The sequence below is a fragment of the Flavobacterium sp. HBTb2-11-1 genome (assembly GCF_009826975.1).
GTDB lineage: Bacteria > Bacteroidota > Bacteroidia > Flavobacteriales > Flavobacteriaceae > Flavobacterium.
In genome coordinates this window covers 115,344-156,811 of sequence record NZ_WUMO01000010.1, presented here as the reverse complement: position 1 = coordinate 156,811, position 41,468 = coordinate 115,344, and the positions used below count along the sequence as shown (strand labels likewise).

The 41,468-nt window shown below is 35.8% G+C and carries 29 protein-coding genes and 1 pseudogene (1 of these 30 only partly in view); 14 read left to right on the top strand and 16 right to left on the bottom strand.

The features are described from left to right. Positions 1-269 precede the first annotated feature (269 nt). Positions 270-716, top strand: coding sequence for a GNAT family N-acetyltransferase (locus tag GR162_RS19810; protein ID WP_160783533.1), 447 nt, complete (start codon positions 270-272; stop codon positions 714-716). A 3-nt stretch (positions 717-719) separates the two neighbouring features. Here GR162_RS19810 and GR162_RS19805 read toward each other — a convergent pair whose 3' ends face one another. Then, positions 720-1,583, bottom strand: a complete 864-nt coding sequence (locus GR162_RS19805) for a LysR family transcriptional regulator (RefSeq protein WP_160783532.1) — start codon at positions 1,581-1,583, stop codon at positions 720-722. A gap of 64 nt (positions 1,584-1,647) precedes the next feature. Between GR162_RS19805 and GR162_RS19800 the strand changes: the two genes are divergently transcribed. Together GR162_RS19800 and GR162_RS19795 are read left to right on the top strand one after the other, a co-directional pair. Further along, positions 1,648-2,169 (top strand): GNAT family N-acetyltransferase, encoded by a 522-nt coding sequence (locus GR162_RS19800; RefSeq protein WP_160783531.1) that lies wholly within the window; start codon positions 1,648-1,650, stop codon positions 2,167-2,169. A gap of 1 nt (position 2,170) precedes the next feature. Further along, positions 2,171-3,058 (top strand): DMT family transporter, encoded by an 888-nt coding sequence (locus GR162_RS19795; RefSeq protein WP_160783530.1) that lies wholly within the window; start codon positions 2,171-2,173, stop codon positions 3,056-3,058. A gap of 97 nt (positions 3,059-3,155) precedes the next feature. On the opposite strand, the gene GR162_RS19790 is transcribed toward GR162_RS19795, so the two are convergent. The 4 genes from GR162_RS19790 to GR162_RS19775 all read right to left on the bottom strand — a co-directional run bounded on the left by GR162_RS19790 (position 3,156) and on the right by GR162_RS19775 (position 8,838). Beyond that, complete coding sequence (locus tag GR162_RS19790) at positions 3,156-5,444, bottom strand: ATP-binding protein (RefSeq protein WP_160783529.1); 2,289 nt, start codon at positions 5,442-5,444, stop codon at positions 3,156-3,158. Between the two features lie 3 nt (positions 5,445-5,447). Further along, positions 5,448-6,044, bottom strand: coding sequence for a biliverdin-producing heme oxygenase (locus GR162_RS19785; protein WP_160783528.1), 597 nt, complete (start codon positions 6,042-6,044; stop codon positions 5,448-5,450). 107 nt (positions 6,045-6,151) lie between these two features. Then, positions 6,152-7,486 carry a PAS domain-containing sensor histidine kinase gene (locus tag GR162_RS19780; protein WP_160783527.1) on the bottom strand — a complete coding sequence of 445 codons (1,335 nt, stop codon included), beginning with the start codon at positions 7,484-7,486 and terminating at the stop codon, positions 6,152-6,154. Positions 7,487-7,488: 2 nt separating this feature from the next. Further along, positions 7,489-8,838, bottom strand: coding sequence for a sigma-54 dependent transcriptional regulator (locus GR162_RS19775; protein WP_160783526.1), 1,350 nt, complete (start codon positions 8,836-8,838; stop codon positions 7,489-7,491). Between the two features lie 285 nt (positions 8,839-9,123). Between GR162_RS19775 and GR162_RS19770 the strand changes: the two genes are divergently transcribed. The 3 genes from GR162_RS19770 to GR162_RS19760 are packed head-to-tail and all read left to right on the top strand — an operon-like array spanning position 9,124 to position 14,686. Further along, positions 9,124-9,834, top strand: coding sequence for an ABC transporter ATP-binding protein (locus GR162_RS19770; protein WP_160783525.1), 711 nt, complete (start codon positions 9,124-9,126; stop codon positions 9,832-9,834). A gap of 3 nt (positions 9,835-9,837) precedes the next feature. Further along, positions 9,838-12,273, top strand: a complete 2,436-nt coding sequence (locus GR162_RS19765) for an ABC transporter permease (protein WP_160783524.1) — start codon at positions 9,838-9,840, stop codon at positions 12,271-12,273. Between the two features lies 1 nt (position 12,274). Beyond that, complete coding sequence (locus GR162_RS19760) at positions 12,275-14,686, top strand: ABC transporter permease (protein ID WP_160783523.1); 2,412 nt, start codon at positions 12,275-12,277, stop codon at positions 14,684-14,686. Positions 14,687-14,750: 64 nt separating this feature from the next. On the opposite strand, the gene GR162_RS19755 is transcribed toward GR162_RS19760, so the two are convergent. The 9 genes from GR162_RS19755 to GR162_RS19715 form a co-directional block, all read right to left on the bottom strand. After that, positions 14,751-15,362 (bottom strand): DUF417 family protein, encoded by a 612-nt coding sequence (locus GR162_RS19755; protein WP_160783522.1) that lies wholly within the window; start codon positions 15,360-15,362, stop codon positions 14,751-14,753. A gap of 79 nt (positions 15,363-15,441) precedes the next feature. Continuing rightward, positions 15,442-16,254 (bottom strand): AraC family transcriptional regulator, encoded by an 813-nt coding sequence (locus GR162_RS19750; RefSeq protein WP_160783521.1) that lies wholly within the window; start codon positions 16,252-16,254, stop codon positions 15,442-15,444. A gap of 67 nt (positions 16,255-16,321) precedes the next feature. Continuing rightward, the gene (locus GR162_RS19745; RefSeq protein ID WP_160783520.1) at positions 16,322-17,755 is read right to left on the bottom strand and encodes a glycosyltransferase; all 1,434 of its coding nucleotides are present in this window, start codon (positions 17,753-17,755) and stop codon (positions 16,322-16,324) included. A gap of 12 nt (positions 17,756-17,767) precedes the next feature. Further along, a complete protein-coding gene (locus GR162_RS19740; RefSeq protein ID WP_160783519.1) occupies positions 17,768-18,589 on the bottom strand; it encodes a hypothetical protein in 822 nt (273 codons plus the stop codon). A 1-nt stretch (position 18,590) separates the two neighbouring features. Beyond that, complete coding sequence (locus GR162_RS19735; RefSeq protein WP_237421405.1) at positions 18,591-19,808, bottom strand: YaiO family outer membrane beta-barrel protein; 1,218 nt, start codon at positions 19,806-19,808, stop codon at positions 18,591-18,593. Then, positions 19,805-20,170, bottom strand: a complete 366-nt coding sequence (locus tag GR162_RS19730) for a response regulator transcription factor (protein WP_008463369.1) — start codon at positions 20,168-20,170, stop codon at positions 19,805-19,807. Before GR162_RS19730 ends, GR162_RS19735 begins: the two co-directional genes overlap by 4 nt. A gap of 76 nt (positions 20,171-20,246) precedes the next feature. Next, positions 20,247-22,232, bottom strand: coding sequence for a GAF domain-containing hybrid sensor histidine kinase/response regulator (locus GR162_RS19725; protein ID WP_160783518.1), 1,986 nt, complete (start codon positions 22,230-22,232; stop codon positions 20,247-20,249). A 158-nt stretch (positions 22,233-22,390) separates the two neighbouring features. Further along, complete coding sequence (locus GR162_RS19720) at positions 22,391-23,029, bottom strand: NAD(P)H-binding protein (protein ID WP_160783517.1); 639 nt, start codon at positions 23,027-23,029, stop codon at positions 22,391-22,393. 166 nt (positions 23,030-23,195) lie between these two features. Further along, positions 23,196-24,107, bottom strand: a complete 912-nt coding sequence (locus GR162_RS19715; protein WP_160783516.1) for a DUF4440 domain-containing protein — start codon at positions 24,105-24,107, stop codon at positions 23,196-23,198. A gap of 254 nt (positions 24,108-24,361) precedes the next feature. Here GR162_RS19715 and GR162_RS19710 point away from each other — a divergent pair, with 254 nt between their 5' ends. The 3 genes from GR162_RS19710 to GR162_RS19700 all read left to right on the top strand — a co-directional run bounded on the left by GR162_RS19710 (position 24,362) and on the right by GR162_RS19700 (position 26,049). Next, entirely contained in the window at positions 24,362-24,955 is a 594-nt protein-coding gene (locus GR162_RS19710; protein WP_008463364.1) for a hypothetical protein, read from the top strand. A gap of 126 nt (positions 24,956-25,081) precedes the next feature. Beyond that, on the top strand, positions 25,082-25,567 hold the full coding sequence (locus GR162_RS19705; RefSeq protein ID WP_160783515.1) for a GNAT family N-acetyltransferase: 486 nt from the start codon (positions 25,082-25,084) through the stop codon (positions 25,565-25,567). 2 nt (positions 25,568-25,569) lie between these two features. After that, positions 25,570-26,049, top strand: a complete 480-nt coding sequence (locus GR162_RS19700; RefSeq protein ID WP_008463362.1) for a MarR family winged helix-turn-helix transcriptional regulator — start codon at positions 25,570-25,572, stop codon at positions 26,047-26,049. Here GR162_RS19700 and GR162_RS19695 read toward each other — a convergent pair. Next, the gene (locus GR162_RS19695; protein WP_237421404.1) at positions 26,046-26,402 is read right to left on the bottom strand and encodes a helix-turn-helix domain-containing protein; all 357 of its coding nucleotides are present in this window, start codon (positions 26,400-26,402) and stop codon (positions 26,046-26,048) included. The two genes, GR162_RS19700 and GR162_RS19695, sit on opposite strands and share 4 nt — an antisense overlap. 107 nt (positions 26,403-26,509) lie before the next feature. Between GR162_RS19695 and GR162_RS19690 the strand changes: the two genes are divergently transcribed. From GR162_RS19690 to GR162_RS19680, 3 genes and pseudogenes are all read left to right on the top strand, one after another. After that, positions 26,510-27,142 (top strand): nitroreductase family protein, encoded by a 633-nt coding sequence (locus GR162_RS19690; RefSeq protein ID WP_160783514.1) that lies wholly within the window; start codon positions 26,510-26,512, stop codon positions 27,140-27,142. Positions 27,143-27,409: 267 nt separating this feature from the next. After that, entirely contained in the window at positions 27,410-27,787 is a 378-nt protein-coding gene (locus GR162_RS19685) for a hypothetical protein (RefSeq protein WP_160783513.1), read from the top strand. Positions 27,788-27,913: 126 nt separating this feature from the next. After that, positions 27,914-28,366: pseudogene (locus GR162_RS19680) on the top strand (transposase); the annotation flags it as partial. Positions 28,367-28,570: 204 nt separating this feature from the next. Here the strand turns inward: GR162_RS19680 and GR162_RS19675 are convergent. Continuing rightward, the gene (locus GR162_RS19675) at positions 28,571-29,071 is read right to left on the bottom strand and encodes a hypothetical protein (protein WP_160783512.1); all 501 of its coding nucleotides are present in this window, start codon (positions 29,069-29,071) and stop codon (positions 28,571-28,573) included. 607 nt (positions 29,072-29,678) lie between these two features. Between GR162_RS19675 and GR162_RS19670 the strand changes: the two genes are divergently transcribed. Together GR162_RS19670 and GR162_RS19665 are read left to right on the top strand one after the other, a co-directional pair. Beyond that, positions 29,679-40,886, top strand: a complete 11,208-nt coding sequence (locus GR162_RS19670) for a gliding motility-associated C-terminal domain-containing protein (protein ID WP_160783511.1) — start codon at positions 29,679-29,681, stop codon at positions 40,884-40,886. A 13-nt stretch (positions 40,887-40,899) separates the two neighbouring features. Beyond that, positions 40,900-41,468, top strand: the 5' portion of a protein-coding gene (locus GR162_RS19665) for a type IX secretion system membrane protein PorP/SprF (protein WP_160783510.1). Its footprint extends 397 nt past the window's final position; 569 of the gene's 966 nt are visible here — the first part of the coding sequence; its start codon is at positions 40,900-40,902; the stop codon falls past the right edge of the window.

Below are 41,468 nucleotides of genomic sequence, written 5' to 3'. Positions count from 1 at the left end.
GGGAGGAACGAAGGATCACACTCGCATATCGACAAAGATTGAGAAAATTCACTTTGCGGAATTTCTAGTGTGATTCTTCGTTCTCAGAATGACAACTGTTAGTAGAACTTTAGTTTTGCGTTTTCAGCTTGGAATTTGGAATTTCAATTTTGGAATTTGGAATTTCAAAAAGCATTAATGCACTTTCAGCATCACATGATAAAAAAATAGCATTTTTACACATTATTCTCTGTTTTATCTTTGTCAAAAATTAAAGTCTAAAATTAAAAATGACATTCAGCCATTCCATTAAATCTTTTGACGAATTAACCAATCACGAAATGTACAATATGCTTCGTTTAAGAAGCGATGTATTTGTGGTCGAACAAAACTGCCCTTATCTCGATTTAGACAATAAAGACCAAAAAGGTTTTCATCTATTGTATTATGCCGATAACGAATTGGCAGGTGTCACACGTTTGCTTCCAAAGGGAGTATCGTATGATGAAGTTTCGATAGGAAGAGTAGTAATTGCAAGATCGCATCGCGGATTAGGTTTAGGGGTAAAACTAATGGAAGCTTCGATTGAAGGTTGTGAGGAAAAATTTGGAAAAAGTCCAATTAGAATCAGTGCGCAATATCATTTGTCCAAGTTCTACCAATCGTTAGGATTTGTTGAACAGGGAGAAGTGTATGACGAAGACGGAATTCCGCATATTGGAATGCTGAGGCCTTAACAGTTACGGAATAATCAATTTCAAAACATTGGCAAGCACAGGGTTATGGTCTTCGGTTCTCCAATTGACATATAAATCGGTTTCTAAAGGCAATTTGATAAATCGGATTCCTGGAATTTCGTGATAGACATAAGAATCGGGTAAAATGGCAATTCCGAGTCCTTTTCGAACCAAAGCGATAATCGCAGAACCGAATTCAGAATAAAGATAAACTTCGGGAGCATTCTCGAAAGAATTGAACAGCCTTCGAATAAGATCACTATAACTGCTTCCTTCGTCGTTGGTTGGTAAAATAAACTTTTGAGAAGCAAGCGTTTCCTTGGTCAAATCGGCAGGCGTCTGATAAGGGTGATCTTCTGGAACGACAATCGCCAGATAATCGGTTTGGATTTTTTGAGACTGAATATCTTTATCGGTATTGATATCTCTGGTAAAGGCCAGATCAATTTTATAATTGCGTAAAAAATCCTGCTGATTCTCGTATAAAACTTGAACTAGTTTGATTTTAAGCTTAGGAAAAGCATTTGAAATGCGAGATAAGATTTCGGGCATAGCAGAAGCCGAAATAGAATCGGGATGAGAAATGGTAATCGTACCGCTCTCTCCCAACTGAATCTGGCGGGCAGATTGATGAATAAATTCCAATTTACTCAATTCTACCTCCCATTTTTCTTTTAAGAATTGGCCAGCGGCAGTCAGTTTGACATTGCGTTTGTTTCGCTCAAACAACTGAACCCCAAGCTGATTCTCAAGAGACTGAATCTGACGGCTAAGTGCTGATTGTGTAATATTCATTTTTCCGGCAGTATTCCAGAAATGAAGTTCGCGGGCCAAAGCCAAAAAATATTTAATCTGCTGTAAATCCATTGATGCAATTTACGCATTTATAAAGAATAAAAAACAGCTTTTAACGCATTAAAAAGAAATAAAAATGAATACTCTAAAAATAACTAAAGCAACGATTGATGACGTTTTAAAGCTTCAATCTATTGGCAGACAAACTTTTTTTGAAACTTTTGCTGATGTCAACAGCGAAGAAAACATGAAAAAATATCTGGACGAAAGCTTCGCCACAGAAAAACTAAGTGCTGAATTGAAAAATCCGTCGTCTTATTTCTTTTTAGCTGTTTTAGACGAAAAAGTAGTGGGTTATCTGAAATTAAACACGGCTGACGCTCAAACCGAAAAGGAAGATTTAAACGCTTTAGAAATAGAACGCATCTATGTGGCAAAAGAATTTCATGGTAAAAAAGTCGCGCAAGCCTTGTACGCGCAAGCAGAAGAAATTGCCAAAGAAATAAAAGCCTCGTATATGTGGTTGGGCGTATGGGAAAAGAATTTTAGGGCCGTGAGCTTCTATACAAAAAATGGTTTTGTACAATTTGACACACATATCTTCAGATTAGGCGACGACGAACAAACCGATTTAATGATGAAAAAAGTATTGATTTAAAATGGAAAGAAGACAGCTTTTATTGTTTTTATTAATTCTTGGCACTGCCTTTTGGGGAGTCTCATATTCTGTTACCAAAATGGCAATTGGCGCATATTCTCTAAATGTATTTCTATTCTATCGCTTCCTGCTGGCTGTCGCTGTATTGAGTTTTATTTTTTGGAAATATGTTAAAGACATCAATCGAGAAGCTGTCAAAACAGGTTTTATCTTAGCAGTTCCAATGTTTTTAGGCATTCAGCTGCAAACTGTTGGACTGAAATATACAGATGCTTCTCAGTGTTCTTTTATTGCGGGATTAACCGTAATTATTATTCCGTTATTAAAACTGGCGGTTTACAAAACCAATGCTTCTCTAAAAATTTGGATTGCTGCTTTAACGGCTTTAACCGGTTTATTTATTATTGCCATTCAGGATAAATTTACGATAAACTTCGGGGATTTATTTACCATCGCTGGAGCTTTTGCCTTTGCGATTTATTTAATTGCTGTTGAAAAACATTCGGCTACCAAAAATCTTTTGTATTCTAATGTTCCCATGTTTGCGTTTTGTGCGCTTTTTACTTTTTTAATAGCGCTGACAGACAGTTCATCAGAATGGTTTCCGCAAAATAATACGTTTTGGATGGGCGTAATGTATTGCGCTTTGTTTTCTACAGCTTTTATGTACACGGTTTCCAATATTTCGCAGCGATACTTATCGGCAGAACGTGTGGCAGTAATTTATTTGTTTGAACCTGTTTTTGGAGCAATTGGCGCATTCTTCATTTTGGGTGAAAACCTAACTTGGCGTTTGCTTTTGGGCGGAACTTTAATTTTTGCCGGGACTATTATTTCTGAAGTGAATTTTAAAACCGAAAGATTAAAACTTTTTGTTCGAAAAAGCTAATATAAAATGTTTCACGCAGATTTAAAATGATTAAAGGCAGATAAAATTAAATCTGATTAATCTGTAGAAATCTTTTTAAATCTGCGCTAAATAAATTCTACTCATTTATAGGCAAAAGCGTATCTTTCGGATCACATGGAAAATAGATTATAATATCTGTGCCTTTTCCTGGTTTTCCTTGCGCATAAATATCTCCGCCAATCGCATGCATGATTTTTTTACATAAAGCAAGACCTATACCTGAACCCGTATACTCTTCCATAGTATGCAGTTTGGTAAATATCTTAAAGATCGATTTCTCATATTGGGGTTCAAAACCAATTCCATTATCAGAAAAACGAACCCAATGGCAATACACTTTAAATAAATTGCTGATAATTACTGGTTCCTGAGAAGCTGTTATTTTTATTATCGGATTTCTTTCTGGAGATTTATATTTTAAAGAATTTTGAATGACATTCGTCAATAATTGCTTCATCAAAAAAGAAACAGCATGAACCTCTGGAAGATTTTCGTATTCTATTACAGCATTATTTTCTGCAATAGTTTCATTCATTTCCTTAAGAACAGTTTGCAGAACTTCATTTAAATCTACATTGCCAAGAGCATCTCTATTATTTTTTATACGAGTATATTTTAAAATATCTTCCAATAAACCGCTCATTCTATTGGCAGATTTTGAAACTCGTTCTAAAGAATTTGAAATCGACTCTGTAGAAATAACATCCAACTCGGAGAGCATTTTCGAAGTAATCAGCTGAATTTTACGCAAAGGTTCCTGCAAATCATGCGTACTGATCCAGTTTATATTTTCAAGCTCCGAATTGGTTTCTTTTAATATTTCACTTTGGTTTCTATATTTTTCTTCCTCTTCACTCAACATAATCAAAATAAGCTGATTCTGTAAAGTATGAGCGTATTGTCCCGCAGCGTTAATCTCATACGATTTCCAAACATTGCTTTGATTGTTTACGATCTGCTTCCAGATATTAAACGAATTTCTAGGATGCAGTCCGTTACTGTCTTTTACGATACTTTTCTCAGGATCTCCGCCCCAATGTATTTCAGAAATAGTTTCTGGCCTATACCAAATGATATGGTCATTATTATTATTGCCAAGCGAATGGTAAATAATTCCCGCAAAATTTTCATCTTCGGCAAATTCTGGAAAATGGTCGCTTATTTTATTAGTCGAAAATACATCAGTTATATTCTTTTCGGCAATCTTTTCAATTAATTTGAAAATTTGTTCATCCGTTGGAGTTGAACCATTTTTATAAATTTTACTTCTAGAAACAATGGACACTCCTGCAGCATTACAAAGATCTAAAAGCTGTGGCGCAGCGATTATCGTCTCTAATGATTTCTGCAAAATAGGAAGATTAAGCGCATTTAACTGTTCTAATGCTAAAACGGTTTTTTGAGCACTTATGTATTCATCGTTAGATTGTCTGATATCAATTTGAGACGTGATAAATTGTCCTTGAAGTTTCGCCGCCAATCTAATTTCAGGCGATATATTTTTTTCTGAATAATGATGGCAGGCAATTAAACCCCACAATTTTCCGTGATGAATGAGCGAAATGGTTAGCGTTGCACCTACTCCAATATTTTTAAGATATTCAACATGAATTGGCGAAGTGCTTCGAAGAATAGAAAGGCTTAAATCCAGATTTTTACCTTCCTTATCATCGACTGTATAAATCGGAACTGGCTCGTAATTAATATCAACAATCAACCTAAGCTGATTTTTAATATACAATTCGCGAGCTTGAGCAGGAATATCGGTATGCGGATAGTGCAATCCTAGAAAAGGCTCTAAATCTTCACGACAGTCTTCGGCAAATACTTCTCCGTTATACTGCTCATCAAAACGGTAAATCATAACGCGATCGTAACCTGTTATTTCACGCGTTCCTTGCGCTACAAGAGCACATAAATCTTTAAGCGATTTGGTTTTATTCATCTGACTAACAAACTGAATGGTTTGTTTGTAAGCGTCAGCCAGTTTTTCTCTATCCGGAAACAGCAATTCGGCTTCTAGAACAAAAATGCCATCACTAACATGAATATTGATTTGAAATAATTTTCCGAGCAGTTCGATCTCAAGTGGAAAAGCGTCTTGAACTTCATCTCCTTTTATATAGGCCAATATTTCTTCTTGTGCAACAGAGCCAAAAACGCTTGCAAAATCTTTTCCCAACATCTGAATGTGGGAAATATCAAAATATACAGCAACATTTTCTGTACAGAAATCTATTTTCCAGTCTTGCGTAATACCAAGTAAAAAGCCATGAGGCTGAATTTTTCCTGGAATATGTATAGGTTCCTGTTCGCAATTACTTAAATTAACAAGATCACGATTTACTATATCCTTAATCTTCATTTTTTACTTTCGGTCAAAATGCTTGTATATACTATCAAAAGCAAAAATTGCTCCTTCTATAATTTTCTCTCCGCAATTATGCTCTTGTTCGTACTCTGAAAGAAAATTAAGGAAAGATTTCCAAAAGCTTCCTGTTTTTTCTCCATAACCGTTAAAATAAGAAACACCTTGTTCTCCTGAAAGTTCAGGAAATTTAGATACATTTTTCAAAATAAATCTTCCTCCAAGCGTTGAACCTTCTACTACATATAAAATCCCTAAAGCAAATGGAACTGAAATTAATTCTGTTTCAAAGACTTTTTCTGAATTCATTTTTGGAGCATTCAGAAAGAAAAGATCATTTTCTATAAGATGTTTCTTTCTTCTTTGTTCCAGATCTTCCATTGCATTTGCTAAAAAAGGGAAAATATGTTCCTCAGTATCGTTATGCACATCATGCATTAAACTTAAATAATAAGTGTAATCTTCGATTTTCATATCTGGCGACATAATCGACATAGACACTGGAAGTTCTTCCAATTTCTTATGAGAATCAGACGTTTGTGTTTTTAAATCAATAAGGAAACTAGAAGCTATAGCAGAAGTTGTATTTGTACTCATGTTTGTAATATTCTTTATTATCGAGAGTCAATTGGGCAACTCCTCTTCACAAATTTAAACAAAAAATATTAGCCGTATGTTAAAACATTTCTTTTGCAAAATTCAAATCAATCTTCAATCAAACACATTTCAAAAATCGTTTTTCCATTTTCGTTTTTATGTGAAATATAACCGCCGTGAGCCTCTATAATATTTTTAGATAAAGTCAAACCAATTCCCGCACCTTCGGTTCTTGTGGTGTAAAACGGAAGAAATATTTTGTCTTCAATTTCTTTTTCAATTCCTTTTCCATTGTCTGTAACTCGTATGAAAATGCGATTATTTTTGGCTTCCGCCGAAATGGAGATTTGTTTGGAATCTTTGTTTTCTAATGCATTAATCGAGTTCGTCAGTAAATTGATTAGCACTTGTTCTGTCTGCTGAGAATCGACATTTATAAAATAGTCTTGAATAACGCTATTGGTTACCTCAATATTATTTTTCTTGAAAATCGGACTCATTATTTGAATGCAGTTTTCAATCAAATGCTGTAATTCTATTTTTTCTTTTTTTGGCGAAGGCAGCATAGCCAGTTTTCGATATCCTTCTACAAATTTCTGTAAATGGTCGCTACGTCTCAACATCGTTTGCACGCTGTGTTTGACATCTTCTAAATCCTCTGGCGAAAGCGAATCTTGCTCTACCAAATCCTCCAAATTCTGGCAGATCGAACGAATTGGCGTAATGGAGTTCAGCAATTCATGCGAAATCACTTTCATCAAATTGATCCATGCATCTTTTTCTTTTTTCTCCACCACATTCTGAATCGAGTCGAGCAAAACAATAAAATAATCCTGTCCAAAGATTTCTGTTCGTGAGGCCTGCAAAACAAACGTCTGTTTGCTTTTTTCGTTTATACTTAGCTCGATTGAAGTTTTGATTTCGTGAAAATCATCTTTTTCGATAATTTCACACAAAGACGGCAGCTGATTCTTAAGATATTTCCATTTCGAAACTTTAGGCGCATTAAAATGGCTCGAAAAGTAATCGTTCATTAAAAAAACACTCCAATCGCTTTCCTGTTTCTGCAAAATAATAACGCCCGATTCTATATTGTTTAAAATCGAACGGTAAATAATATCTCTCGTAACTTGCTCATTTTGCTTGTTTTTTAAAGTTTCATACAAAGTAAAAAGCTCGTTATACGTACTATTGAATTTATGTTTAGAAAAATCAGAACTAAAATCATCCTGCAATATTGAAGAAATGGTTTTATTGTAAATCAAAACCATATTTTTAACATAAAAATACATTTCTCTACTCAGCAGAAAAACCATGCAGAGGCTAAAAATTCCCGTAAAAAGCAAACCAATCTTAAAGAAATAAAGCGACAATTCGATGCCGATAACGATAAAAATTAATCGCAGAAAAAGGAGTTTATAAGTTTGTAAAGTCCTTAACATAATTAGTCGATATTGATATTAAATTTCTCCAAACGTCTATACAGCGCGCCTCTTGAAAGTCCTAATTCTTCGGCTGTTTTACTGATATTATTGTTGTTTTTAAGAAGTGCTTTTTCAACTGCTGCTTTTTCAACAGAAGAGAGCTGAATATCGTCTGAGTTTTCCTCGTAAGGCGTTATCGTTTCCAAATCCAAATCTGAAGCGGTGATGGTATTATTTTCGCAGAGAATAACCGCGCGTTCAATCTTATTTTCCATTTCGCGGATATTTCCGTTCCAAGCATGTTTTTCAATCTGTTCCAAGACTTTTTTGTCAAAAACAATTTCGTCCCTGCCATATTTTTCAATCATTTTATCCAAAAGATATTCGGCAAGCGGAATTTTATCTTCGTGACGTTCTCTCAACGGAGGCAAAACGATTTCCATGGTATTGATGCGATAATACAAATCTTCACGAAAATTTTTATCAGCTACTTCTTGTTTTAAATTCAAATTGGTTGCCGTTATGATGCGCACATTTAAAGGTCTTGGTTTCGTTTCACCTAATCTGGTTACGGTTTTGGTTTGAATCACTTGAAGCAGTTTGGATTGCAAATGAAGTGGCACATTCCCAATTTCATCTAAAAAGATAGTTCCGTTTTGCGCCATTTCAAAACGTCCTGCTGTATCCGTTTTAGCATCAGTAAAAGCACCTTTGGCATAACCAAACAATTCGCTTTCAAAAATATTCGAATTTAAAGAACCTAAATCGACTGCAATAAAGGGCTGATTTTTTCTTTCCGATTGCGAATGAATGTGATGCGCCAGAACAAATTTCCCTGTACCATTTTCGCCTAAAATCAAAACATTTGCATCGGTTTTTGCGACTTTATCTGCCAGTGAATAGGCTTTTTTTATAATTTCAGAATTGCCAACAAAAAAGTCTTCTTTTATCTCAACCTCTTTACTTTTCTTCTGTTCTTTTCGAGATTTATCTACCGCTTGTTTAACCGATTCTAAGAGCTTTTTATTTTCCCAAGGTTTCAGAATATAATCAAAAGCACCCGATTTTAAGCCTTCAACAGCGGTTTCTACTTTTCCGAAAGCGGTCATTAGAATGACAACTGTTTTCGGCGAAAGCGTTTTTATTTCTTTAAGCAAATACAAACCTTCTCTCCCATCTTCAAAACCCAATCGGTAATTCATGTCCAATAAAACTACGTCAATGGCATTTTTAGCCAATAATTCGACAATATTTTTCGGATTATTGAGCGTATAAATGTTCTCGAAATACTTTTTAAGATAGACTTTTGATGCAAAAAGTATGTCTTCTTGATCGTCGATGATTAAAATAGAGGCGTTGGTCTTTTTCATTATTGTTCAGTTTTGGACGAAAGGTGTCCATTAATGGACAGTTTGGATTTTTATCGAAAAATAATCCCTTAAAAATAAGGCGTTTACAAAGTTTAATTTGCTGGCACGAAAATCACATTAGAACTTGTAAATCATTAATAATTAAAGCCTTTCAGAAGTACAAATAACAAAATAAATAGCGATAAATTAAAAAAAATTTATCTTAATTTTCAGACTTGTTTCTGTCATTTCCAAAGGGCATAAAAATTTTAAAAGAAAATCAATCAAAATTAAAAACAGTCAATTATGATTACCATTACAAAACTTTCAAAAGTATTTAGAACTGAGGAATTAGAAACCAAAGCATTAAGCGAGATTTCGTTAACCATCAATCAAGGCGATTTTGTCTCTATTATGGGACCGTCTGGAAGCGGAAAATCAACTTTACTAAACATTATCGGACTTTTGGACAGTGCTTCAAGTGGAAGTTATAAGCTTCTGGATCAGGAAATGGTGGGTTTGAAGGAAAAACAAAAGTCGCAAGCCCGAAAAGAAAACATCGGATTCATTTTCCAGAACTTTAATCTAATTGATGAATTATCAGTTTTTGATAATATCGAATTGCCTTTAATTTACAGCAATGTTCCTTCTGCTGAAAGAAAATCGCGAGTAAATGAAATGGCTAAAATTTTGGGAATTGCCCATAGATTGAAGCATTTTCCGCAACAGCTTTCGGGCGGACAGCAGCAGCGTGTGGCCGTAGCAAGAGCTTTAATCAATAATCCGAAAATTATTTTGGCCGATGAGCCAACAGGAAATCTAGATAGTAGAAACGGAAACGAGGTTATGGAATTACTAACCGATCTTCATGCCAGCGGATCGACAATCTTGATGGTAACGCACTCTGATTACGATGCTTCTTTTTCGCAAAAAACCATTTTTATGAAAGATGGCGTGATTCTTTCTGAGAAAGTGAATCATAGAAATGTAGATGTTTTGGTAACTGCTAACAACTAGTTTATGCTTCAGAATTGGATTAACATATTTATTTATCAATTAAAGCATAATAAGCTTTTTACAGCTCTGAATATTCTTGGTCTGAGTATTGGAATATCTGGCTTGATTTTTTCGATTTTATATTGGAATGATGAACAAAGCTATAACGACTGGAATCCTAATAAAGAAGTAGTTTTTCAGTCTTTAAGCCAAGTTAGTCCAACCAATATTTGGGTTACCAATGTAATCACTTTTGAGGATTATTTTAAAACTGATTTTAAAGAACTGGAAAGTTATTGCTACATGGATACTTGGTACAGCAAAAAGATTCTGCTAAGCAATAATAAAAAAGGGATTTTTAAGACAATCGATGCTCAAAAAACTTTTTTTGAAATGTTTCCTTTTCATTTTATAAAAGGAAATAGCAAAATAGCTTTAAAAGACAAAAACTGTATTGCGATCTCTAAACAGACTGCACTAAATTTATTTGGAGATGTAAATGTTTTAGGTAAAGCGATTACTAACGATCATAGGAAACTGATCGTAACGGCTGTTTATGAAATTCAGGGTAAATCTTCTCTCGCGCCTGAAGCTGTTGTTAATTTTATTGCAGAAAGAATCCCTACTGAAAAGGACAATTGGGGAAATTTTAATTTAGGCTTATTATTAAAACTTAAAAATCCTAAAGACAAAGAAAAAGTAATTGTTAAAATGGAAAGTCTTCTGTACCAAAATCGCACAGTAAGATGGGCAAAACAAGAAGGTTTGACAATTGCAGAATGGGAGAAAAAGAATGGAGCCGAAAATATGAAAATATTTTTGGAACCTTTAAAAGATGCTCGATTGCATTCGGCTGTTGATGGTTATGCTGAAGGAAAAGGCAATTATCAATTTCTGATGATAATGATGGGATTGTCTCTTTTGATTTTAATTTTATCGCTTTTTAATTATATCAATCTAGCAACGGCAAATGCTATTAAAAGAGCAAAAGAAGTTGGAGTTAGAAAAATTGCTGGAGCCTCAAAAAGCAATATTGTATTGCAGTTTATTTTTGAAACTCTTGTCATTACCACTTTTTCTATTTTGCTGTCTTTGGTCATTGTCGAATTGTCACTGCCTTTTTACAATAATTTTTTAGATAAACAACTCACTATAAACGGCGCTTCATTTTTCTATGAATTGCTAATCATTTTTATCATAACCGTTATCGCTGCTGGCATATTCCCTGCTCTTTACATCTCAAATTTTGAAACCTCTAAAGTTTTAAAAGGAAATTTTGAAAGAAGCAAAAGCGGCACATGGATTAGAAACGGAGTGCTTATTTTACAGTTTTCGATTGCTTCTTTTTTTATTATTGGATCGTACATAGTATATGAACAAGTAAAATTTTTAAGTCTTAGAGATTTAGGCTTCAAAGGCAATCAGATTCTGGAAATTAACTATAGGCAACCTAATATTGATTTTAATGATCCAAAAGCGATAAGAGGATTGTATACAAGATATGAAACTTTAAGAGAAGAAATAGCAAAAATTAAAGGAGTTTCTAAAGTTAGTACAGGAGCATTTTCGTTTAGCGGAGGCGGAACTTCAGCTTCTACTTTTAGCTATCATGATGTAAGCATTCAAGGTCAAAATATGGCTATTGATTACGGAATGCTCGAAATGCTGAAAATCAAATTGACTGAAGGACGCTATTTAGACAGACGAATTTCATCAGACAGCATAAATTCTGTATTGGTTAATGAAACAGCACTGAAAATGATGAAGGAGAAAAATCCGATTGGTAAAATTGTAGATTGGAATGAAAAGAAACTTAAAATTATCGGGGTTGTTAAAAATTTCAATCTTTGGGGGCCAAAAGCTGAAATTCCACCGATGCTTTTTTTTCATCTCAGAACCGTCGATTGGTTAAATGCAAATGTTAACCGAATTTTCGTAAAAGTAAATCCAGTCGAAATGGAAAATACGCTTCCAAATCTTGAAAATTTCTGGAGAAAAAATATAGATGCCGATTTCCCTTTTAAATATGATTTTGTAGATAAAGCTTATGCCAGAAACTACAAAGAATTTATAGATCAAAGAAATCTTTTTTCACTCTTAAATGTGATCGTTATTTTAATTGCTCTCTTCGGACTTTTTGCATTGGCTTCCTATTCTGTTCAGAGCAGAATGAAAGAAATAGCCATTCGAAAAACACTTGGGGCCGAAACCCATGTTTTGCTGAGAGAACTCTCTAAACAATATGTACTATTTTGTTTCATCGGATTTCTAATTGCGCTATTTCCAGCTTATTATTTACTAAATAAGTGGCTTGAAGATTTTGTCTTTAGAATTGAAATTTCTGCTTATCCATTCGTATTTGGATTCATAGCATTATTGTCGCTCACCTTAATTGTAGTATTGTCTCGAACCTATCAAGCTACAAAAGTAGATGTTTTAAAATACTTAAAATACGAGTAAAATGCTTAAAAATTGGACAAACATATTTATATACCATATAAAGAACAATAAGTTCTTTACGGTTCTAAACATTTTAGGTCTAAGTATTGGAATTGCAGGTTTAATCTTTGCGATTCTATACTGGAACGAAGAACATGCTTACGATCAGTGGAATCCTGAAAAGGATAAAATTTATAACGTAATGAACGATTTTGGAGGAGGCAATATCTGGACAACAAACTCTCCGGTTCCTGGTCGAATGCTAAAAGAAACTACTTCATATCTAAATCAATACTGCTATTATAGACCTTTTTATACAAAAGAAACGATTCAGTATAACGGAAAAATAGAATTGGTCGATAAAATCTTTTCGGCCGAAAGGAGTTTCTTTTCTTTCTTCCCGTTTGAATTTATTCAAGGCAGTGCCAAAACGGCTCTTCATGATCGCAACAGTATGGCGCTTTCAGAAGAGGCGGCTGCCAAGATTTTCAAGAATGAAAATCCGATGGGAAAACAAGTAAAATATGCCGACCAGATTTTTGTGATTCGCGGCGTCTATAAAATGCCCGAAAAATCGTCTGTAATGCCTGCAGTCGTTACTCCAATAGTTGAGGAGGAATTAGAAAACAATAAAGACAATTGGGGTTTTAATTATGGCTTAATGCTTAAGTTGAAAAAGCAAAGCGATACAACTGCCGTAATTCAAAATTTGGATAAAATATTTCTTGAAGACAACTACAAAAAACAGGCAAAAGCAGAAGGTTTATCAATTGAGCAGTTTATTAAACAATATGGAGATCCCATAAAATCAAGGCTTCTTCCTCTTACAAAAGCAAGACTTTATCAAGGAAATTCTGCTTTTCCAGAACTAAATGCCAATTTGCAGTTCTTAAAAATAGTAATGGGTTTATCAATCTTAATTTTAATTCTTTCGATTGTAAACTACATCAACATGGCAACGGCAAATGCAGTAAAACGAGCTAAAGAGGTTGGCGTACGCAAAATTATTGGTGCTTCAAAAAATCAAATTATAGCGCAATTTGTTTTTGAAACCACACTGATAACTTTATTTTCTGTTTTGTTAGCAATGGTAATTGTTGAGCTTTCACTGCCATTTTACAATTCATTTTTGGGAAAAAATCTAATGCTTATTGGAACTCAATTTTACCTACAGCTTGTCTTGATTTTCATCTTTGTCATTATCGTTTCAGGTGTTTTTCCGGCCGTGTATATTTCAAATTTCGAAACGCTTAAAGTATTGAAAGGAAACTTCTCAAGAAGCAAAAGCGGTGTTTGGCTTAGAAACGGAATGCTGGTTTTACAGTTCTCGATTGCTACGCTTTTTATTATCGGGTCGTTTATTGTTTACAAGCAGGTAAATTTTATGGCTGACAAAGATTTAGGTTTTAATGGTGCTCAAATTATGGATATTTCATTTAAACCTCAAAAAGGGAAAAATCAATATGAAAGGTATAAAGCAATTAAACAAGAAATTCTAAAAATTCAAGGTGTTGAAGCAGTTTCTGCAGGAATGTTCTCTATTGGCAGCAACGATAATTCGTGGCAAGGTCTTCATTACAAGGCAAACAAAGAGGTGATTACTCAACAAATGCCAATGGATTTTGGACAACTGAACCTTTTAGGCATCAAAATACTCAAAGGAAGAGATCTAGATCCTAAATTGGCAACGGACAGCATTTCGAGCGCTTTATTGAATGAAGTTGCTGCAAAAACACTTCAAGAAAAAGATCCTGTAAATAAAGAAGTGGTTTTTGGCGGACAGAAATTTAAAGTTGTAGGCATTGTCAAAAACTTTCATTACGTCGGATTGGAATACCGTATTGCTCCAATGATCTTTTTTCATATTAAGAGCTTTGACTGGATGACAAATAATATGCGAAATATTACGGTCAAAATATCGCCTGACCAAATGCCTGAAACTATTGCAGCTATAGATAAATTTTGGAAATCTAAAGTCGATCAGGAATATCCGTTTGAATATGATTTCGTCGATAAGAACTTCGCCAGAACCTATAAGAAATATCAAGATCAGAGAAATCTGTTTGCTTTGCTGAATGTTGTGGTAATATTAATCGCGGTTTTTGGATTATTTGCTTTGGCTTCTTTTTCAATGGAAAGAAGATTACGAGAAATCGCCATCAGAAAAACGCTTGGCGCAGAAACCAATACTTTGCTAAAAGAATTATCCAAACAGTATGTGGTTTTCTGCATAATTGGTTTCCTTATCGGAATTGTCCCTGCTTATTTATTTATGCAAAAATGGCTTGAAAACTTTGCTTCTCGAATCGATATTCCGTTTCTGCCATTCGCAGTAGCTTTTGTTTCACTGTTGTTTTTAACATTGACAATTGTTTTAGCAAAAGCCTATCAAGTGACCAAAGTAGATGTTTTAAAATATTTAAAATATGAATAATTAGTTTTGAGTTTTTGTAAAAAGCTGTGCAAGTCTGAGCCCTTGCGCAGCTTTTTTATTTTGATTAAGCGTAAAATCTTTTTAAAATTTTCTTGGCACTATCTGAAGCTACAATCAGTCCGCCACTCATCATGATAATGTCTTTGAGAACCAAACGGCCTCCAACTGAAAGATACGGAAAACCAAACTGTGGCGTTGGAAAATCACCTCCCAAATTCGGAACGTAAACTTCTGGTGTTGTAATTAAAAATGATAAGGTTACAAATGCCATTCCGAATGTCAGAAGTCCGCCCACAAAGCCCATTTTAGGAAACCAGATGCCTACAAGAACCAGTAAACCTATTGTTACAATAACAGTTCCTAATCCGTAAGAGAAAATGTATGTGCCGTTTTCTTCGTGCCATTTGATGTTTCTCTCAACAGTTTTGCCTTCGAGGTTTTTGTAAAGTGTGTAGGCTTTTACCGTTTTTCCTTCATCAATTACAATTTGTTTATCGGCATCTTTATAAAAGAAACTCATAAACGGACTATTCGCGACAAGCGGAACTATTCCGTCTGCTTCATATTTAAAGGCTTTTAATCCGCCAATCCAAGCCATTACAACAAATATGGCAATTCTTAAAAAGTGAATAAAGTTGTTTTGTCCACCAGCAATAAATCTTATAAATTTTTCCATTTTGATTATGTTTTAAATACATACCAAAATTACTTTATAGCTAACGGGATAAAAATGGACGTAAAGGAGTTTTCATGGATTATTTTGCCACGATAGAAATACCGACTTCTTTTCTAAATACTGTAGGCGAAATTCCAACACTTTTCTTGAAATAGCGGCTGAAATAGAATTCGTCTTCAAAATTAAGATCGTCTGCTATTTCTTTTATCGTTTTGGTTGTCAAATGCAGCAATTTCTTGGCTTCCAAAACAATTCGGTCTTGAATAAGCTGAGAAGGTGATTTTCCAAAATGCTTTTTAATTCTTTTACTAAAAGTATTCACACTCAAATTGTATTTTGACGCATAAAAAGCAACTTCTTTTGCTTCTAGAAAATGCGTGTCTAACAAATGCTGAAACTTCAAAATATCAGCATTTCCTATAGATTCCTGAATTTGTGGTGACATTTTAAGTTGTTTTTCTTTGCTGCTTAAAGCTAGAATAACTTGCAAATAGGATTTTATAATCGAATTATCATAATCCAAATCAGAGTCTTCCACCCTTTTCATTCTTTCCATAATACTCGTAATTTCTTCGTAAATAAAATCGGAAACAGTTACAAAAGGTTCGCTGTAAATATCATTGAATAAAATTCCGTTGCATGCCACTTCTTTTTTATGATATTCAATGCAGTAAAAATCTCCGTGAAAACTTAGAATATTTACAAAAGACACTGTCGAACTTTTCCATTGCAATAACTGGTACGGCGTTAAAAACAAAAGACTCTTTCCTTTGCATTCATAATCAGTTAAATCGACAGAAAAAACAGCTTCTCCATCAAACATTAGAATGTTGTAATAAGGCTCGTTGATTTCCTTTTGAAGAAAAGAAGATTGCTGCAGTTCGATTTTCATATTACTAAATTACGGTTTTGCTTCTCTTGTTTCCTTCAAAAAAACTAAACCGTCTAAGTTTAGTTTTTTATTCTTTCTTAGTAAATCCTTTTCTGGTCATTTCACCCCAACCTTTTGTTCCCATAATTTTTTCTTTATAGCCAATTAACGCCGCATAAACCGTAAGTGGATGAAAATAAAAAGGTTCAATAAAAGCTGCCATTAAAAGTTTAAAAAAATCGGCTTGTTTTGGGTATTTATGATAGGTTTTTTCCTCGCTGTATAAAGCAATTACAGAGAACAAAACTGCAAACGAATACACAAAAAACAATAACAAGAAGAAAAAATGCCAGTTTAGAAGACCAAATATTATAAAAATAACGGTAATGACTAAACCAACAAATTCTATTGCAGGAGCGAGAAATTCAAACAAAGTCCAATACGGTACGCTCAGCATTCCCAATAATTTATATTTTGGATTAAAGAACATTCTGCGATGAATGCTTAAAGTCTCAATAGTTCCTCTCATCCAGCGGGAACGCTGTTTTTTGAATATTTTGAAATCTTCTGGCGCTTCAGTCCAACAAAGCGGATCGGGAATATAACTCACCGAATATGGCAGTTTATTATCGAGCATATAACGACGCATTCTCACAATCAGTTCCATATCTTCTCCAACTGTTTTGGTGTTATAACCTCCAGAAAGTATGGCAATTTCTTTGTCAAAAGCGCCAAAAGCACCGCTAATAAGCAACAATCCATCTAGTTTTCCCCAAGCCATTCTTCCTAAAAGAAAAGCTCTTAAATATTCTAAAACCTGAATTCTTGGCAGCATCACATCTGGAACATGCACTTCGACCAAGCGCCCGTTTTTAATCACACACTGATTGGCAATTCGCACCACGCCTCCTGTTGCAATAATACGTTTTCCGTACGATTCTAAAAATGGTTTTGCGAGTTTTAAAAGCGAATCTTTATCCAAAATACAATCGACGTCAATACAAACCACATACGGGTTTTGAGCAATATTAAGTCCGACGTTTAGCGCATCGGCTTTGCCTCCATTCTCTTTATCAACAACAATCAGCTTTTTGAAAGCCGCGTTTCTAGAAGTATAAATTCCTCTAATCTTTTTGGTTTCAATTTGTGGATGGAAGTCTAAATCGGTTAAAACCAAATCGTAGGTTTTGGTTAAGATTTCCATCGAATTGTCTTTGCTTCCATCGTTTACCACGATGACCTGATAATTATTATAATTCAGAGAAAGTAGAGATTTTACATTTTCTTCGATGGTAAGACCTTCATTGTAAGCGGGCGCAATAAGCGAAAGTTTTGGTGCAAACTCGCTGGTTAAGAGCACATCATAATCAACAAAACTGTTTCGTTTGAGATATTTTCTAAGCTCTTTTGTAGAAATATAAGCCAGCATTAAATAAGAAGACATAATTAGTATGGCGTAACCCAATATCAGGAGTATGTATACATCCAAAAACCACGTTATTTCAGTATTAAAAAAAGTCATTTTCTTATAAGATTATGCTGTTAAGGTCTGTAAAAGACTCTGTGCTTTGTATTTAATTACCGTGTTTGAAGTATTGTCTGCTAACTGAACTACATAAGGAAGTTTCTGTGTTAGTTTAAGTTCTTTTATAAGTTTTAATCCAAGCGCAATTACAGTGGTGTTTTGCGATTCTAACAAATGTTCAATTCCTTCTCTATCACCAACATCATGTTTTTTGAAAGCGCCAATAATATTCAGCTGCATCCAATCGTCTATGGGATCTAAATGGTCTACCAAATATTTTATACTCTCAGTACCTTCAAGTTTTATAGCGGCATTTAATGCCACAATCTTTAGTGTTTTTTTTCTCGCTTTAGAGTAAGCAATAATCTGATCGAATGCTTCTTTAATATTAAATTCTGCCAATTCAGTAATTCCTTTGCATTTTACTTCCCATTTCAAGCTTTTAAGCTTTCGGAACGAAGATTTTATTAATCCCGAATCTTTATAAAACTCTTCCAATTTCTGAGCATAAATTCCTTCGTAGTTTTTATGCAGATTGATAAGGGATTCCATTAAAACTTCTCTAAAAAAAGGCGTGTCAAAAAGCACAAGAAAATTTTTGTCTTTTTTTACTTCAGCAAAAGAAATACTCTCAAAAATGACAGCCGACATAACTTTATCTATTATAGAACTGTATTCTTTGCTAAGACGCTCTTTTTTGATTTTACCATTTCTGCTGGCTACTATAGTAAGATACAAAATAAGTGAACCCGCTAAGAACAGATAAATGGAGAAAGTAAGAAAAGGCACTTCCCACTGGCCGTTTTTATATAGTTCCCAGAATTCTGTCATCTTAAAAACGTTTTGTTACAATTAGCTGTACATTAAACTTGTTTCTGTATTCGCTGGGAATATATTCCTCATATTCATAAAGGAAAATCGGGCGCACAAAAAACGAATCGCCAAAACGATGCTGATATTGAAGTCCGGCACGATATGCTTTTAATGGCTGCGTAAAATTATTGTAGAGATACAGATATGGAACATTTCCGTATTGTAATTCCAATCTGATAAGGCGTTCTTTTTCTTCATTTACGCGCTGAACGCTTAAAACATGAGAAAAAAGTTCGTTCGAAATGTCATAATAAGGTCTATAAGCAAAATTATAAACTCCTGCATTGTATGCCACTTGTCCTGTCAGCAAGGTAATATCGTCTGTATCAAAATGCATAAATCTTGCTCCAAGCGAAAAATCAAACTTTTTCTGTGGAGCAAAATAATATTCCAAACCACCTTTTGCTACAGGAAATATGGTTTTTCCTGTTGATACTCCAGCATTTGCATACAAATAACTTTTGTTTGAAAAGGTCTGATAAAAATCGGTTTCAAAAAGCATTTGGGTTTCGTTGCCGATATTTCCAATATTTGCCCTTCCTACAATCGCTGATTTACTGAATTTATGCGAATACTCAACATATCCGTAATGAAATGGCTGCTGACCTGGGTCTGATGTCGAGATATTTAAATAGGAAGCCGAAACTGCATTTTTGGCTTTGCGCCCAATAAGCGTACGGATTCCTCTAAAAGCTTGAGTGCTATTATCAATATAAGAGGCTTTGTCTATTACATCTAATGCTTCCTGATCGCGGTTTAATTTCTCAAGACACGTGGCCTTAATCTTCAAAACCTCAACCGATTTGGGATCGATGGCAAGATATTTATCACAATACAAAATGCATTTTTCATAATCTTCTGTCCAGAAATAAACGTTTATAAGCGCTTGCAGTGCCTCAAGATTCGGATTGCTTCTGTCTGCCATTGGAAACAAAATGTTTATCGCCGATTTATAGTCTTTTTTCCAGCTGTAAATTCGTCCTGTGTATGTTTGTATATCTTCATTTTCAGGATATTTGGCACGCAGCGGCTCAATAATCGATAGTGCTTTATCGTAATTTTCTTTTTCAACCTCGCGCTTCGCGTTTGCCAGAGCTTCATCTATATTGATTTCTTGGCCCATTGCAATTGAGGAAATAAAAAGCAGGAAAATAGAATAATATACCAACTTCATCATATTCGAGTCTTTAGCAGTTTATTAATCCTCACTAAAAGCACAGCCGGACTTACAGGCTTAGCAATAAATTCGTTTGCTCCAATGTCAAAAGAATCAAGCTCTGTCTGCTCAACACCCGAAGAAGTTAATATAATGACAGGAATATCAGATTTAAGGTTCTCTCTAACATGCTGGGTAATTTCCATCCCGCTTATTCCTGGCATATTTATGTCGGTCAATATCAAATCATAGTTTTCTTTTTCGATCGCCTCTAGCGCCTCTTTACCATCAGAAAACTGGTCAACATTAAATCCTTTAGACTCTAAGAAAAAAGACAACGATTTGCGTAGGATATCATTATCTTCGGCTACAATAATTCTCATTTTTTAATTTTTTCTCTTTGGGACAAACTAAATCATATTCATTATTACTATAAAACTACAGTATATTTCCGTTATATCATAACTCTTTTAAAATTTTAACGACTTCCTCAATTCCACAACTGAAAATATTCATTTTATCTAAAACGTCTGCCGTAAATTTACCATATGACGCTTCTTCCTCAATAATTGACAGGCAATTGCTCAAATCCTGCAGCATAAAAATATCCATGCTTGATTTCATATTATGCGCCAGTTTCCTTACGCTGTCGTAATCAGTTTCCTTAAATGCTTCTTCTAACTGTGCCACTTGATTCGGAATTTTTTCAATAAAAAGATTAATCATATCTTTTTTAAATTCTGGATCGTTTCCAGACATTTCATCTAGAAAAGACATATCAATAATTCTCTTATGATGCGCATCAGCGTCTGGTGACATTACCGTTTTTATGGCTTTTAAAAGAACGGACTGCTTAAACGGTTTTGGCACATAAGCATTCATTCCTACTTTGTAGCATCGCTCCTGCTCTCCTACCAGAGAATGTGCTGTCATGGCAATAATCGGAATGGCGGAATTCATTTCATTTCTAATATATTCTGTGGTTTGGTAGCCATCTTTAACGGGCATTTGTAAATCCATTAAAACCAGATCATATTCATTTTGAGACAAAAGTTCGATGCCTTCTTCACCGTTTTGTGCAATATCCAAATCAAAACCAAAATTATTAATTACGCTTTTTGCAAGCTTTTGGTTTAAAACATTGTCTTCGCAGAGCAATATTTTAAGATTTCCCAAATCATTATTAGAAACAGTTTTGACTTCTGCTTCCCTAGCGTTTGATTTTTTATATGACAGGGTAAAGAAAAATTCCGAACCACGGTTTAAGGTACTTTTTACATGAACTTCTCCTTTCTGAAGTTCGACTAGCTGTTTTACTATATTCAATCCGAGTCCAGTGCCTCCAAATGTTCGCGTTGTGCTTTCCTCACCTTGCGTAAACCTTTCAAAAATAGTTTCGAGCTTATCTTTTGCGATTCCAATCCCAGTATCTTTAATAGAAAATTTAAACGAATAGCTGTCTTCAGTCTCCTCAATTTTCTTTACCGAAACGGTCACTTCTCCTTCATTTGTAAACTTCAGCGCATTTCCAATGAGATTTACCAATATTTGATTGAGCCTTCCTTGATCTCCAATCACCATGTCTGGCAATTCAGCATCAAGAAAAAGATTAAACTCAACTTCCTTCTGCACTTTTACTTTCAGCAAACTATAAACGTGTCTGAGGGTTTTCTTCAAATTAAATGGCTCGGATTCGATTGGTAAATTTCCAGACTCCATTTTTGAAAGATCCAGAATATCATTTACTATCAAAAGTAAATTTTCGCCAGCAATTTGGACATTTCCTATATAATCACGCTGTGTATCATCAAGTTTTGTTTGTGCCAGCAGATCTGTAAAACCAATAATTGCATTAAGAGGCGTCCTAATTTCATGACTCATATTGGCCAAAAAACTATCTCTTGCCAAAACCGCTCGTTCTGCGATCTTTCGCTGCGTATACAATTGATTGTTTTTTGTGCTTAATTCCAATGAAGTAATAACATGTTTGGCCACAATAGAAAGTGCATTACGCTGATTTTCATTCAATACTTTGGCCTCATGATCAATAGCACATAATGTTCCAATATTATACCCGTCTGGCGTTGTAAGCGGTACCCCTGCATAAAATCGTATATTAAAACCTCCAGTAACATTAGGATCATCTTTAAAACGATCATTAAGTAAAGTATCGTTTATTTCTGTCATTTTAGAGTCTAAGATGGTATACTGGCAAAAACTGATTTCACGCGGCACTTCAGAAACGCCTATCCCAATCTCCGATTTAAACCATTGCCTGTTTTCATCAATAAAAGAAATATGAGCAATTGGAACACCGCAGATATAAGCTACAAGCTTTGTGGCATCATCAAAAGCATCATCTGGAAGTGTATCAAGTATATTATAACGTTTTAGGGCTGCTAAACGCTGTAGTTCGTTTTCTGGAATGGGGTAATTCGTATTCATTTCTTCGGCGTAGTAAAAAGTATAAAGATAAAGTAAAATAGTCTAAAACCCTTGTCCAGCATAGAGTTTATTGTAAAATTGTATCCGCAAAGACTTAAGTATTACGGTTTGGATTACTTATTTATTCTTTTTTTCAATTTTCTATTATCAAATTTATGCTACAATTTAAGAATACTGTTTAATTCCAATATTGTCATTCCTTCAGGAAGCGCTTTGGGTGCTTTTACTAGTTTTTTGGCTAAAAATGAGGGTGCAATTGGTTTCAGGTTTTTGAAAAGCCCAATCGAATTGAGGAATTTTATGACTTTAACTGAAATCTTTTCACCCAAACGATCTGTATTCTCACGAATTAGAGGTCCAGGTCTAAAAATAATATATTGAGAAAAATGAAGCTCTTGGAGGTATTCTTCTAGTTTTCCTTTCATCATAGAATAATATACACTGCTTTTGGCTGAGGCTCCGTACGAAGAAACTAATACCAAAGATTTTACCTTATTTTGTTTTGCAACAGCTGCAAATTCGGCCGGAATATCATAATCGATTTTCCATTGTTTTTCTTTTGAACCTGCATCTTTCAGCGTGGTTCCCAAACAAGAAAAAAGAACGTCTCCATAAATTAAGTTCTGAAATGAAGCTACATTTGAAAAATCAACAACATGTTCTGTGAGTTTTGGATGTGATTTTTCTAGTGGGCGTCTTACAAAAATGGAAACTGCTTCGTAATCATTATTTTCCAATAGCAGGTTAACTAGCTCTTTTCCTGTAGCGCCCGTAGCTCCAATTACTAATGCTTTCATGATTTTAGAAATTTTGTATCGTAAATATAAGGATCTTTTTAAAAAACTTCTACCGATATTCCTCTGAAGCATTCGGAAAATTCCCTTTCAAATGTTTTTTAAAACCTAAAAAATAGACTAGCACAACGTATAGTTTCTCTAACTTCAAATTAGAATTTTTAATTTTTTAATCATGATTTACCATCTGGCGAAAAAGCAATAATTCTCCATCACTATTTTTTTTCCAAACATTTATACTTTTTCCTTTTACATTTCCGTTTTTTTCGTCGTCACGCCAATCAACGTTATAAAAGCCAAATTCTACAATGGCTTTTTGGGCATAAATGATATTTGAAGTTTGAATAGAAATCTGTTCAATACGCAATGTACCAGGCTTTTCATGTTCTGTAAAATAGGCTGTAATCTCTTTTTCGCCAGAAAGAATCGGAGTATAATAAGTCAAATACATGGCATCTGGCATAAACATTTTGGCATGCTCTGCTCCTTGCCTATTCTGAACTAATTCTTTAATTCTATTATTTCTTTCTTTTACTTCTAAAGTTAACTTGTCAGTCGGAATATATTCTTTCGTCGGCGGAACTGCGATATCATCTATATTCGGAATATTTTTATCATCAAAATAGCTTGCCGAACCCCAAATTTCTGCGGCAATTGTTGGAGGCAAGCTCCTATTGGAAGACTTTTTCCATAAAACTGAATATTTTCCAGAATACGAAAACGGATTCTGTCCGTTTACATTTAAGTTTTCAGCGAAAGTTCCAATCTCTAAAACGTAATTGCCGAGGTCCTGCAACTCTAAAATAGTTCTTTGGTAAGCACTGATTTTTGCCTGTGCCAGCCATTGTTTGTAGAAATCTCGAATAGTTTCTCTACCCACCCGCTGCCTGCTGTGTTCTGGCATAAATAGGGTTTGATCGGTATAAGATTTTACCAAATCTTCTTGTTTTCCATTTATAAAAGCGGTGGCAAAAGAAGCATTATACTCTTCAATCTGCTTCTTTATAGCAGAATCTGCTTTGTTTTCTTGAGCAAAAACACCAATTGCAAAAAAAAGGAAGGCTAAACTTAATTTGATCATAGCATATTTGTTTTGGTTACAACACAAATATACAATATTGATATTCAGTATTTTAAAAACAACAAAAAGGATTCAAAAACCACTTTGCAATAAGTCCATTTTTTATTAGAAAGCCTAAAACGGAAAAGTTAATTTTTAGAAAAATAACCATTTATAAGACAATAATTGGTTTTATAAAATGTTTATATATAAAAGATTATGATGCATCTAATTTTTTTAAATCAATACCACACAAGATTAAATAGTATAAAAACATGAAAAAAATATTTTTGATAATTGCCTTTGCTTCTTTTTCAATGCACAGTTTTGCTCAGGAATTGGATAATAAATTCAAATCAATTCCAGCAAAAAAATCTCCTGTAAAAGAAGTTATTCCTCCAGCAGAAGCTGCTCCCAAAGAAAACCCACCAGCGCCTATCGAGAAGCCAGCTCCATTGCAGGTTAATCCAGACGAATTATTTAAAAACACTAATCTTTATAAGCCGGAAGCCAATGTTGAGGGAATATTTTATAGAAGAAATCAGTTTTTAGGCAATTTCAACACTACTGCCGTTACTTCTACTATAATGTACCGAGATGCAGCTTTTGTAGACGGAGATAAAGTAAAAGTATATTTGAACGATAAAGTTATTGAACCTGAAGTCTTTTTGAACGGCGATTTTAAAAGTGTCAAAATAAACTTGGAAAAAGGAATCAATAAAATTGATATCGAAGCCTTAAACGAAGGTTTTGCTTCTCCAAATACAGCCGAATTTAAGGTTTATGACGATAAAGGCCAAGTTATTTCGTCAAGCGAATGGAATGTTGGTACGGGTTATAAGGCTGTTATTGTTTTAGTTAAAGAATAAAAAAAGAATAAAAAAATTGTAATAAATCACAAAAAACACTTAAAACTGCTGGGTTCAGCAGTTTTTTGCTTGTATATATGTAGTTAACTACGTAGTTTTGTACTCATATTTTAATTTTAAAATGCCATGCAGATTAAACCTATACAGAATGAGTACGAAAATGAAATCGTAGATCTCATATTAAACATTCAGCAAAAAGAATTCAATGTACCGATAACTTTAGCAGATCAGCCAGATTTATTAGATATCCAAAACTTTTATTTCAAATCGGGCGGTACATTTTTAGGCGCTTTTATTGACGGAAAGTTGGTTGGCACAATTGCTTTGGTAAAATTTAATCCAGAAGCTGCAGCCATCAGAAAAATGTTTGTCAAGAAAGAATTTAGAGGAAAAGAATTTCAAATTGCCCAGCAATTATTGGAGCAATTAATTGAATACAGCAAAGAAAACGGAATTAAAAACTTATATTTAGGAACGGTTTCTTTATTGCAGGCTGCTTTGCGATTTTATGAAAAGAATAGTTTTGCAACGATATCAAAAGAAGCGCTTCCTGCTGATTTTCCGTTAATGAAACCTGACAATGTTTTTTGCCATTTAAAACTAAATCCATAACAATGAATATAATTGACGAAATAGGCATTTTGGCCATATCAACGCGTTTGCAACGTTTGAGCGAACAACTGCGTAAAGACGGCGCACAGATTTACAGTTATTTTAATATTGATTTTGAACCGAAATGGTTTCCGGTAATTTACACTTTGCACGTAAAAGAAATGCTAAGTGTAGTCGAAATTGCCAGTGAAATTGGCTACAGCCACCCTTCGACAATCAGTTTATTAAAAGAATTGGAAAAAGAGAAAATCATCAGTTCTAAAAAAGACAAACAAGACGAGCGCAAGAGATTGATCATTTTAACGGCAAAAGGAAAAGAACTGGTTTCTAAAATGCAACCCGTTTGGAGCATTATGACCAAAGCGTTGAACGAAATTACCAATACGCAAAACAATCTTTTACGAGCAATTGAAGAAGCAGAACAGAATTTAACTCGTCAGGGATTTTTTCAAAAAGCCATTGAAATAAAAAGCAAAGACTAATCTTTGCCTGTAATTTTCTTTCTGTGGTTATGTCCCCACCTTGCCAGGGAATCAATGACTTCTTTTAAGGTATGTCCGTATTCTGTTAATTCATATTCAACCGTTACAGGTTGCGTGTTGAGAACAGTTCTCGTAACTAGCTGATTTTCTTCAAGGTTTTTTAATTCCCTGCTCAGCATTTTCCCAGAAATGCCTTCCACTTCTCGCAATAAATCGGTAAACCGCAAAGTATTGAAGCATAACGATGCTATGATAGAAATTTTCCATCTTCCGTTTAAAATATACATGGCGTCGTGGACTGCCATAATATGCTGATTGCACGATTTTTTATCGTGTATGGGTTCTTTTATCATGTTATATTAGTAGGTTACCTCGATGTTACAGTTACTTTTGGTAATCTGATGACAAAAATACACTTAAAGTTTTTACATTTGAATACAATTTTAATCAATTAAAAAAAATGGCCTTAATAGATGCACTAAAGTGGCGTTACGCTACAAAAAAAATGAACGGACAAGCTGTTCCGCAAGAAAAAGTAGATTATATTCTTGAAGCTGCAAAACTAGCACCTTCTTCTTCTGGTTTACAGCCTTATAAAATCTTTGTTATTACAAACCAAGAGCTTAAAGAAAAGCTAAGAGCGGTAAGTTTTGATCAAAGCCAGGTTACTGATGCGTCTCACGTTTTGGTTTGGGCTGCTTGGGATGGTTACAGTTTAGAGAAAATTTCTGCCGTATTTGACAAAACCATTGCTGAAAGAGGAATCCCTGCTGATGCGATGGACGAATACAAACAAAGGCTTTGGGGAATGTATGAGCCTCTAGGTCAGGAATGGCACGCTAACCATGCGGCAAAACAAGCTTATATTTCGTTTGGTATTGCAATCGCTGCCGCGGCTGAACAGCAAGTAGATGCAACTCCAATGGAAGGTTTTATTCCAGCTGAAGTAGACAAACTTTTAGGTTTAAACGAACTTGGTTTAAAAAGTGTTTTAGTTTTACCTCTTGGCTATAGAGATGATGCAAACGACTGGTTGGTAAACTTGAAAAAAGTAAGAACTGCTCAAGAAGAATTTATAACAGTAATTAAGTAAAAAATTAATTTTTGCTTAAAAGAAAATGCTTTTGAAAGGTATGGTAGTGCTTTTTCAGAAGCATTTTTGTTTTAATTATTTCATTTTCAATCCAAAACAAAATCCGGCTTAAAAAGCAAAAAAAGCATTTTATCAGACTTATGTTATTTTTTAATTATTGTATAAAAAAAGGTACGTAATGCGGATAATTAAATAAAATTGTATCCCTAATTTTGTTTTTATCCAAAACTATTCAATCTTATTTACAACAACTAAAATTCTAAAATTATGTCTGATTTTTTAACTCAATTTGGGGAAGACCTAAAAAAGAACGTCCCGGGATTCATCGCAGTTTCTGTAGCTGAAATTGCAAGCGGCATGTCATACTATTCTCAATCTGTAGTAGCAGATTTTGACCCTGAATTGGCGTCGGCTTATAATCTAGAAGTGGTAAAAGCAAAAATGAACGCTATTAAAGCTTTAGGATTAAAAGACCAGGTAATTGACAACATTATGATTACCCTAAGTTCACAAATTCACATCATCGATGTATCTGACAAGCAGGAATACTTTATTTACCTAGCTGTTGACTCAACAAAAGCTAATTTGGGTATGACAAAATCTATCCTTAATAAGTATAAAAAAGAAATAGTAGCTAAATTATAACACAATTTTACCTTTGTAAAGAGGAATATTCGTTGTCGAATATTCCTCTTTATTTTTTATACAAATTGTTATTCGTTTCTTTTTAAAATATTTTATATTTCGAAATGTAAATATGGATTTGTATAGATGGAGTTACGCACCTATTTTGAAAAATATTCTGATGAAGCAACCTGTATTGAAGAGCTCAAAAACAAACGTTTAGAGAACGGACTTTTGTGCAGGAAATGCGGACATAATACGCATTCTTTCCGTCAGAATGATTTAAAATTCCAGTGTCGCAAATGTGGCAGCCGCACTAGCCTGCGCTCAGGCACTGTGATGGAAAACTCCAATCTCCCTATTCGATACTGGATGATCTGCATTGAATTGATGACGCTTTCGCATAGAAGATTATCTATTCTCAAAATTCAATATTTATTGGGACATAAACGTTACGAGCCTATCTGGATGATGGTGCAGAAAATTCGTCTCGTCATGAAAATCAGGGACGAAAAATACAGATTAAAAGCCTATTCAGAATTTGATCCAGAATTTCTTCAAAAAATAGACAAACTCGCAATAAAGAAAAAAGCAGAAAGCAGTAAGTTGTGAATTATGAGTTATGAGTATCAATTTTTAATTTTTAACGCAAGACATTAATAAAAAGCCACAGATTATAGGATTAAAATGATTTCTTAAAATCTGTGTCAATCCTGTAATCTGTGGCTTTATAAATATTGCAGAAGCTCCGATTTCTCTTAGCTTGACAATTCGAATTATCAATTGTTAATTGTTAATTCACCATTATTTCTTCTTATTCTTTTTAGTTTTCGATCTTTTTGCTTTGTTTTTAGCTATCTTTTTTGCCTTTACTTTTTCTTTAGCTTTTTTAGCTTTGGCTTTCTTTTTTGCTTTCGCTTTTAGTTTTGCTTTTTTAGCCTTTTCTTTCTTTTTGTCTTTTTTCTTAGCTGCAGCTTTTTTCTTTTTCAGCTTTTCTTTTTTCTCTTTTTCTTTCACTTTTTTATTTTTTTTAGATTTTGGCTGGTCTTCGTTTTCTTCTGATGTCTCCGCTTCAGATGTTAGTTCCTCACCTTCTTCTGCCTGTTTTGGTTCCTGCATTGCTGCCTCTGTGCTTTCATCTTTTTCTGCTGCTTTTCTCGGGGCTCTCTTGGGTTTAGGTTTTTCTAGAGTTTCAACCGCTTCAGATTCTGGAGCTAAATCTTTTTGCTCGTTTTCATCATTAGAGATAACTTGACTAGCTTCTACCTCTTGATCGATTTCATTAGTAAGCACTTCTTTTGCCATTATTCTGTTAATTTTAAGAAATTGATTAAATTTATTTTGGATTAAACTAATTTTCAATGTTATTAAATCATTAAATTAACATCAAAAAAATAATAAACAAAGATAGATTGAAAAACCTATTCGCCAATGTTAAGTTTTTCATGAGCATAAAAACAAGGATATATTCGTTTAAAAATCAAACACTTATCCAATGTTAAGTTTTTTACCATTGCTTTTACAAAATTAAAAACGCTTTTACAGCCTTTTTACAGCTGTTTTTTCTTCGTCATAATGAATACTGAATGGCAAAATTTCGATTTAAATTAGAAAAAGGATTTACGATTTAGAATATCCAAAAACATTTATAAAAAAGCATTGAAAAGTCTCTAAATTCTGTATTTAAAGTATTTTTTATTTGATAATATCCCATTTTATTGTTTCAAAACCTGTTTTTCATGTTTCATTTTATAATCTGCAACATAGAAAAAAAAAATTCCTGACTTTGTTTCTCTAAATTTGAGTATTCCCCAAAATCAGATTAAGATAACTACACATTAATGCTTAAATCAATTTATTAATTTAAGGTGGTTATAAATTGCTGTGCCGCCTTTTTTATCCCTGATTGCTTATGGCACAATTTTATTTTTCCTGGAGAATTTGCACTTTATCAAAAAAACTGGCTTTTACGGCATTAGTAGTTTTCCTTACTATTTATCAAACCAATGCGCAAAACTGTACTGTAAATGCTGGAGTTTTAAATGAAACCATTTGTGAAACAGACGCTCTTGTTTTGACTGGAAATAATCCGAGTCCAATTATCGGCACAGTCAAATGGATACAGATTTCGGGTCCTGCAGTAACAATCAATTCGCCAACTAGTACAAGCACAACAATTTCAGGCTATACAGGAGGCAATACTTATATTTTTAGATATAGTGCAACCTGCGGTGATGGTATAGTGTCGTATCAGGATAAAGTAGTAAATGTTAAACCCATAACAAAGGCTAATGCTGGCGCCAATATCGCAAGCTGTCCCAATAACAATGGTACATTGGCTATTATTGCAAATACTCCGCAAAACACAGGAGAAACAGGATATTGGGAAATCGTAGGAGCCAATAATGCAGGAGTTGTCATTAATTTTCCTAATCTAGCCACTTCAACCATCACTCTACCCGAAACTAGCTGTGGTGTTACGACACTTCAATGGGTTATTGAAGGACCAGAATATGCCCCTGGACAGCGCTGTAGAACGACTTCTCAGATAACAGTAACCAATTATGGAGGAGTAAAACCTGTCTCGGCTGGACCAGATCAGACTTTAAGCAATTGTTACACCACCACACAATCAACTAATTTAAATGCTACTTATGGCGGTTGCGGACTTAACGGACAAAATGGACAGTGGACATTTGTTAGCGGTCCTAATACACCAGTTATAAGCAATCCGAATGCTAATAATACGGGAATTTCAAATTTGGTCCAAGGAACTTATACATTCCGATGGACTGTTTCTGGCCCTTGTGCTTCAGGAAATGATACCGTTGTAATTACTGTACCTCCAGCAACTCAAGATGTAACGCAACTTCCTGGCGGAGACGAAAACATATTCTTTTGTGACAACACTATAAATCAGGTAACTCTTGTTGCACAAACACCTTTGTATGCTGGCGAAACTGTAGCTTGGTCTCAGGTTTCTGGTGACGGGGGCGCTGTAATTGTATCGCCAACAAACCCTACCACATTGGTAACCAATATTTTTCAAGGAGGCGATCCGTATCGTTTCCGTTATACTCTCACAAATACCAATACAGGCTGTATCTTCACCAAAGATTATATCGTACAATATAATGGGCCAACTCGAACTATATTGGCAAATAACGGAAATGATATCGTAGGGAGTTGTAATGCAACTGTATTTACAATTCCGCTTGCTGTAACTGGAACAGGTTCTAACCAATATCGCATTGTTAGCGGACCTGCACTTTCTCCTTTAGCCCCTTTTCCTACTGCCTTAACAGATGTTGGAAATTCACTGACCTTAACACTTACTGCACCGGGAGAATATACAGTCGAATTTGTCCGAAAACAAAATGGAGCATTAACTGTTGAATGTGATTATGGCTTTGATACTCTGGGCATCTTGGTTTCTGGAGACCCTACCCCATCAAATGCAGGAACCGATGTCAGTCTGCCATGTGGAGATACGAGTACGATGCTTTCAGGAGTTAGCACAGCTGATGGCCTGCATTTTTGGAGTCAATTGAGCGGACCAAATACAGCGACAATTGCCGATAATTTTGCAATAGATACGCAAGTCACCAATCTTATTTCTGGAACCTACGTCTTTCAGTACATTACAAAAGGCGGTGGTGCCACCTGCGGTTTTTCAGTTGCAACAGTTACCGTCTACGTTTCAGATAGCACAATAAGCAATGTCGATGCAGGAACAGATCAGGTAGTTTGTGCAAGTTCATTAGTTCCTCTTAGTGCTGCTCCCGCTGAAGCCGGTGAAATAGGAACTTGGAGCCAAGTTTCAGGCCCGGATACAATTACTTTTTCAGATGTAAATGATCCAAATGCCATTGCTTCTGGTTTTCTAACGCCTTCTTCTGCATATGAATTGCAATGGACAGTTGCTTATTCGCATCCAGGACCTTCTTGCGGCGGCTCCGTTTCTGATACCGTAACTATCATAACTGATAATAACAATGCGCCCACGACGTCAGATGCTGGACCAGATGCCTGCTATTCTTCAGGAACAACCACTTTTAATCTTAGCGGAAACACACCGGCACTAACCGATTTTGGTACTTGGAGCGTTGAACCATCGACTGGAGTTGTTTTTGCAGACGTAAATGATCCAAACACAATGGTAACCGTTCCTGGAAATGGAACTTATATTTTTACATGGTCAATCATTTCAAGGTTTAGAACCTGTCTTCCGAGCGAAAGCAGCGTATCTGTTACTGTTGCACAAACTCCCCCAATTGCTGATGCGGGACCGGATCAGGAAACTTGCGGTGATACGGTAACAATGGCTGCTACACAAAGTGGCGGATCAACTGGCACATGGACAAGAATTTCTGGCGTTGGAAATTACACCATAAGCGATATTCATGATCCAAATGCTGTTTTTACTTTCTCCTACAGTGGATATTACATTTTCAGATGGACAGTTGATGCTGGTACTTGTGGTCAGGCATTTGACGATATCAATCTAACTATCGGACTTCCTCCTGATCAGGCTGCAGCAGGTCCAGATCAAAATATATGCAACAACAGTACAGTTACCATGGCAGGCAATGCCTATGATAGCTTTTTCGAATCAGGCCAGTGGTCTGTACTTACTGGTTCTCCCAATCAGCCTCTAATTGTAGACCCTTCCAATCCAAATACAGAAATTAATGGTCTTATAGCAGGTACATATACATTTAGATGGACGATAACTGCAAAAAGCATCTTTTTATGTCCAGGCAGTTTTGATGATGTAGTTGTAGTAGTTGACCCAGCAGCAAATGCGGGACAAGACCAAACCTATTGTGATGTTACAAGTGTACAGCTGATAGCTAACGAAAATTCAACAGGAACTTGGTCACTGACCAGTACAACAGGAAACCCCGCTGATGTTATCATTACACAGTCTCCATCAAATAGCTATATTGCTAATGCAACTGTAGTTCCTGGAAATGATTATGTCTTTACATTCACTACCAGCACTACTACATTTCCAAATGGCGCTACATGTAGCGGAACTTCAGATTCTGTAAATATTACTGTTTTTAGCGGTGCCAGTATTGATCCAGACGCAGGTCCAGACCAAACCTTATGCATTAGTGATGTTGGCGGTGTCGCAACCATGAGCGGAAATACTCCCCCTCCAGATGTTACAACATTTGAATGGCGATTTGTTTATCAGCCCGCTGGAAGTGTAGCTGTTATTGATACTCCAACAGCACCATTGACAACAGTTTCAAATCTAACCGTTCCAGGGCTTTATATCCTCGAATGGGTATTCAAAAGCAATGATTGCCGAACTCTTTCAGATATTGTCCGAATAGAAATGAATGCTCCGCCGAGTACTGCAATTGCAGGCCCTGACGATACCGTTGCCTGCCAAACTACATATAAAACCGCTGCAGTTCCTCCGACTGTAGGTATAGGTACATGGACATTTTTCTCTCAGCCTCCTGGAGGCAATGCAGTAATTGACAACCCAAACAGTCCTGTTACTACTTTATCCAATATTAATGTTTTAGGAACTTATATCTTAACATGGACAGTTACTAATGGTCCTTTTACGAATCCTTCATTATGTCAGCCTACATCAGATCAAGTGGAAATAACTTTCAATGATGTCCCGCCATCTATAGCAGACGCTGGTCCTGATCAAGAACTCTGCAATTTGACCAGTGCTACTATGAATGCTGTTACTGTAACATCAGGTCTAGGAACATGGACACAGGTTTCTGGTCCAAACACAGCTGGCATTGCATCTCCAAATAATGAAAATTCATTAATGCTGGGGCTAATCCCTGGCACGTATGAATTTAAGTGGACCGTAACTACAACTAATTTAAACGGATGTTTCTCTGAGGATTCTGTTCTTGTAACGATATATCAGAATCCTTCAACTGCTGATGCAGGGCCAGATCAGACTGTTCCTCAATTTTCACCTATAAATATGAATGCGGTTGCTCCAACAGTCGGCAGTGGAAACTGGACTCAAACTGCAGGCCCTAGCACAATAAGTTTTACCGATCCTTCTAGTCCGACATCTGCCGTAACTGGAACCATTCCGGGTGTTTATACGCTTCAATGGAATGTAACAAACGGAAACTGTACACCTTCATCTGATACTATGACGCTTAGAATACTCGCTGTAGCGGATCTTGAATTAACCAAAACTGTAACACCCACAACAGGAAGTGTTGGCGATGTGGTTACTTTCAACATAAATGTTTTTAACAATAATGCATTGGGGGGATCTTCTACTGCTACCAATGTTGCCATACGTGACTTTATTCCGCTTGGTTTTGCGCTTGTTGCAGGATCTGTTACCTCAGCAGGAGTGTACAATGTTGGCGATAATACCATTACTTGGAGCGGTATAACAATTCCGAGTGGCAGCATTTTAAATTTATCATTCAAAGCTACTATTCTGCCTTCAGGAGGCTCTTATGTAAATACGGCAGAGGTTATAGCTTCAGATCAATTTGATCCAGACAGTACGCCAAATAATCAAAACCCTGCGGAAGATGATCAAGATAGTGCTACAGTAGTTCTCGATGTAGCTGATTTATCACTTAAAAAAACAGTTTCTCCCACTACGGTTAGCATAAATGACAATGTCATTTTTACCATTTCGGTGACTAATAGCGGACCAAATAATGCAACTGGAATAACGGTTTCAGAAAAGCTTCCTCCTGGATATACTTATGTAAGTGATAATGGAGCTGGAAAATACAATAATCTTACAGGAATCTGGAATGTCGGCAATTTAAACAATGGAAATACGCTCACTTTACAAATTACCGCTAAAGTAAATGTTGTGACATCTATGAACGATTACTTTAATACGGCAGAGATTCAGACTGCAGATCAGCTTGATCCAGACAGTACGCCTGGAAATGGTGTTACAACAGAAGATGATATATCGACAGCTTCTGTTTCACTGAAGCAAGCCGATTTAGAACTTACAAAATCTGTCACTCCTACTTCAGCCGCAGCAGGCGAACAAGTTAGCTTTACTATAAACGTCACTAACTTAGGTCCCGGAAACGCAACTGGAGTTGGTATAAGAGATATTGTTCCTGTTGGCTACACTCTAATTCCCGGCTCTGTATCAAACGGTGGAACCTATCAGGTGGCTACTGCCACTCTAGAATGGAGAAATCTATATCTTCCGGCCAATTCAAATATAAATCTAACTTTCAACGCTATTGTTAATCCTTTAGGGAATTATCTGAATGTTGCCCAAGTCATAACCAGCGATTTGCCTGATCCTGACAGTGTTCCAAACAACAATATTCCTACTGAAGATGATCAAGACGATGCCGAAATTACTTTTATCGGTCCTTCTGCTGATTTGTCTTTGGTTAAAAATGTTGTAGCTGGCAATACAAGTCCTGTGGTTGGAAGTCAAGTTTCGTTTGAACTTAAAATAACAAATGGCGGTCCAAATAATGCAACTGGAGTACAGGTAACTGATTTATTGCCTTCTGGTTTTGAATACGTAAATTATAGTTCGTCTGCTGGAACATATGACAGTACTACTGGAATATGGAATGTTGGCACAGTCGATAATGGCGTTACAGAATCACTTATTTTAGATGCAAAAGTATTGCCTACAGGAGATTATACTAATATAACGCAAGTAACAGCCAGTGACCTTCCTGATCCTGACAGTACACCCAATAATGACGATGGAGATCAGAGTGAAGACGATGAAGATAATGTGGTCTTAACTCCTATACCTCCATCTGCAGATTTATCATTAACAAAAACAGTAAGCAATACAACACCACTGGTTGGTTCTATGGTTACTTTCACCATTATTACTACAAACAGTGGCCCGCAGGATGCTGCTCAAGTGCAGGTTACTGACTTATTGCCTTCAGGATATACTTTTGCTACTTTTAATGCAACAAGCGGAACTTATGACAGTACAACTGGTTTATGGACTCTTGACATATTGGAGAGCAGTGAGTCTGAAACATTACAGATAAATGCGATAGTTAACCTAACAGGAGATTATACCAATATTGCAGAAGTGACCAATAGCGATACTCCAGATCCTGACTCAACACCAAATAACGGAGTGCCTACAGAAGATGATTATGGAACAGCTACAACTACTCCTATTCCGCAATCTTCTGACTTATCATTAACTAAAACAGTTAACAATGTAACACCATTAGTAGGCTCTCTAGTTACTTTTGAAGTTGTGGTAACGAATAATGGACCTCAGGATAATTTTGGGGTGCAGGTAACAGACATTCTTCCTTCTGGATATACATTTACAGGATCTACCATTTCTACAGGGACTTATGACAATATTACAGGGATATGGACTGTTGGCAATTTAGAGACTGGCGATTCTGAAACGCTTCAAATTGTAGCCCGAGTTAATCCAAGTGGCATTTATCTTAATACAGCTGAAGTTACCGCTGCAAATCTTCCTGATCCTGATTCGACACCAAATAACGGAATCACAACAGAAGATGATTACGCAGAAGTGACAACAACACCAATTCCAACATCAGCAGATTTATCGCTAACTAAAACAGTGAGTAATACTACTCCTTTAGTGGGCTCTTTAGTAACATTCAGCGTTCAAGTAACAAATTCTGGACCGCAAGAAGCAAACGGCGTAATGGTTACCGATTTATTGCCTTCAGGTTATACTTATGTATCATACAGCGCAACAACAGGAACTTATGATTCTGCAACAGGGCTTTGGGATGTTGGAAATATGCCTGTTTCAGATTCTTATACATTGCAAATAACAGCTTCCGTTAATACCACAGGAAATTATACTAACAGCGCCGAAATCACAGCAAGCAGCCAGCCAGATCCAGATTCTACTCCAAACAACGGAATTACAACTGAAGACGATTATGCTGAAGCTTCAACAACACCAATAGCAACATCGGCCGATTTATCATTAACTAAAACAGTAAGCAATACTACGCCTCTTGTGGGTTCACAAGTAACTTTTAGCCTTCAGGTAAATAACGCAGGACCGCAAGCCACAGATAATGTAGCAGTAACCGATTTATTGCCCTCAGGCTACACCTATGCATCTTACACCGCAACAGCTGGAAGTTATGATGCCGTAACAGGACTTTGGTCAGTTGGAAATATGCCTGTTGCATCAAATCATACTTTACAAATAAATGCTGTAGTTAATGCTGCGGGAAATTATACAAATACTGCCGAAATTACAGCTAGCAGTCAGCCTGATCCCGATTCTACTCCGAATAACGGAGTTACTACAGAAGACGATTATGCAACAGCAACAGTCACTCCAACAGCCCAATCTTCTGATTTGTCTTTAACCAAAACGGTAAATAATGCAACCCCATTAGCGGGTTCATCAGTTACTTTTACAGTTGTTGTAACCAATAATGGTCCGCAAGACAATTCAGGAGTTCAAATAACTGACTTATTGCCTTCTGGTTATACCTATAGTGGTTTTACACTTTCTACTGGCACTTATAATCCGGCTACAGGATTGTGGAATGTTGGTAATTTAGCAAATGGAGAATCTGAAACATTGCAAATTACAGCTTTAGTAAACGTTTCTGGCGATTATCTTAATATTGCAGAAGTAACTACTGCCGACCTTCCAGATCCTAATTCGACACCCAACAATGGCGTTCCTACAGAAAATGATTATGCAACAGCTACTATTGCGCCAACAGCACAAATAGCAGATTTATCATTAACCAAAACTGTAAATAACAGCAATCCGTTAGTCGGTTCCTTAGTTACTTTTGAAATAATTGTGACCAATAACGGTCCGCAAGATACCTCGGGCGTAACGGTTACCGATTTACTCCCAAGTGGCTATACCTACTCTAATTTTACCATTTCTACAGGAACCTATAATCCGACAACAGGATTATGGACAGTTGGCAATCTAATTAATGGGAAATCAGAAACTTTACAGATTCTCGCTGTAGTAAATCCTACAGGAAATTATGTAAACGTTGCCGAAGTAACGGCAAGCGCACTTCCTGATCCTGATTCGACTCCAAATAACAGCGTCACTACAGAAGACGATTACGCAACGGCAACAGTTACTCCAAATGCTCAAGCGGCAGATTTATCATTAACTAAAACGGTTAACAACGCAACCCCATTAGTAGGTTCATCAGTTATTTTTGAAATAATTGCTACCAACAACGGTCCGCAGAATACTTCTGGTGTAGAAGTGACAGATTTATTACCTACTGGCTATACTTTTGTTACTTATAGTGCCACAAAAGGAGTTTATAATGCTGCAACAGGAAAATGGACAATTGGCACATTTTTAAATGGAGATTCGCAAGTTCTAAGAATAACTGCTACTGTAAATCCTACAGGAGATTATACCAATATTGCAGAAGTAACTGCCAGCAATTTACCAGATCCAAATTCAACACCAGGCAACGGCGTTCCTACTGAAAATGATTATGAAACAGCTACAACGGCTCCGCTAGGACAATCTGCAGATTTATCTTTAACTAAAACAGTTAATAATCCTACTCCATTAATTGGATCATCGGTAACTTTTGAAATCATTGTTTCGAATAACGGCCCGCAGGATACTTCTGGAGTTGAAGTGACCGACTTATTGCCTACGGGATATACCTTTAGCGGTTTTACAGCAACAAAAGGAACTTACAACAGCACCACAGGAAAATGGAATATTGGTTCTTTAGTTAATGGAGATTCTCAGACACTGCAATTAACTGCTATTGTAAATGCAACTGGCAATTATTTAAATACTGCCGAAGTCACTGCAAGTAGTCTATCTGATCCAAACTCAACTCCAAACAACGGAGTTACTACTGAAAATGATTATGCAGAAATTGCAACTGTTCCTGTTCCTCCAATGGCAGATTTATCTCTTGTAAAAGCGGTAATTGGCGGCAATTTAAGTCCAATATTCGGAGCAACCATTACATTCCAAATAACAGTAACCAACAGCGGTCCGCAGGATGCTACAGGAGTAAAAGTAATTGATATGCTACCAAGCGGTTACGAATATGTGGTGTACAGTTCTACATCTGGACAATATTACGAAACAAATGGAATTTGGGATATTGGCACTATACCAAGTGGAGCTTCTGAATCCTTACAAATAGGCGTAAAAGTTAATCCAACTGGAGACTACCAAAACATTGCTGAAGTTTATGCTTCTAATGAATTGGATCCTGATTCAACGCCAAATAACAATGTCAGCGGTGAAGATGACATCAGTTCTGTATTATTAAGTCCAGTTCCAGCAGTAGCCGATCTTTCTATTGAAAAAAGAGTGATTAACAACATTCTTACGCCAAATGTAGGCTCACTGATCACATTCTCAATTACAGTTACAAACTCAGGTCCTAGTAACGCTACTGGCGTAACTGTAAAAGACATTCTTCCTTCTGGATACGATTATATCTTTTACAATTCAACTTCTGGAACCTACGATCGTTTTACAGGCGAATGGAATCCAGGAATCATTCTGCCAGGAAACAGCCATACTTTGTTATTAAATGTTAATGTGAAAAGTCCAACTAATACACCAGATGAGTATTTGAACATTGCCGAAATCATGACCTCAGACCAATTTGATCCTGATAGTACACCAGGAAACGGAATTACTACCGAAGACGATTACGACAGTATTTCTGTTACTCCAGTAATTGTGATGGCAGATTTATCAATCACTAAAACGGCATTGAATCAAAATAAAGTTTATGATGTTGGTGAAACCGTTATTTTCACAGTGACAGTTAAAAACGATGGACCTGCAAATGCAAGCGGTGTAATGGTTAAAGATCTGCTTCCTCCGGGGTTTACCTATTTAACCAGCAGTCCGACGAGCGGTTTATACAATTATGTTACAGGAGTTTGGAATGTTGGCAATATTGTAAATGGCACCGATCAATCACTAGATATCTATACTCGTGTAAACCCTCCTTCTGGAGCTGCAAATGAATACACTAATGAAACCGAAGTGGTTGCTAGTAATCTGCCTGATCCAGATTCGACTCCAAACAACGGAGTAACAACAGAAGACGATTATGACAGCTTAACCATTAATGTTGCTGTTGCCGATTTAAGTTTGGAAAAAACAGCCAGCAATAAAAACGCTAATTTTGACGAAGTTGTAACATTCACATTACAGCTTAACAATGAAGGACCGAGTACAGCAACTGGTGTTGCCGTTGAAGATGTTATTCCGCTTGGCTATAAAAACATTTCTAATATTAACAATGGCGGTATTTTTAGTTTAAATACCATTAAATGGGTAAACTTAACTGTTCCTGTTGGCGGTATTACATTAACCTATCAGGCCACTGTTGCCAATCCGCTTGGACTTGAAGCTGTAGATTATGTCAATATTGCACAAATTACAGCAAGTAATCAATTTGATCCTGATTCAACTCCAAACAACGATAATGGAGATCAAAGCGAAGATGACGAAGACTCTGAATCTATAAATGTCCCTTCTACGGATGTAGCCATCGACAAAGAAGTAGACAAAACAGATGTTCCTATGGATACTCAGGCAACCTTTACCATCACAGCTTCAAATCTAGGTAACCTAGCAGCAACAAACGTTGAAATTCAAGATCAGCTGCCGAAAGGATATTCATTTGTAAGTTCAACTGCAACATCAGGAACTTATGATCCTAAAACAGGCATCTGGGATATTCCATCAATTAACACTGGAGCTTCACAAACGTTGGCTTTAACGGTTAAAGTAGTCGATTTCAATGATTATTTAAATACAGCACATTTAGTCAAACTCGATCAGATAGACACCAATTCGGCAAACAACCAAGATAGCGCTACCGTTTCGCCAAACTGTCTGAAAATTTACAATGAGTTTTCACCAAATGATGACGGCCAGAACGACTTCTTCTATATTGATTGTATAGAAAGGTATCCTAATAATCAATTGGAGATATTTAACCGCTGGGGTAATTTGGTTTACTACCAAAAAGGCTATAAAAACACTTGGGACGGAAAAGCAGACGGCTCTGCCAAAACGCTTCCTGAAGGCACCTATTTCTATATTCTCGATTTAGGAGACGGATCTAAAAAAACCTCTGGATGGGTTTACCTTAAATAAAGCCATCCAGAAAATGACAAGTTTAAGAATAGGATTAATCAAAATAGAATTGGCTATGATTAAAAATATAAAAAAGGTTTTCGCGATAATAACTCTATTCTCGGTATATGGAGCCTTTGCACAACAGGACCCGCAATACACTCAATATATGTATAATACAATGACCGTAAACTCAGCTTATGCTGGATCTCTTGGACATTTAACCATAACTGGTCTTTTAAGAACGCAGTGGGTTGGTATTGAAGGCGCTCCAGATACTCAAAGTTTTTCATTAGACACTCCACTCGGAAAAAATGTCGGTCTTGGAATCTCAATTATAAATGAAGAAATCGGACCTACAGAAGAGCAGTATTTAGATGCTAACTTCTCTTATACCATCAAATCTGGTGAAACACATAAGCTCTCATTCGGATTAAAAGGCGGCGGGCGTGTTATTAATATTGACTGGTCTAAAGGAAGCCACAAAGACCCTGATTCCCAATTTCGAGAAAACATTACCAATAAATTTTTACCTGTTGTAGGTGCTGGACTATACTGGCATGGAGAAAGAGATTATATCGGGCTTTCGATTCCGAATTTCAT

Coding starts and splice junctions, on each gene's coding strand:
- GR162_RS19735 (WP_237421405.1), bottom strand. CDS start 19,808: ATGATGAAGTTGGTATATTATTCTATTTTCCTGCTTTTTATTTCCTCA.
- GR162_RS19745 (WP_160783520.1), bottom strand. CDS start 17,755: ATGACTTTTTTTAATACTGAAATAACGTGGTTTTTGGATGTATACATA.
- GR162_RS19710 (WP_008463364.1), top strand. CDS start 24,362: ATGAAAAAAATATTTTTGATAATTGCCTTTGCTTCTTTTTCAATGCAC.
- GR162_RS19670 (WP_160783511.1), top strand. CDS start 29,679: ATGGCACAATTTTATTTTTCCTGGAGAATTTGCACTTTATCAAAAAAA.
- GR162_RS19690 (WP_160783514.1), top strand. CDS start 26,510: ATGGCCTTAATAGATGCACTAAAGTGGCGTTACGCTACAAAAAAAATG.
- GR162_RS19675 (WP_160783512.1), bottom strand. CDS start 29,071: ATGGCAAAAGAAGTGCTTACTAATGAAATCGATCAAGAGGTAGAAGCT.
- GR162_RS19725 (WP_160783518.1), bottom strand. CDS start 22,232: ATGAATACGAATTACCCCATTCCAGAAAACGAACTACAGCGTTTAGCA.
- GR162_RS19720 (WP_160783517.1), bottom strand. CDS start 23,029: ATGAAAGCATTAGTAATTGGAGCTACGGGCGCTACAGGAAAAGAGCTA.
- GR162_RS19785 (WP_160783528.1), bottom strand. CDS start 6,044: ATGAGTACAAATACAACTTCTGCTATAGCTTCTAGTTTCCTTATTGAT.
- GR162_RS19810 (WP_160783533.1), top strand. CDS start 270: ATGACATTCAGCCATTCCATTAAATCTTTTGACGAATTAACCAATCAC.
- GR162_RS19715 (WP_160783516.1), bottom strand. CDS start 24,107: ATGATCAAATTAAGTTTAGCCTTCCTTTTTTTTGCAATTGGTGTTTTT.
- GR162_RS19780 (WP_160783527.1), bottom strand. CDS start 7,486: ATGTTAAGGACTTTACAAACTTATAAACTCCTTTTTCTGCGATTAATT.
- GR162_RS19805 (WP_160783532.1), bottom strand. CDS start 1,583: ATGGATTTACAGCAGATTAAATATTTTTTGGCTTTGGCCCGCGAACTT.
- GR162_RS19695 (WP_237421404.1), bottom strand. CDS start 26,402: ATGATAAAAGAACCCATACACGATAAAAAATCGTGCAATCAGCATATT.
- GR162_RS19760 (WP_160783523.1), top strand. CDS start 12,275: ATGCTTAAAAATTGGACAAACATATTTATATACCATATAAAGAACAAT.
- GR162_RS19750 (WP_160783521.1), bottom strand. CDS start 16,254: ATGAAAATCGAACTGCAGCAATCTTCTTTTCTTCAAAAGGAAATCAAC.
- GR162_RS19775 (WP_160783526.1), bottom strand. CDS start 8,838: ATGAAAAAGACCAACGCCTCTATTTTAATCATCGACGATCAAGAAGAC.
- GR162_RS19685 (WP_160783513.1), top strand. CDS start 27,410: ATGTCTGATTTTTTAACTCAATTTGGGGAAGACCTAAAAAAGAACGTC.
- GR162_RS19755 (WP_160783522.1), bottom strand. CDS start 15,362: ATGGAAAAATTTATAAGATTTATTGCTGGTGGACAAAACAACTTTATT.
- GR162_RS19795 (WP_160783530.1), top strand. CDS start 2,171: ATGGAAAGAAGACAGCTTTTATTGTTTTTATTAATTCTTGGCACTGCC.
- GR162_RS19765 (WP_160783524.1), top strand. CDS start 9,838: ATGCTTCAGAATTGGATTAACATATTTATTTATCAATTAAAGCATAAT.
- GR162_RS19705 (WP_160783515.1), top strand. CDS start 25,082: ATGCAGATTAAACCTATACAGAATGAGTACGAAAATGAAATCGTAGAT.
- GR162_RS19800 (WP_160783531.1), top strand. CDS start 1,648: ATGAATACTCTAAAAATAACTAAAGCAACGATTGATGACGTTTTAAAG.
- GR162_RS19770 (WP_160783525.1), top strand. CDS start 9,124: ATGATTACCATTACAAAACTTTCAAAAGTATTTAGAACTGAGGAATTA.
- GR162_RS19790 (WP_160783529.1), bottom strand. CDS start 5,444: ATGAAGATTAAGGATATAGTAAATCGTGATCTTGTTAATTTAAGTAAT.
- GR162_RS19700 (WP_008463362.1), top strand. CDS start 25,570: ATGAATATAATTGACGAAATAGGCATTTTGGCCATATCAACGCGTTTG.
- GR162_RS19730 (WP_008463369.1), bottom strand. CDS start 20,170: ATGAGAATTATTGTAGCCGAAGATAATGATATCCTACGCAAATCGTTG.
- GR162_RS19740 (WP_160783519.1), bottom strand. CDS start 18,589: ATGACAGAATTCTGGGAACTATATAAAAACGGCCAGTGGGAAGTGCCT.